Below are 54975 nucleotides of genomic sequence, written 5' to 3'. Positions count from 1 at the left end.
CGGCGTGAGAGCGCGCACGATGTCCTGTGCCACGCTGGGCTTCTCGGCGATGACCAGAGTCTTGGTGAAAGCGTCGCTTTTGCTCATGGGGAAATGATTCGATCAGAGAAATTTGGCGATGCCCGCGATGTCTTCGGCGAACAGCTCGCCCGAATCGGCCATCTTCACCCGACCGTCGCGGCCGATAACGATGGTGACCGGCAGACCCGCAGGCTTGGGCAACACCTTGGCCAGCGCGGGCGACAGCCACGCCACCGGAAAGGTGTAATTTTTCGACTTGAGAAACGGCGGGATGTCGGTTGGCTTCTTGTCAATGGACAGCGCCAGCACCTCCAGGCCGCGGTGATGCTCTTTCTTGTACAAGGCCTCGACATGCGGCATCTGCCGCGCGCAGAACGGGCACCAGGTGGCCCAGTACTCCAGCACGATCACCTTGCCTGCCCAGTCCTTGGTATGCAGCGTCTTGCCGTCGATCAGCTCCACCGTGGGCGGCAAGGGAAACAGGCTTCCCTCCTTGGGCAGCGGCACGGCCTTCTTGTCCTTTTTCTCCAGCGTGCTGGCCTGCTCGGCCACGGTTTGCGCCCAGGCTGGCGCCGCCACGGCTGTGATTGCAGCGGCCAGACCCATCAAATAACAACGACGATCCTGTTTCATGATGATGGCTCCCTAAAATGCCTTGAACGAGGAACGACACCGGGCAGCTTGTCTCCTCCGCCTCTTGCGTTCCTTTTTTTACTTTACCGAGTTTCGGCTTCACCGCCACCGTTCCCTCGATGCCCACACGCCGCTCAACCTCCGCCGCCGCGCCGACCGCCGGGCCGTTCACCCAGGTTCGCAACTCGCCCATCCACGGCCGCGGCGTGTTCGCCCGCCGCGCCATAGCCGCCGGGCAACGGCTGCTCGAATACCAGGGCGAACGCATCGACTGGCCCGAAGCGCTGCGCCGCCATCCCCGCGACCCGCAGCAGCCCAACCACACCTTCTACTTTTCTCTCGACGACGACACCGTCATCGACGGCGGTGTGCACGGCAACAGCGCACGCTGGATCAACCACTCGTGCACCCCCAACTGCGAGGCGCGGCAAGTAGGCAGCCGGGTGTTCATCCACGCCCTGCGCGACATCGACCCCGGCGAAGAACTGTTCTTCGACTACGCCCTCGAAATCGACGCCCGCCACACGGCCAAACTCAAGCGCGACTACGCCTGCCGCTGCGGCGCCCCCAACTGCCGCGGCACCCTGCTCGCCCCCAAGACCCGCAAGCGCGCGTGAGCGACGAGGCATGCCTTCTCCCGATCCCCTCGCCCCGCTTCGCGCCCAGCTCGCTGCCAGTCACCTCGCCTGCGAGGCGCGCTGGACGTCCGTCACCGGCTCGACCAATGCCGATCTGCTGGCCGACATTCGCGCCGGACGGCTCGATGGACCGACCCTTCTGGCCACGGCCGAACAGACCGCGGGTCGAGGGCGTCAGGGGCGCGTCTGGGCCGACGATGGGCAGAGCAGCGTGCTGTGCTCGCTGGCCTGGCCCGACGCGCGTCGACGCGACCCCGGCCCGCTGAGCCTGGCCGTGGGCGTGTGGCTGGCGCAGGCGCTGCACGGCCTCGGCGCCAGCCAGGTGCGGCTGAAGTGGCCCAACGATCTGCTGCTGCCCGCCGCCGACGGCACCCATGGATGGCGCAAGCTCGGCGGCATTCTGGTGGAACTGGCCGACATGCCGCACGCGCGCTGGGCCGTCATCGGCTTCGGCCTGAACCTGCGCGCTCCCACAGGCCAGCCCCAGGCGGCTGGGCTGGACAGCATCGGCCTGCACCTCGGGCGCGACGGGGTTCTCGCCGCCCTCGCCCCGGCGCTGCTCAAGGGCCTGGAAAGCACCGCGTGCAACGGCTCCGCCGCGCCCCTCGCCCACACGCTGGCCCAATGGGACGCGCTGCACGCCTGGGCCGGCGCCACGGTGATGGTGCAGGATCGCGGCCAGACCCTGTTCAGCGGCGTGGCCTTGGGGCTGGCCCCGGACGGCGCGTTGCGGGTGCGCACTCCTGAGGGCGAGCGCCGTGCATTGAGCGCCGATGTCTCGCTGCGACTGAGCCCGGAGCCCGTCGCAAAATAGCCACCAGCCCCGCCGCTCTCTCACGATCCAAAGCCCGTCATGCGCGCCCTGCTTCTCGTCCTGCTGCTGATCAATCTCGTGTTCTTCGCCTGGTCGCAAGGCTGGATGGCGGGCGCCGGGCTGGGGCCGGTGACCCAGCGCGAGCCGCAGCGCCTGGCCCTGCAGATTCACCCCGAACAGGTGCAGATCACGCCGCTGGCCAGCAGCTCGGTGATGCCTGCCAGCGCCCCGCAAACCGCGCCTTCGGCGCCCGCCGAGCCGCTGTCGCCCGCTTCGTCCGATTCGGCTCCCGCCCCCGCTCCTGTGTCCGCCCCACAAACCGCAGCGGCCGATACCGGCCCCACCGTCTGCCGCCAGATCGGACCGTTCGGCGCCATGGAGGCGTCGGCCCTGGCGCAGGCCCAGGCGGCACTGGCCAAGGCGGGGCTCGAAGCCGAGACGCGCAATACGCCCGTGCCCGAACAATGGATGGTGCTGCTCGGCCCCTTCCCCAGCCAGGAGGCCATGCGCACCGCGCTCGACCAGATCAGCCAGCAGGGCAAAGTCAAGGTGTTCGCACCCGTGACCGATCGTCCCCGCTATGAACCGGGCATTTCGCTCGGGGTTTTCAGCAACGAGGCCTCGGCGCAAGAGCAGTTGCAGATGGTGAAAAAACAGGGCGTGCAGGGCGCGCGGGTTGTGCAGCGCAACGCCGGGCTGAACCGCGTCACCCTGCGCCTACCCGCTCTCACCTCGCAGCAGGTCAAGGCGCTTAGCGGCGTGTCGGGCCAGCTCGGCGGGCAGATCGTCAAGACCTGTGCGACCGAGGCGGCGGCGCCGTAAATTTCAAACGCTCTCTGGAAAAACGCCATGTCCGCCGGCCTCTCCCAGCCCCGTTTCACCTACGCCGACTATCTCGCCTGGGAAGAAACCCAGACCGAGCGCCACGAATACATCGGCGGTGAGGTCTTCGCCATGGCCGGTGGCAGTACCGCGCACAACATCATCAGCCTGAACATCGCCATGGCCCTGCGCACCCAGACCCGCTGCACGCCCTGCCGGGTGTACATGGCCGACGTCAAGCTGTATGTGCAGGCCGCAGACGCCAGCTACTACCCCGATGTCTTCGTCACCTGCTCAACGGCAGACGCCGCTCGCACCCATGCGCAGGAGGACGCGCTGCTCATCGTCGAGGTGCTGTCGCCGTCGACCGAAGGCCACGACCGCGGCGACAAGTTCGCCGCCTACCGCCTGATCCCCGGCTTGCAGGCCGTCGTCTTCGTCGCGCAGGACAAGCCGCACATTGAGGCCTTCATCCGCAACGCAGAGGGCACCTGGACGCTGTACGAGGCCAGCGGCATCGATGCCACCCTTGCCTGCCCCACCACCGAGCGCGCGTTCAGCTTCGCGCTGGCCGAGGTCTATGCCGAGGTCGATTTCAGCGCGGCTCAGGCCGAGGCCGAGGCTGCCGCGGCCAGTTCAGGCACGTCGGCGTAAACCTCCGCTAACGCCAGATCGGCGCCCAGGCACTGCAGGCACAGGCTTCCTGCGGTGCAACGGGTGAGATTCCACTCCTCCCCCAGCCCCTCCCCAGCCCTCCCCACCACTGGCGAGGGAGCAGACCCTCCTCCCCCACTCTGTGGGGGAGGCTGGGAGGGGCGCGGGCTGTCCGATCATGCCGTCACCCTCGTCCCAACCACGCCTGCGCCAGCCGCACCCAGAAGCTGCCGCCCAGGGGAATCAGGTCGTCGTTGAAGTCGTAACTCGGGTTGTGCAGGGTGCAGGGGCCGAGGCCGTGACCGACTTCGCGGTGATCGCCGCCGCCGTTGCCGATGATGAGATAGGCGCCGGGCTTTTCCTGCAGCATGAAGGAAAAGTCTTCCGCCCCCATCGACGGCACGAACGCGTGCACCGCGTCCGCACCCACCATGTCCACCATCACCGCGCGGGCGAACTCGGCTTCGGCGGCGTGGTTGATCGTGGGCGGATAGTTGCGCTTGAACGCAAACTCGCAGCCCAGGCCGAAGGCCGCCGCAGTGTGGGTGGCAATGTCGCGCATGCGGGCCTCGATCAAGTCCAGCGTTTCGGTAGTGAAGGTGCGCGCCGTGCCCTGAATCTCGGCCACTTCGGGAATGACATTGGTCGCCTCGCCGGTGTGGATCATGGTCACCGAGATCACCGCCGGGTCTTGCGGGTCACGGTTGCGGGTGACGATGGTCTGAAACGCCTGCACCATCTGGCAGGCGGCGGGCACCGGGTCGAGCCCCAGGTTCGGCATGGCCGCATGCGCGCCCTTGCCGGTGAGCCTGATGTGAAACTCGTTGCTCGACGCCATCACCGGCCCGGCTTTCACCGCGAAATGCCCCGCAGGAATGCCCGGCCAGTTGTGCATGCCAAACACCGCCTGCACCGGAAAGCGCTCGAACAGCCCGTCCTTGATCATTTCGCGCGCGCCGCCGCCGCCCTCTTCGGCCGGCTGGAAGATGCACACCACCGTGCCGTCGAAGTCGCGTGTTTTCGCGAGAAACTGCGCCGCAGCCAGCAGCATGGTGGTGTGGCCGTCGTGGCCGCAGGCGTGCATCTTGCCGGGGTGTCGGCTGGCGTGGGCGAAGGTGTTGTGCTCGGTCACCGGCAGGGCGTCGAAGTCGGCGCGCAGGCCGATCATGCGTCCGCTCGCACCGCCGTCGCGCCCGTGGATCACCCCCACCACCCCGGTCTTGCCCAGGCCGCGGTGCACCTCCACGCCCCAGGCCGCCAACTGCGCCGCCACCACTTCCGAGGTGCGCAGTTCCTCGAAGCACAGCTCGGGATGTGCGTGCAGGTCGCGCCGCAAGGCGGTGAGCGCGGCGGCTTCGGTCACGATGGAGTCGATGAGGTGCATGGTGTTCTGTCTCCCGACAAGGCAAAGCAAAGTGCTAAGGCCCCAGGCTTTCCTTGGGTCTGGCGATGCGCCGACGTCGTCATGGCCGCGAGGCACCGCCAACCCGATTGTGCCCCAGTCGGCCCAAGCCTGTATCCCCTGCTGCAGACTGCGAAAAACCGTCACTCAAGCGCGCAGGGGTGACAAAAGACGCTTCCTGCAGCCACAAATCGTCGCACCGCAGCCACGCCGCCAGCGCCAGACCGTGAAGTAGTTCACACAAAGTCCGTCGCCTTATCGCCAACCCTGCTGGCCTGCGGTTTGCAAAGTCAGAATGACGATTGTTTACAAATCCAGGCAAACCTTTCCAGGCACGACCCGACCATGCTTCCCTCCATGCAACGCGGCTTCACGCTGATCGAGCTGATGATCGTGGTGGCCATCATCGGCATCTTGGCGGCCATCGCCATTCCGGCTTATCAAAACTACACCATGCGCGCGCAGGTGAGCGAGGGCATTGTTCTGGCGACCGGGCTCAAAACCGCCAACTGGGACTATTACGCGCAACATGGCGCCTTCGCCCCCAGCAATGCTTCGGCGGGGTTGGCGCAGCCCAATCAAATCAACGGCAACTATGTGCAAAGTGTCAGCACTGTGAACGGCCTGATCACCATCACTTACGGTAAAAACGCCAACAGGCAGTTGCAGAACAAGGTACTCTACCTCTCGGGGGCCGCGTCGGGCGGAGCGTTGCAATGGACTTGCACCACCGCCCCCGGCGGCGTGGCCGCGGCCAACGGCGTGCCCGCGGCGTATCTGCCAACCTCGTGCCGTTGACTGAGGCACACTCCTTACGTTTTCAAACAACGTAAGGCGGCTTGCATGTCTGAAGCCAATGACCAGCAAGGGTCAGGTCACCATTCCCGCTGACATTCGTCGCAGCCGGGGCTTGCATGCAGGCGTTCGCCTGAGCTTTACCCCCATGCCCGACGGCTCCATCCTGCTGCGCGCCAAAACCCGCTCTATTCTCGACTTGAATGGCATCCTCAAGCCTGCGCCCGGCGGCGTCGTCTCGATTGATGACATGAGCATGACGTACAGGCGCGCCGTCAAGCATGCCCGCGCTCGATACCCATGTGCTGGTGCGCTGGATCACCAACGACGATGCAGCCCAGTGCGCAGTGATTCAGCAGCTTCTGCACGCCACCGCCGCCGCAGAGCAGCGTCTGTCTGTCCCCGTCACCGTCTTGCTCGAAACCGAATGGGTGCTGCGCGCCCGATATGGGTTTGACCGCGCAGCACGCATCTTGGCGCTGGATGCCATGCTCAGCGTGCCCGAACTGGAACTCATGGACGAGATCGCGGTGGAACGTGCGCTTCACCTGTTCAGGCAAGACGGCGCGCCCGAGTTTGCCGACTGCCTCCACATCCGCCTGGCCAAGACATCGGGACAAGGCCCTTTGTTGACCATCGACACCCGTGCCGCAAACGTCGATGGTGCCCTGCTGTTGACCCAGGCCATCCTGGGCCGCTGAAAGCTGCCAATTTCCGGGGCTTGCTGACAAATATGGGCAGCGCTGGCAAGAATTGTCGGCTACTCGCGAGGCTGAGAGGCCGGATTTCGTGAAGCAGTTCACACAAATCGTGGCCCTACAAGCTGGCACGGCATGTGCTCTATGTTCCCTGCCCATCGGGGGGTGATGTCAGTCCACCGCAGCTCGGGGCAGCATCTCCAGGTTCACCTCCGCTCCGGGCTGCGGCGTTTTTTACCCAACCGTTCCTGGTTATTGATTTTCTTGTTTTCCACTCTCGGGAGTTTCAGATGAAAAAGCAACTGCAGCAAGGTTTCACCCTGATCGAATTGATGATCGTGGTGGCGATTATCGGTATTTTGGCGGCCATCGCGATTCCGGCGTATCAGGATTACACGATTCGGGCGCAGGTTTCGGAAGGTTTGTCGCTGGCGGATGGTGCAAAAACAGCCGTTGCGGAGTTTTATACAAACCGTGGTACATTCCCCACCACCAATGCATCCGCTGGATTGGCAGCAAAAGCCAACATTACTGGAAATTATGTTTCGAGCGTTGGCGTTGGATCAACCGACGGTAGTGGTAATGGCATTCTTGTCACCTTCAGCAGCACTTCGCCTCAGAAGGCCAATACCGCTATTGGAGGAAAGACTCTTGGCTTGATGCCGGTTACGGCCAATGGCTCCATTTCGTGGACTTGTGTTTCCAGCACAATCGCTCAGAAATACCTGCCATCGTCGTGTAAGGGAACCTAATCAGGAACTTTCTCGAAAAGCCCGCCGTAAGGCGGGTTTTTTATTCCAAAAATCACATACTCATGACGCAAGCGACATCCCCGAAGAACTGGCGTAACACGGTCGCGTTTTCCCTCGCGGTAAGCTTGCTCATGCTGGCTTGGGTGGGCGCCGCCACGTCGGCCCAGCACTACTTTCCGGTTTCGACCTTCTATCAAGAACTCGGGGTTGCCGCGGCCGTGCTCGTGGCCGCATCCCTTCAACTGCCTGCGCCCGCAAGGCCGACCGGCATCGCCTTGCCCTGGGCGGCCTTGCCGTTCATCGGGGTGGCGCTACTAGGTCTGCTGGATATGGCTCTTCACCGTGTGGCCTATGCCGACACGATGATCTGGCCTTTGGGCAGTCTGGCGGTGGCCATTATTGCCGCCGTGCTTGCCGCGCGGTGGGCTGCGCAGGGGTATAGCGAACGGCTGATGCGCGCTTGGGCTTGGGCCTTTGTGCTGGGGGCGATCGGTACGGCGCTGAGCATGTGGGCCCAGGTGTTCATGCCCGATACGGTGGCGCTCTGGCTTTTTCCCCGCAGTCCCTTGCAGGCGCCGCTGGGCAATATTGCCCAGCGCAATCAGGCCGCGCTGTTTTTAGGTTTTGGCCTGCTCGCCCTGGCTTATGGGCTGCGCGCTGAAAAGCGCCGTCGCAGCGCGATCATGGTCTCGATACCTCTTGCTGTGCTGCTAATCAGCGGCATCGTGTTATCGCAAAGCCGTATCGGCATGGCGTTTCTCGCCGTGGCCGGCCTATTGGGCGGCATGATGATCGGCATGCCGCACAAGCGGTTGTCATCGGCGCTAGTTGGCTTGATTGCCGCCGGTGCCCTTTATGGCGTGCTGCAGTGGGTGATCTACACTGGCTTCGGTTTGGGGCAGTTGTTCCCCCCTGGGCTGCAACGACTGGCAGACCGCGGACTGGGGCAGCGTTTGGGCTTGTGGCAGATCGCCTGGGAGGCTTTCAAGTCGCATCCCCTGCTTGGGGTTGGGCTCGGCAATTACGTGCAATGGGACTACCGCCTGGCTCTTTCCCAATCTCAGCCACTCTTCGCCAACAACGCCCACAATCTGTTCGCACAGTTGGCTGCTGAAACAGGTTTGGTTGGGTTGCTGGTGGTCGTTGTGCCGGCCGTCATGAGTGTGGTGCGTGCCTGGTCGGCTTGGGCAAATCGCGGATTGCACACCTGGGAAAGCTGGCGATTGCTGGCTTTGGGTGTGTGTCTTATGGTGCTCGGCTACAGCCTCACCGAATACCCACTTTGGTATGTGTTTTTCGCTGTGCCTTTTGCCATGTGCTGGGCGGTGCTCGACACTCCGGCACTCACGGTGCGCCCAAGCTCGCAGTGGCGCTGGCCATTGGGCGTGGTATTGCTTGCCGCACTGGGGTTTTGCGCATGGTCGGCGCAAGCCTACGCAAGCATCGCCAAGGCCAGCGCCGACATCTATCTATCCGATGCCGAAACTGCCCATTCCGCCGTCGTTCGGGACGGGGTGAACAAAACCCTCGGCTTACCAGGTTTTTCTCCCTATGCCGATGCGCTGGTTTTCGTGCAAATGAGCGCAGACCGTTTCATGCTGCCTGACAAGATCGCGCTCGGAGAGCGCGTCGTGACAACGTACTCAAGCCCCCAACTCATTGCCAAACTCGCCACCCTTTACGGACTGGCACATGATCAGACGAAAGCGGCGAACAGCTTTGCGCGGTTATGCGCCTACTTCCCGGATGACTGTGGCCATGCCCGGGAGAATGTGCGCGCCTTGCAAAAGCAGAATCCACAGGATTTCGATCCAGTTGCACGGTTGTTCTTTTCGTTGCCCCAATCGCGCATCGAACCGCAAGACGCAAATGTTCTTCGACCTTGGGATCATTCTGCCAAAGGCACAGTCGTGATGATCGATCCATCGAAAACCTGGTTCGGGTTCGATTTAGCCCTGTACGCATCTGGGCTGGCAAGTCAGGGGTTACAGGGAGGAACCTTTCTTGCGACACCAAAAAACAATGATTGATGCCAAAGCAACTTTCCAATGAGGGCTTGGTTCGGGCAAAAGACCAAGCGACCTCAACTCGAAATCTGTCCAAAGTCATGCGTGAGCATCGGTATCCTCGCCACCGATGAAACTATCCCGCAAACGCGCCCGCGCGCAGACGATCAAACTTCCCGCCTCCACGCCGCGCAATCCGCTGGTGGCGGTGGCGATCAAGCGCAAGGCGGGGGCGCATCGCAAGAGCAACAAGGCGCTGCGGCGCGCGGCGCGTTCGCGGCAGCGGCAGGAGTGAATCGGCAGGCGAAGGGTCGCCACGCCACCGAGCGGCACGCTGTCGAAGAATTCTTGCGCTGTCACCCCACGGAGTCCACGTCATGAGCGCACCGGAAAAACCGGTTTTTTCCGCCGACGACTTTCTCGCCTGGGAAATGCAGCAGGCGGACAAGCACGAGTACCTGGCGAGCGAGGTGTTCGCCATGGCCGGGGCGAGCGACGCGCATGTCACCATCAGCCTGAACCTGGTAGCCGCGCTGCATGCGCACCTGCGCGGCGGGCCGTGCCGGGCGTTCATCGCCGATATGAAGCTGCGCATCGAAGCGGCTCAGGCTTTTTTCTACCCCGATGTGTTCGTCACCTGCTCGTCGGCGGATGCGCAGTCGCCGCTGTTCAAGCGCGATGCGCTGCTGGTGGTGGAGGTGTTGTCGCCTTCTACGGCGGCCTACGATCTGGGCCAGAAATTTGCGCAATACCGGCAGTCGTCGACCTTGCAGGAGTATGTGCTGATCGACTCAGAGCGTGTCGCGGTGGACGTGTTTCGTCGCAATGCCGAGGGCCGCTGGGTGCTTTATCCCTACGCCGAGGGCGACACCGTGCAGTTCGCCAGCGTGGGGCTGTCGCTGCCGGTCACGGCGATTTACGAGGATGTGGCCTTCGGCGCAGAAGCTCAGGCAGCGCAAGCGGTGGCCGGTATGGGCTGAACGCCCCCCCGCGCGGCCGAGCGACGTCCATCAACCGTAAACTCCGCAACATCCCGTTTCAATCGGCCTGTACCATGATCGTCACTCTCGTTGTCGTCGCCCTGCTCGTCGCGCTGCTGCTGTATGGCGTGATGATTTACAACAATCTGGTGAACCTCAAGCATGCGATCACGCAGGCCTGGGCCAACATCGACGTGCTGCTCAAGCAGCGCCACGACGAGCTGCCCAAGCTGGTGGAGGTGTGCCGCCAGTCGATGCATTTCGAGCAGGAGACGCTGGAGCGGGTGGTGCGCGCGCGGTCGCAGGTGCAGCAGGCGCGCGAGGACGGAGACGTGCGCAGCCTGGGCCGCGCCGAGGGGGCGCTGCGCAGCGGGCTGGGCGCGCTGTTCGCGGTGGCCGAGGCCTACCCGGATCTCAAGACCAACGAAGCGTTTCAACACTTGCAAGCGCGCATCAGTGGGCTGGAAGAGAACATTGCCGACCGGCGCGAGTTCTACAACGCGGCGGTCAATGCCAACAATGTGCGCATCGAGCAGTTTCCCGATGTGATCGTGGCGCGGCTGCTCGCCTTTGGCCCGGCGGAGCTGTTCAAGGTGGCCTCTGCCGAGCGGGCCGATGTGGATTTGAAGGGCCTGTTCGCGGCGTCGTGATGCTCGGCGGTCTGTCGCCCGCCGCAGCGCCCGGGCAGATGCTGTTCATGGCGCTGGCTCTTGGGGGGGCTGGCCTGGTGCAGTTTTTCCGCCTGCAGCGCCGCCGCCGGGTGATGGAAGACATGCCCACGGCGCGCATCCGGTCGGCTTCGCAGGGCTATGTGGAATTGATCGGGCAGGCGCTCCCGCCCGATGCGCCGTTGTTCTCCCCCATCACCCGCACGCCCTGCTGCTGGTACCGCTTCAAGATCGAAAAGCGCGAAGGCGACGGCAACAACAACTGGAAGATCGAGGAGCAGGGCAAGAGCAACTCGCAATTCTGGCTGCAGGACGACACCGGCCGCTGCATCATCGACCCCGAGGGCGCCGAGGTGCGCGCCCTCACCCGGCACACCTGGACGGGTGCGACCGCGCAGCTCATTCCGGGCACCAGCGAGGCGATGATGATCGGCGACACCGACCATCGCTACACCGAGCATCTCATCCTGTCGGGGCAGACCCTGTACGCGCTGGGTTGGTTCACCAGCCTCTCGCCCTTGCAGACTTCGATGCACGCCGAGGTGCGCGAACGCATCGCCGCGTGGAAGGCCGACCCGCAACAGCGCCGCGCCTTCGACACCAACGGCGACGGCGAGCTCGACATGGCCGAGTTCGAGCAATTGCGCCAGCAGGCCGCTGCCGCCGTCGAGGCTGAGCGCCGCGAACGCGCCGCTCAGCCGCAGACCCATGTTCTGCGCAAGCCCGCGGACAAGCGCCTGTTCCTGCTCACCACCGAACCGCACGACAAACTGGCGCGCAATCTGCGCTGGCAGGCCTGGGCATGGCTGACCGCGGGAGTGCTGGCGCTGGCCTATGGTGGAGCGGGGCTGCTCATGCTGGGCTAAGGGGGCGGGAGGACGCGCGGCTTTGCCACAGGCCATACGATGTCGCCATGCAATCGCCCTACTCTTCCGTTTACAAAAGAAAAAAACCTGGGGTCAGGTCTAGCTCGGTAGCAAATGCTACGAAGCTAGACCTGACCCCAAACACCTTCGACTTCTTCCTGCCCTGTCCGCGCGGTTTGGAGGGAGCCTTGGCCGACGAGGTCAAGGCCCTGGCCGCGCACAGCCCCTCGCTCAAGGTCGGCACGCCCGCGCCCGGTGGCCTGCCGGTGCGGGGCACGCTCACAGACGCCATGCTTCTCAACCTGCATTGCCGTCTGCCCAGCCGTGTCTTGCTACTGGGCGGCCGTTGCAGCTATGCCGATGCCGAAGACATCTACCACCTGGCGCGCGATCTGGCCTGGGAAAAATGGTTCGACGTCACCCAGGCGCTGCGCGTGGACGTCACCGCCGAGCGCTCGCCGCTGGAGAGCATCAAGTTCGCCGCGCTGCGGGTGAAAGACGGCATCTGCGACCGCTTCCGCGCGCTGACGGGCGAGCGCCCGGACGTGGACACCGCCCACCCGGACGTGCGCATCCACCTGCACCTGCGCGAGCTTGACGCCCTGCTCTATCTGGACACCAGCGGCGAGCCGCTGTTCAAGCGCGGCTGGCGCAGCGAGCACGGCGCGGCGCCGCTGAAAGAGCATCTGGCCGCCGGGCTGCTGCGGCTTGCAGGCTGGACGCCGGGCGACGTGCTGTTCGACCCGCTGTGCGGCTCGGGCACGCTGGTCATCGAGGCGGCACAGATCGCGGCCAACCGCGCGCCGGGGCTGGATCGGACCTTCGGTTTCGAGGTGCTGCGAGGTTTCGATGCCAACGCCTGGAGCGCCCTGCGCGAGCAGGCGCGGCAGGCGGTGCGCCCCGTGGCGCCGGGTCAGTTCTTCGCTGCCGACATCGACCCGGCGAATGTGCGCATGACGCTGGACAATGCCCGCCGCGCCGGGGTGGAGGGTGCGATTGCCGCAGAGCCGGGCGACGTGGTCGCCGCCCTGCCACCGGTCGACGCCGTCGCCCTGCCAGCAGGCCGCGCCGCCTGGCTCATCAGCAACCCGCCTTACGACGAACGCATCGCGCCCGAAGGCGAGGCCGCAGACGACTTCGCCCCGCAACTCGCGCGCGCTCTGAAGCAGCGCTTCGCCGGATGGCATGTGGCGCTGCTCGCCGCCGACCTGCACTGGGACCGCGCCCTGCGCCTCAAACCGCGCCGCCGCATCGTCGTGTTCAACGGCCCCATCGAATGCCGGCTGATGCTGTTCGACATGGTGGCGGGCAGCGCGCGGGGGCAGTGACCCCAAACCCCGCTACTTCGCCTTGAACGCGATGTCTTCCGCCTGTTCCGCGCGTGTACCCAGTGGCGACTTGGCCGAGGCGGTCACTTGCGGTGGCGCGGCGGCGGGCGCGGCCGCATTCGGCTCGGCGGTGTTTTCGGCTGGCGTATCCGCGTCTTTCATGCCTTCCTTGAAGCCGCGCACGGCTTGCCCGAGGTCGCTGCCCATGTTTTTAAGCTTCTTGGTGCCGAAGATCATGATCACGATCAGCAGCACGATGAGCCAATGCCAGATACTGAATTCACCCATGGTGGTTCTCCTGCACGCCCGCCGCGCGACGGGCGCTCATAGCTTTAGGTCGAGATTGTCCACCCGGGTTCACCGGTTCAGGTGAAAGCAAAAGCAACATCTGCGCCACGCCGCAGGGTCGGCAGGGCTGCCTGTCAGGCGTCGTTGACCTGATCGTCGGCCCAGTCGCGCGCACGTTCCACGGCGCGGTGCCAGCGGGCCATGCGCGCGCCGCGCTCGTCGGCGCTCATGGTGGGCTCGAAGCGGCGTTCGGGCGCCCACAAGGCCGACAGGGTCTGCGCATCCGGCCACAGCCCCGCCCCCAGCCCGGCCAGGTAGGCCGCGCCCATCGCGGTGCTCTGCAACTGCGCCGAGCGCACCACCGGCACGCCCAGCAGATCGGCCTGAAACTGCATCAGACGGTCGTTGACGGCGGCCCCGCCATCCACCCGCAATTCGCACAGCGGCGGCCCGCCCTGCGCTGCGACATCGGCCTGCATGGCGGCAAACAATTCGGCGCTCTGGTAGGCCATGCTGTCGATGGTGGCGCGGGCCACATGCGCCGCCGTGGTGCCGCGGGTGATGCCAATGAGCAGGCCGCGCGCCTGGGCGTCCCAATGCGGCGCGCCCAGCCCGGTGAAAGCGGGCACCAGCAGCACGCCGCCGCTGCCCTGCACGCTGTCAGCGAGTTCCTGGGCCTCTTGCGCGCTGCGCACCAGACCAAGGCCGTCGCGCAGCCATTGCACCGCCGCCCCGGCGATGAACACGCTGCCCTCCAGGGCGTAGTGCAACGGCTGGTCGGCCCCGAGCTTCCAGGCCACGGTGGTGAGCAGCCGCTGTTGCGAGCGCACCGGCTGGGTTGCCGTGTGCTGCAGCGCGAAGCAGCCGGTACCGTAGGTGTTCTTCGCCATGCCAGGCTGCAGGCAGGCCTGGCCGAACAGCGCGGCCTGCTGGTCGCCGGCCATGCCGGTGATGGGAATGCTCAGGCCGCCGAGATGCGCGGTGGCGATGGCGCCGCAATTGGGCACGATGGTGGGCAACACCGCGCGAGGCACGCGCAGCAGCGCCAGCAGATCGTCGTCCCATTCGCCGGTGTGGATGTTGCACAGCAGGGTGCGGCTAGCGTTGCTGACGTCGGTGACGTGCGACTGGCCACCGCTGAGCTTCCACACCAGCCAACTGTCGATGGTGCCAGCGGCCAGTTCGCCGCGCTCGGCGCGAGCGCGGGCGCCGGGAACGTGGTCGAGCAGCCAGGCCAGCTTGGTGGCGGAAAAGTAGGCGTCGGGCAACAGGCCGGTGCGCCGCTGCAATTCGGGCGCATGACCTTTAACCTCGAGTTCGGCGCAGATGGGCGCCGTTCGGCGATCTTGCCAGACGATGGCATTCGCCAAAGGGGCGCCGCTGGCGCGCTCCCAGAGCGCCACGGTTTCGCGCTGATTGGTGATGCCGATGCCCGCAAGGTCGCTCAAACCCGCACCGGCACGGGCCAGAGCCTCGCTGAGTGTGGCGCTCTGCGTGGCCCAGATGTCCAGCGGGTCGTGCTCCACCCAGCCGGGTTGCGGGTAGTGCTGAGCAAACTCGCGCTGCGCGCTGGCGAGCACACGGCCCTGTTCGTCGAGGATCAGGGTGCGCGAGCTGGAGGTGCCTTGATCGAGGGCGGCGATCAGTGCCACGGCGCAATCCTCAAGGATCGATCACATTGGCGCACACATCGGTAGGCGCCGCGGCGACATGGCCGACCACGGGCACCATCTTCAGTCCGGCCGAGGCCACGCGGCACGGCGCGGCCACGACCCCGCAGCCCGAAAGGGCCGAACAGGCCAGCCATAAGGCGATCCATCGTCGTGTCATGGTGGTTCTCTCAAAATGGGGAAAGCCCATTATGCGGGGAACTGAAACCAGGCTGAAGAAACCCGCCCGCCGGTGAACCGATCTCCATACCGCGGCACAGACTGAGTATTGCCATTTGGAAAACAGAAAGGAAAGGACACCCCATGAAAGCCGCCGACGTCGCCAAAACCGCCTTTTCCATGCCCCTGAGCAGCCCCGCCTACCCGCCCGGCCCTTACCGCTTCATCGACCGCGAGTTTTTCGTCGTGACTTACCGCACCGACCCCAAGGCATTGCGCGAGATGATTCCCGAGCCGCTGGAGCCCGCAGGCGACCTGGTGAAGTTCGAGTTCATCCGCATGCCCGATTCCACCGGCTTCGGCGCCTATACCGAATCGGGCCAGGTGGTGCCCGTGCTCTACAAGGGCAAGCCCGCCACCTTCCAGATTGCGATGTACCTCGACGACGAGGCGCCCATCGCCGGCGGGCGGGAGATCTGGGGCTTTCCCAAAAAACTCGCCAAGCCGCGCCTGAGCGTGGCCGCCGACACCCTGTTGGGCACGCTGGACTATGGCCCGGTACGCATCGCCACCGGCACCATGGGCTACAAGCACCGCACGCTCGATACGGCCAAGGTGCTGGCTTCGCTGCAGCAGCCCAACTTTCTGCTCAAGATCATCCCCCATGTGGACTGCACGCCGCGCATCTGCGAACTGGTGCAGTACGACCTCGAAGACCTCGTGGTGAAAGGCGCCTGGGAAGGCCCCGCCGCGCTGGAGCTGCATGCCCATGCGCTGGCCCCGGTATCGGCGCTGCCGGTGCTGGAGGTGGTGTCGGGCGCGCACATCCTCACCGACCTCACCCTCGGGCTGGGGCGAGTGGCGCACGACTATCTCGCCAAGCGTTGAACCCAGATTGTTCATTAGGGCACGGGATGATGGCGAGGCGGGTTGGGGATGGATTTGACTCCGGGCGACAAGCCCATAGCCCAAGCTATGGGCGCGAAGCACGGGGGCAAAGACGCCCCAAACCGACCGCCAGCGTCCGAGCAGGCGCAAAGCGCCGCCTAATGAACAATCTGGGTTGAAGGTGTCATAGGAGTCGGCGGGGTTTGCGCCGCTCCTTGGAGTTGAAGCGTCCATCCTGTGCTCACTCGGGCGCAGGATGGACGCTGGCTTTCATCCATGCCCGAATGAATCGATGTACCCATTCGAATCAACGACAATAATGCGCGCTTTGCGCGATGAATCCCCCTGGACTCGGGTGTTTGTTAGGGAATTGTCACTAGACTTCGCCTTGCATGACACTGATGCACTAAATTTACCAATTCAACTACCGTTCACGACAAGCCCATGAAGAACCCTCTGCTGTTCCGGGTGCCGTCTCCCGCCTTCATTCAGGAGACCCCCCATGAGTGAAAAAATCGGCGGCATCGACCGCATCGACCGTCGTCTGCTCACGCTGTTGCAGGAAGACGGTCGCATCGCCAATCTCCGCCTGGCCCAGTTGGTCAATCTCTCGCCCACGGCCGTGCTCGAGCGCGTCAAACGCCTCACGCGCGACGGTTTCATCCTCGGCTACGAAGGACGGCTCAATCCCGATCTGCTCGGTGCAGGGCTGATGGTGTTCGTCGAGGTGCAACTCGACCGCACGGTGCCCGACACCTTCGAGAAGTTTCAGTCGGCCATCAAGGTGCGGCCCGAGATTCTCGAATGCCACATGGTGGCGGGCAATTTCGACTATCTGCTGAAGGTGCGGGTGGCCGACATGGCCGCCTATCGCACCTTCGTGGCCAATGTCATCGCCACGCTGCCCGGCGTGCGCGAAACCCGATCGTTCGCCGTCATCGACGAAGTGAAGAACACCACCCGCCTGCAAGTCGAGCTCTGATCGGCCTGCAGCCGCCCAAGGCGCGAGCGAATCCGAGCGATTCGCGCGCGCCTTTTTTTTACTTGTGGTGCTTCGGTGTCAGCAGCACCAGCACGGCACACAGCACCATGAAGCCGGCCAGCACCAGAATGCCGCCGTTAGTGCTCTGCGTCGTCTGCTTCACCCAACCGATGATGGACGGGCCGAAGAACCCGGCCAGATTGCCCAGGGCATTGATCAAGGCAATGCCGGCCGCGGCCGCGGTGCCCGCCAGAAACGCGTTGGGCAGCGCCCAGAACAGCGGCAGCACCACCATGATGCCTACAGTAGCCAGCGTCAAGGCCACCATCGCCAGGGTCGTGTCGGCGCTCCAGAGCGTGGAAAGCACCAAGCCTGCGGCACCGATGAGCGCGGGAATGGCCACGTGCCAGCGGCGTTCGTGGCGCTTGTCCGAACTGCGTCCTACCAGAATCATCGCCACCACCGACACCCCGTAAGGCAGCGCCACCAGCCAGCCTATGGTCAGCGGATCGGTCACGCCGGTCGATTTGATCAGCAGCGGCAGCCAGAAACTCAGGCCATACAGACCGATGACCACCGAGAAATAGATTAGCGCCATCAGCCACACCCGCGGCTGCGCCAGACCTTCCAGCGCTGAATGCGCGGGCTTGGTCTGCGCCTCCTGGTCGAGCGCGTGTTGCAGCGCGGCTTTTTCGTCGGCGCTCAGCCACTTGGCGTGCTGAATGCCATTGTCGAGGTAGAACAGGGTGACGATGCCCAGCAGCACCGCGGGCAGACCTTCGAGGACGAACAGCCACTGCCACCCTGCCCAGCCGTGGTGGCCGTGGAAATGGTGCAGGATCCAGCCCGACACCGGCCCGCCGATCAAGCCCGAGAGCGGCACCGCGCTCATGAACCAGGCGGTCATCTGGCTGCGCCGCGCCGCCGGGTACCAATAGGTGAGATAGAGGATGATGCCCGGGAAGAACCCGGCCTCGGCCACGCCGAGCAGAAAGCGCATCACGTAGAACTGCGTCGGCGTGGTGACGAACAGCGTCAGCGCCGAAATCAGTCCCCAGGTGATCATGATGCGGGCGATCCACACCCGCGCGCCGACGCGGTGAAGAATGAGGTTGCTGGGCACCTCGAACACGAAATAGCCGAGGAAAAAAATGCCCGCGCCCAGCCCGTACACCGCATCGGAAAAGCCCAGATCGCCCTTCATCTGCAACTGGGCGAAACCGATGTTCACCCGGTCGAGATAGGCGACGAAGTAGCAAAGGATGAGAAACGGAATGATGCGCCAGCCGATGCGGCGATAGACCTGCTCCGAAGGCGGCGGCGCGGTTTGCCCCGACGTGAGTGTTGCCATGTTGCGTCTCCTTCTCGTTGTCAAAGCGGGGGTCATCTCGCCCCTTTACTGCCAGCCGGACCGCTACCCGAGTTGGGGCCGCAACCGGATTTCAGCGACCGGCTTCGCCCACACCGGTGGCGGGTTCCGCGGGCCGGGCAAAGTACTTCTGCTCCGCCAGCGCCTCGTAAAGCGGGGGTGTGAAGACGTTCGCCACCCGGCTGCTGATCAGCGCGGTGGCCATGAGGGGAATGACCAGGCCGCCGCCGTTGATCATTTCCATGACGATGACGAACGAAGTCAGCGGCGACTGCGTGACCGCGGCCAGATAACCCACCATGCAGATGGCCACCAGCGCCGACTGCGGATACTGCCCGAACCACTGGCTGACCCACTGGCCGAAGCCCGCGCCGATCGACAGCGAGGGCGAGAACAGGCCGCCAGGCAATCCGGTGATGTAGGACAGAACCATGGAGAGCCACTTCACCAGCGGGTAATACCAGCTCACCTGTTCGCCGTGATTCATCAGCAGGTGCCGCGCCTGGTCGTAACCGCTGCCCCAGGTCTGCCCACCCGTGGCAATGCCGATGATGGCGACAAGCAGGCCCAGCGCCGCGCCCCAGAGCAGCGGAGAGCGGTCGCGCCATACGAACAGCTTGGCCGGAATCCAGCGAACCTGCCGCAGCAGCGCCAGATTGAACGCCGCCCCCGCCAGCCCGCACAGCACGGCGGCCACCACCACCGGCACGACGAAGGCGATGGGGAAGATGTCGGGCGCGGTGATCTGGCCGAAATACAGATAGTTGCCTGCCAGGGCCAGCGAGACCAGACCGGAAAACACGATGCTGGTGATGAGCACACCGTTGGTACGCACCTCGAAGCTGCGTGTGAGCTCCTCGATGGCGAACAGAATGCCGGCCAGCGGCGTATTGAACGCCCCGGACAGACCCGCCGCCGACCCCGCCAGCAGCAGCACTCGCTCCATGCGCAGCGTCACACGCGGGTAGAAACGCCGCATCTCGTACATGATCGAGGCGCCCACATGCACCGTCGGCCCCTCGCGCCCGAGCGTCAGCCCGCCGAGCATGCCCATGAGGCCCAGGCCGAGCTTGCCGATGAGGATGCGCAGTCCGAACAGGCGGCGAATCCGGGTTTCATCCCGCTCGCCGTGCAGGGCAGCGATCACCTGCGGAATGCCGCTGCCTTCGCTGCCGTTGAACCACCTTCGAGTCATCCACACCGCACCGGCGGTGAGGGCCGGGGTGATGATCAGGGCCAGCCACGGCCGCCCGTCGATCCAGCCCAGAAAGATGGCCAGCACATCGTTGGCCCAGTTGGCGAAGAACACCGCCGCGAGACCCACCAGCACCGCACCGAGCCACAGCACGCCATAGTTCAACCAGGATTTGCGGACGTTTTTTCGGGTCAGACGCCAGAGTGCGGCGGGGCGGTAGCGGGAATGCATGGAGTTGAAGGATAACGGGCGTCCACGGCCGTCGTGGAAGGCCGAACATCAGCAAAACAGAGGGGAAGGTCACAGCGTAACGGCGCTGGCACCTTCACCATACTGCACGGAGTAAATCTCAATAGAAACAAAACGTTGCCCGTGTCCACGCTTGCAACCCGGGCATTGCACTTAAGGGTTTTTACGCACTAGGATAACCCGGCATTTTTGACAAAAGTTAAAACACAGGCGCGTTCACAACCGCTGACATCTTGCGAGAAAGCCTAAACCACCATGCGTTCCCTTCATCTGCTCACCGTGCCGGAGAAACTGCTGCATACCGGCTTCATCTTCCTGGTCTGCATCGGTCTGCTCTGCGCCGAAGCCTATCTCTACGTCACCCACGCAGGGCTCGACGGCAAGACCGGCGTGACCCTCAAAGACATCCAGATTTCCTACTACGGCAACCGCGACAGCAGCAAGCTGCAGACGGTGCTGCCCACCATGTTCACCAATGCGGGCATTCCCAAGGAGCAATGGCCGCAACTGCAGCAAACCATCGACCATTGGGTGGTCGGTGGCCAGACCAAGGCCGAATACGAAAGCCAGATCAAGCCCATCATCGACCAGCACTGCATGATGTGCCACAGCGTGGCCATGAGCAAACAGCTGCACAACCCGCCGCTGGCAAGCTATGAGGACGTGAAGGCCGTCGCCAAGGTCGACACCGGCATGTCGTACAACGCGATGCTGATGACCGGCATGGTGCACCTGACCATGCTCGGGCTGATCTTCTGGGTTGCCGGCTGGCTGTTCCTGCAAACGCGGGTGCACAGCCAGATCAAGGCCATCTCGGTCATCACACCTTTCATCGCCATGCTGCTCGACTTCTCCGGCTGGTTCCTCACCAAGCAAAACCCCGACTTCGCCTGGTTCGTGCTCATCGGCGGCGCGCTCTCCTGCCCGATCGCCATGCTGGAGATGGGCGTGGCCCTGCTCGACATGTGGATCGGTCTGCCCAAGTTCCTGATGCAGCGCATCGTCACCGAATTGCCCAAGACGAGCGTGCGTACCGCAACCGCCTGATCGACGCCCGTCGTCCGCTACCAAACCCCGCCGATGCGGGGTTTTTTGCGGCCGAATCGCGGGATGGGGCGTCATGGTCACTCCTTAGAATGCCCCGCATGACGACCGCCCCAACCTCATCCTCCGCTCTTCATGTCGTGGTGCTTGCCGCCGGCAAGGGCACGCGCATGCGATCCGATCTGCCCAAGGTCTTGCAGCCGCTGGCCGGCAAGCCGCTGCTGGGCCATGTGCTCGATACCGTGCACCAGCTCGCCGCCGAGCGCGCGGTGGTGGTGACCGGCTTCGGCGCGCAGCGGGTGCAGGATGCGTTTGCGGATCAGCCTCAGCTGCGTTTCGCGCTGCAGGAGCCGCAGCTCGGCACCGGCCACGCCGTGCAGCAGGCGCTGCCGCAGTTGCCGGATGAAGGCGTCTGCCTGGTGCTCTATGGCGACGTGCCGCTGGCCCCGGCCGCGAGCCTGCTGCCGCTGGTGGCGCAGGCGCAAGGCGGGGCACTCGCGCTGCTCACGGTGGAGCTGGAAGATCCGACCGGCTACGGCCGCATTCTGCGCGACACCGACGGCGCGGTGCTGGGCATCGTCGAGCACAAGGACGCGACGCCCGAGCAACGCGCGGTGCGCGAATGCAACACCGGCATTCTGTGCGCCCCGATCGCGCATCTGCGCCGCTGGCTGGGCGAGTTGCGCAACGACAACGCGCAAGGCGAGTATTACCTCACCGACATCGTCGCCCTGGCCGTGGCCGACGGCGTGCCGGTTCGCGCCGCCACCGTGGCCGACGCCGACGACGTGCTCGGCGTGAACGACCGCAGCCAGCTCGCCCATCTGGAGCGCGTGGTGCAGGGCCGCGCGGCACGCCGCCTGCTCGATGCCGGGGTCACCCTGGCCGACCCGGCGCGGCTGGACGTGCGCGGCGCCCTGCACTGCGGCCGCGACGTGTTCATCGACGTGGGCTGCGTGTTCGAGGGCGAGGTGCATCTGGCCGACGGCGCCCGCGTCGGCCCCTACGCCGTGCTGCGCAATGTGCGCGTGGGCGCGGGTACGGTGATCCATCCCTTCTGCCATCTCGACGGCGCCAGCATCGGCGCCGGTGCCCTGATCGGGCCGTTCGCGCGGCTACGCCCCACCACCGCGCTGGCCGACGGCGTGCACATCGGCAACTTCGTCGAAGTGAAGAACGGCACGATGGGCAACGATTCCAAGGCCAATCACCTCAGTTACGTGGGCGACGCCAGCGTGGGCGCGCGGGTCAACATCGGCGCGGGCACCATCGTGGCCAATTACGACGGCGCCAACAAGCACCGCACCGTCATCGAAGACGACGCGCACACCGGCTCCAACTCGGTGCTGGTCGCGCCCATCACCGTGGGCGCGGGTGCCACCGTGGGGGCGGGCTCCACCGTCACCAAGGCCGTACCGGCCGGTGCGCTCACCGTGGCGCGCGCCCGCGCCGTCACCCTCGAGGGCTGGACGCGGCCGGTGAAGAAAAAATAAGGCCGCAGCTTCGCGGCAGGTTCACCCCGCCAGCGGCACCCGCGGCGCGAACTTGCTGCGGTACACCGAAAAAAAAGCCCGTACATTGCGCACCTGGTTGGCCGCGGTGAACAGGCGGTGTACGAGGGCATGGTAGGCGGGCATGTCGGCCACCAACAGCACCAGCACGAAATCCGGCCCGGGCGACACGCGCCAGCACTGTTGCACCTCGGGTACGTCAGCCACCAGCGCCTCGAAAGCCGACAGCCGCTCCGCCGCCTGCTCCGACAGGGTGATTTCGACGATGGCCGTCAGACCGGCGCCGATGCGGTCGGCGTTGAGCACCGCGATGCGCCGCTCGATCACCCCTGCCTCCACAAGCCGCCGCACCCGCCGCAGGCAGGTGGGCGGGGTCAGATGCGTGCGCTGCGCGAGTTCCTGATTGCTCAGCGAACAGTCTTGCTGCAGCAGATCGAGCAGACGGCGGTCGGCGTCGTCAAGGACGATGTTGTCCATAAATATTTCATTCATTGATTGAAAATGCAATTTTATTGCATGACGACCGATCGATGGAATTTTTGGTCAAACAGTGTGACTTTTTGCCGCCTCATTTCATGCCCCCTTCCTTATGATCGCGGCACTTTCAACCCGTGGAGTGCAGCACATGTGTGGAATCGTCGGCGCCGTGGCGCAACGCAACATCGTTCCCGTTCTCATCGAAGGCCTGCGCAGGCTCGAGTACCGCGGCTATGATTCCTGCGGCGTGGCCGTCTATGCCAACGGTGGCCTGGAGCGTGCCCGCAGCGTGGCCCGCGTGGCTGAACTCGACATGCAGACGCGCGACCTGCAGGCCTTCACCGGCATCGCCCACACCCGCTGGGCCACGCACGGCGCGCCCACCACCAGCAACGCGCACCCGCATTTCTCGGCCGGGCCGAGCAAGACCACCGAGTCGGCGCACATCGCCGTGGTGCACAACGGCATCATCGAAAACTACGAGGCACTGCGCGCCATGCTGCAGTCAGACGGCTATCAGTTCGAGAGCCAGACCGACACCGAAGTCATCGCCCACTTGATCGACCACCTCTATTGCGGCGACCTGTTCGAGGCCGTGCAGGCCGCCACCCGGCAGCTGCACGGCGCCTACGCCATCGCCGTGTTCAGCCGCGAGGAGCCGCACCGCATCGTCGGCGCCCGCGACGGCTCGCCGCTGGTGGTAGGCCTGGGCCAGGGCGAGAACTTCCTCGCCTCCGACGCCCTGGCGCTGGCCGGCACCACCGACCAGTTCATCTACCTCGAAGATGGCGACGTGGCCGATCTGCAGCTCGGCAAGGTCTGGATCGTCAATCGCGACCATAAGCCGGTCGAGCGTGAGGTGCGCACCATCACCGCCTTTACTGCCGCCGTGGAGCTCGGCCCCTACCGCCACTTCATGCAGAAGGAAATCTTCGAGCAGCCACGCGCCATTGCCGACACGCTCGACGGCATCCAGTCCATCACCCCCGCGCTGTTCGGCGCCCAGGCCGCGCAAGTGTTTCCCGCCATCAGCGGCGTGCGCATCCTGGCCTGCGGCACCAGCTTCTACGCCGGTCTCACCGCCAAGTACTGGATCGAATCCATCGCCCGCGTGCCCGTCGAGGTGGAGGTCGCCAGCGAATACCGCTACCGCGACTCGGTGCCCGACCCGAGCGCGCTGGTCGTGGTCATCTCGCAGTCGGGCGAAACCGCCGACACCCTGGCCGCGCTCAAACACGCCAAACAGCTTGGCCACACCCACACCCTGGCCGTGGTGAATGTCGCCACCAGCGCCATGGTGCGCGAAACCGCGATGCAGTTCTTCACCCGCGCCGGGGCCGAGATCGGCGTGGCCTCGACCAAAGCCTTCACCACCCAGCTCGTCGCGCTCTACCTGCTGGCTGGCGCCCTGGCCCGCGCCAAGGGTCGCTTGAGCGAGGCGCAGGAGGCCAGCATGCTGGCCGACCTGCGCCACCTGCCCGCTGCGGTGCAGAGCGTGCTGGCGCTTGAGCCGCAGATCATCGCCTGGGCCGAACAGTTCGCGCGCCGCGAAAACGCCCTGTTCCTCGGCCGCGGCATGCACTACCCCATCGCCCTGGAAGGCGCGCTCAAGCTCAAGGAAATCACCTACATCCACGCCGAAGCCTACCCCGCAGGCGAACTCAAGCACGGCCCGCTCGCTCTCGTCACCGAAGCCATGCCGGTGGTCGCCGTGGCCCCGCGCGACGCCCTGCTCGACAAGCTCAAGAGCAATCTGCAGGAAGTGCGTGCCCGCGGCGGCGAACTCTATGTGTTCGCCGACGCCGACGGCCAGATCGAAGCCAGCGACGGCGTGCACCTCATCCGCCTGCCCGAGCACTACGGCGACCTCTCGCCCATTCTGCACGTCGTGCCGCTGCAACTTCTCGCCTACCACACCGCCACCGCCCGCGGCACCGACGTCGACAAGCCGCGAAACCTGGCCAAGAGCGTGACGGTGGAGTGAGGAGCTGTGAACAAAGCCGGTACGCCCATGCAGGGCGCGCCGGATTCATTCACAACCTCCGAGGCGGTCGCTGGCGGGGCGGGATGGTTCGTTACGTACACTAACTAACCAACATCGGCTTGCATGGTCGGTCAATGTATTCACCGAACACCATCATTCAAACTATGATGAAATGACTTTCTAGCCGTTCGCACACCTTGGACTGAATCTTGATGGGAGTCGCATGCCCCTCAGCCCCCTCTCCACCGACGACCTGGTACTGAGCGCCTTGCATTCCATGCGCACGCTCGTGGGCATGGAGGTCGCATTCGTCTCACAGTTCAAGAAGGGTCGGCGCATCTTCCGCTATGTCGAGCCGCTGGACAATCCGGTTGCCTTGCACGTCGGCGACTCCGATCCGCTCGAAGAGTCTTACTGCCACCGCATCGCCACCGGCCAGCTCCCGGAGCTGATGCACGATGCGAGACTGCTCGATGCCACGCAAGACATCGCTGCCACGCTGGCCCTGCCCGTGGGGGCACATCTCAGTGTGCCGATCCGCCTCAGTGATGGCGATGTGTACGGCGAGTTCTGCTGCTTCAGCCGTACGGCCGATCCCACGCTCGATGCGCGCGACGTCGAAACAATGCGTTGTTTTGCCGACATCACTGCCAAGTTCATCGATCAGCAGGCGCGCGAGGAACAACGCCGCGACGAACTGCTTTCGCGACACACGGCGGTGCTGCAGGCGCAGCGCTTTTCGATCGTTTACCAGCCCATTGTCCACCTCGACTCCGGACGCATCGTCGGGTACGAGGCCTTGACGCGATTTCTCGACGAGCCGGTCCGCACGCCCGACGTCTGGTTCGCCGAAGCGGCCGAGGTCGGCCTGCAGCAAGCCCTCGAACGGGCCGTGCTGACCAAGGCGCTCAGCCAACTGGAGCGGCTGCCCGCGCCAAGCTACCTGTCCATCAACGCATCGCCCGAAACCGTCCTGGCGGGCGCACTGCAGCAGGCGCTTGGGGACTATCCCCTGGAACGCATCGTCCTCGAACTCACCGAGCATACGCTCGTGCACGACTACCCAGGCATCGTGGAGGTGCTCTCGCCGCTGAGGAAACGTGGTTTGCGCCTGGCCGTCGACGATGCCGGCGCCGGATTTGCGAGCTTTCGACACATCGTCGAATTGCATCCCGACATCATCAAGCTGGACAACAGCCTGATCCGCCAGATCGATACACATCAGGGCTATCGCGCCCTTGCCGACGCCCTCATTCGATTCGCCCACCAGACCGGCAGCGTGGTCATCGCCGAAGGCGTGGAAACGCAAGCGCAACGGACGATCCTCAAGTCACTGCAGGCCGACGAAGCCCAGGGCTATCTTCTAGGCCGCCCCGCGCCGATCGACACGCTCGTGTGAATCTGCCCGTTCCGAAGCTCAAGTCCCGCAAGCCCAGCGACCTCACGCGGTCTGCACCACCCGCACCGCGCTGAACAGCGCGCCCAGGGTGGCCATGGCGGTGGCGACTACCAAGCCGACTTGCGGTGCGTGGGCGGCAGTGACCAGGTGGAACACCAGCGAACTGGCCACGGCGCCCGCCGTCTGGCCGGAAAGCCGAGCGGTGGCCTGCATGCCGCCAGCCGCTGCGCTGCGTGCCTTGGGCGCGGAGAGCAACATGTTGCGGTTGTTCGGCACCTGAAAGAAACCGAAGCCCAGGCCGCACAACACCGTGCTGGCGACCAGCGGCAACAGGCGATGCTCCTGCGTCATCCAGGCCGCCAGCAGCAGACCCGCAGCGAGACAGACGGCGCCGAAGGTACACAGCGCCGCGGTGGACAAGCGGTCGGCAAGCCGACCGGCCAGCGGCGCGGCCACGGCAACTGTCAAGGGCCACGGCGTCAGCGCCAGACCCGTGACCAGGGCGCTTTCCCCGAGGCGGTTCTGGAAGTCGAAGACGAGAGCGACGATGCCCGCGATCTGCGCGCCGAAGCAACTGATCGAGGCGAGCACCGACAGACGGAAAGACGGAAGACGCAGAAGATCGAGGGGGATGAGCGGCGCCTCGACGCGCCACTCGCGCATCACCAGCGCGACAAACGCCGCGGCAGCGCCTGCCATCAGCACGGCGCCCTGCGCGGGCGAGGCCGCGAGCCGATCAACACCGAGCACGAGCAGGGCGAAGCCCAGCGCGTTCAGGGCCATGCTGGGCAGATCGAGAGGACGCTGCGTCGGCGTGCCGTGGGGCAGGCGCCTCAGCGCCAGCAGGGTGACCAGGCCGACGGGGAGGTTCACCGCAAACAGCCAGCGCCAGTCGGCCAGCGACAGAATCACCGCGCCGAGGGTGGGCCCGGCTGCCGACGACAGGGCCACGGTCAGAGCCGTCCAGCCGATGGCCCGGCCCAGCATGCGTTGAGGCACGATGGCCCGCAGCAAGGCCGCATTGAGCGCCATGATGCAGGCGCCACCCAGTCCCTGGATGAAGCGCGCACCCACCAGCCAGCCGAAGCTCGGCGCCACGACGCACAGCGCCGAGGCCAGGGTGAACAGCGCTACGCCGCCCGTGTAAAGCATGCGGTGCCCAACCTTGTCGCCGATGGCCGCGCAGGGGAACAGCGCCATGACCAGCGCCATCTGATAGGCCGTGACCACCCAGATCGCCTGCGAGGCGCTGACCCGCAACTCGCTGGAAATGGTGGGCAGGGCGACGTTGACAATGGTGCCATCGAGCACGACCAGCACCGTCGCGAGCAGCACGCCAACCAGGGCCCAGAGCTGGCCCGGTTCGAGCGAATCGCTGCGAGGTAATGGCATAAAGTCAGAATCCGTAGGCCGCAGACTCTATCAGCCGGGGACAAGTCGCGCAGGAGGTCATCCTCCCAAGGAGCGGATCGGCGCTGTCTCGACCCTCACCGCAGCGGCTCAACCGATCCGTGGCGGTTCCTGCATCAGCGCGACCTGCTCGCGCAGTTCGAGGATGCGGTCCTGCCAGTAGCGCACGCTGCCGAACCAGGGAAAGGCTGCGGGGAACGCGGGGTCGCTCCAGCGGCTGGCGATCCAGGCGCTGTGATGCAGCAGGCGCAGGGTGCGCAGGGGCTCGATCAGGTGGGTCTCCCGATCATCGAACTCACGGAACATCTCGTAGCCGCGCAGCAGCGCCGCGAACTGGCGCCGCATGTCGGCCTCGTCGCCGGAGAGCAGCATCCATAAATCCTGAATCGCGGGTCCGGTGCGGCTGTCGTCGAAGTCGACGAAATGCGGGCCGTCGTCGGTCCAGAGCAGATTGCCCGGATGGCAATCGCCATGCAACCGGATCAGCGACACGTCCCCTGCCCGCGCATAGGACTGGCGCACGGCGTCGAGCGCCTGATCGGCGATGGCGAGCCAGGCATCTCGCAGCTCCACAGGCAGCCAGTCGCCGTCGCGCAGCAGGTCGCGCGAGGCCACGCCAAAGGTCTGCACGTCCAGCGTGGGACGGACCTGGTAGGCCGTGCCTGCACCTACCGCATGAATGCGCCCGAGAAACCGGCCCAGCCATTCCAGCGTTTCCTCCTGCTCGATCTCGGGCGTGCGCCCGCCCTGACGCGCAAACAACGCAAAGCGGTGACCGCCCGCATGGTGCAGGCTGCGCTCACCGAGGACGATGGGGGGCACGACGGGAATCTCGCGCTCGGCCAGTTCCAGGGTGAAGGCGTGCTCTTCCAGAATGGCCGCGTCGCTCCAGCGGCCCGGGCGATAGAACTTGGCGATGCGCTGGCTGCCGTCTTCCAGACCGACCTGAAAGACCCGGTTCTCATAACTGTTGAGTTGCAGCAACGTGCCGTCGCAGCGCAGGCCCAGGCTGTCGATGGCGTCGAGCACGGCATCGGGGCTGAGTTCGGCGTAGGTGGGTGGGGTTGGGGCGTTCACGCGGGCTGCCTCGTTCACGCGGCGGTCTGCAGCGGTTCGAGATCGACCGCCACGCTGGCCGCAGCGCTGCTGAATGTGACCGCGCCATCCTGCACCAGACATTGCAGTTGCATGGTGCGCGCGGCCAAGCCGGCGAGCGCCTGGATGGTCTCGGGCGGCAGCCGCAGCACGGTCAGGTTCTTCAGACGGGCGAGCTTGCCCGCGTTCTGCTTCCACCACACCGGGCAACTGCCGGCATGGCAGACCACGACGACCTGCTCCGCACGCCCGCAGGCCTTGCGTACGCGGCTCTCGTCGGGCTGGCCGATGTCGATCCACAGCTTGATCGCGCCGGTGAGATCCTTCACCCAGATGTCGGGCTCGTCCACGTCGAAGAGGCCCTTGGTCAGGGCGATGCCCTCCTGCGCGTACAGGGCGTAGAGCAGCACCCGCACCATCATGCGCTCCTCGGTCTCGGAGGGGTGACAGGCCAGGGTCAGGGCATGGTCGGCGTAGTAATGCCGGTCCATGTCGGCCACTTGCAGGTCGGCTTTGTAGATCGTCGCTTTCAGCGCCATGAGGGGTTCGCTCGCGGTCAAAGGGGTGGATTGTGCAGGCAGTTCAGAGACGACTTGCAGCGGTGTAGGAACCACTCTCAATCCGCCCGGCCCTCCACCACATGCCCGCTGACCACCGCCCCGTCCTGCGGCTTCAGACGGATGAAAGCCGGCAGCGCGAGCATGGGCAGCACGGCGAGCAGCAGGAAGGTGTCGTGAAAGGTCTGCAGTGCGGGGACGGCATGGGCTGGCGTGAGCAGGCCCAGCCACGCGGCCCCCAGCGAGACTCCGAAGCTCACGGTGAGTTGTTGCAGCAGACCACCCAGGCTGGTGGCGCTGCTCAGGCGTGATGCTTCGATGTCGGCATAGGCCAGGGTGTTAGAAATCATGAACTGGGTGGATCGCACCAGGCCGTACAGCACGATGGCGGTAGCGATCCACAGCGTGGAGGTGTGCGGGCCGATCAGGGCGAAGCCCGCCAGCGACGCGGTGCAGGCCGTCGCGCTGGCCAGCAGCAGACGGCGAAAGCCCAGCAGCCGAAGGCCGCGGCCCACGAACAGTCGCACCACGGGCGACGCCACGGCCGACAGAAAGGTCAGCGCGCCCGACTGCACCGGGCTCATGCCCAGGCCGACCTGCAGCATGAGGGGCAGGAGATAGACCGGCGCGTTCATCGCCATGCGGCACAACCCGCCGGCCAGGGTGGCGATGCCAAAGGCACGCTCGCGCAGCAGGGTCAGATCGACGGCCGGATGCGTGAGGCGGCGACCATGGCGAAGGAAAGCCAGCAACAGCAAGGCGGCGACCAGCGTCATGGCGGCCAGCGTGACTACCGGCAGATGCGCGGCCCCCTCCATGGCGAACTGCAGCAGGCCCACCGCCACGCCGAACAGCACGAAGCCCGCAAGGTCGAAGGCGGCAGGAGCGGGGCCATCCTCGTCGTCGAGCACGCGCGCAGCCAGCAGCATGCCCAGCAGGCCGAACGGCAGGTTGACGAAAAAGATCCAGCGCCACGACAGCGTCGTGGTCAGCCACCCGCCTAGCAGCGGGCCGATGACCGGGCCGATGATGGCGGGCAAGGTGGCGTAGGTCATGGCGCGCACCAGATCGGCGCGGGGAAAGCTGCGCAGCAGGATGAGACGGCCCACCGGCGTCATCATCGCCCCGCCGAGACCCTGCAGCATGCGCATGGCCACCAGCATCGGAAAACTGTCGGCCACGCCGCACAGCACCGAGCCCAGGGTGAACACTCCGAGCGCGGCAATGAACACGCGCCGCGCGCCGAAACGGTCGGCCAGCCATCCGCTCAGCGGAATGAACACCGCCAGGGTCAACACATAGGCACTGACCGCAAGGCTCATCTGCACCACGCTGGCCTGCAGGGTGCGCGCCATGTCGGGAATGGCGGTGGTGACGATGGTGGCGTCGAGCTGCTCCATCAGGAAGGCGATGGCCACGACCATCGCCACCCATGGGCGCGGCAACCGTTCGCCGGGTGGAGCGGCAGCGGCGAGCGTCACGGGCCGACCTGCCTACGGCGGGGTGCGCGACAGGCCGACTTAAACGAATGCGAGGGCAGCATCATCCGAGCAATGTAAGCCCGAATGCAAAAACCTGCTGCCTGCAAAAACGCGCCTGCACCCGGTAGACGCAGGCGGCGCCGACACGATTACTGGCGCTTGAACAGCGCGACCAGATCGTCGCGCAGCGGTGCGGTGGCGGCCACCTGGAGTTTGTAGTCCTTGCCGTCGAAGCTCACCTTGTTGATCATGGCCTCTTTCTTGTTCAGATCGAGCGCGACGGCGCGCAGGTTGGCCGTCTCGAAATACTTGGCCACGCGGGCATTGCGCGCGGCGATCTCCTGCGGCTGCTTCTGCGCCCAGGTGGTGACGTGGAAAATCACGCTGCCCTTGTAGTTGTGCTCGGCGAGCTGCTCCAGCGCGGCTTCGAGCAGGGCCATGTTTTCTTCCTTCTTCCACTCGCCGCCAAAAGCGAAATAGATGCCGTCAGCGGGCAGCAGACGGGCCACGGCGGGGGCGATCTCGGGCTTGTCCTTGACCGACTCGAAGGTCAGCACCGAGTCGGCCTTGTTGACGGTGAGCGTGCCACCGATGCCGCCTGCCAGATCGTTGCAGATCAGCGAGCGGTTGGCCAGCAGGCCCAGATGCGGACGCTCCATGGTCTTGGCCAGCGCATTGCCCACCACGCCTCCGGCCATGATGCGAATGGTCTGGATTTCACTGAAGCTCAGCGGCTTCTTGGCCTCATCGGCAAACGCGGTGGACGAAAACGCCAGAGCGCTGAGAGCGATGGTCAGAAGGGTTTTTTTCATACGGGGGCCTTTCATCAGGTTGGAAAAGCCGCAGTATCAATTAGTTACAAGTCGCTTGATGCATTCGCCTGTTTTTCGCTTTGATACAGGTCAAACCTTTGTCTCGTGATGCTCGATTGCGCCCGAAAAGGGCCGAGCAATGGCCTGCGGCTTGTGTGAAAAATGCACGGATTCGGCCGAGCATCCGATGAAATTTATAGTGGATCGATGCCCCTTTGCCTACACTCGCTGCCGATAGGAAGAACCGCTTTGCAAGCCGTCGCACCCACAGCGAACCGGCCATGCAGACCTCATTTTTCAACGCAAGGATGGACCGACTTCACCCCTCCAATCAGGCCCGTCGCCCGCAGAAGGCTGTGCTGGCGCTGAACCTTGTCGGCTACGCCATCGGCGCACTCACCCTGCTGGGCTATGGCTTGCTGGGGCTGATCCCGTTGGTGGTTTCTGCGGCGTACCTGGTCGCCGGGGCGCTGCTCAATATCGCGCTGTACGCCTGGATCGTGCGTCTTCCCGATACCGAGGTGCGCGAGAAGGCCTATCCCACCTTCGTCTTTCTGCTGTCCAACGTCGCGCTGCAGCTCGGGTTTGCCGTCTGGCAGCCTCGGATCGCCTTCATCGCCATGCTGATTCTGATCGGCATCGTGCCGCTCGAAGTGCTGCGCATGCGCCGCAGGCAGATCGTGGGGCTGTATGCCCTCATCGCGGTGATGACCCTCGTCGCCCTGCTGCTCAGCCCGGATGGCTGGAACGTCCCCGCTCAGGGCTGGATGCAGGAGGTGTTGCTGTGGGTGGCGTTTGCCGAGGCCCTGGGTTTCGCCACCGCCGCGCAACTGTTCAAGCAGCGTTTCAGCCGCAGTCTGGTGCAGCATCACCAGCAGATTCAGAACGACTACAAGACCTTCCGCACCATCGCCTACCGAGACGACCTCACCGGCCTGCCCAACCGTCGTGCCTTCATGCAACAGCTTGCCGAGGAACTGCGCAAGCACCCGGAGCGGGCGCTGGCCGTGGGCATGATCGACCTGGACCGCTTCAAGATCGTCAACGACCGGCTGGGCCACGCCATCGGCGACCAGCTTCTGGTTGCCGTCGGCCAGCGTCTGCGTGGCGTGCTGCGGCAGGGCGATGTGCTGGCACGGCTGGGTGGCGACGAGTTCGTGGTGATGCTGTCTCAGTACGCCTCGCTCGACCACCTGCGCACCGTGGCCGATCGGCTGATCAAGTGCATGGAGCAGGAGTTCGTGGTGCAGAGCCACGCGCTGCAGATCGGGCTGTCGCTGGGCATCGTCATCCAGCAACAGCAGCAGCCGGCCGATGCCCCCACGCTGATGCGCCGTGCCGATCTGGCCATGTACGCCGCCAAGGAACACGGTCGTCAGCAGTACCGCATCTTCGATCAGCACATGGAAGATGCCCTGCAGAGACGCACCCACACCCTGCAATGGGTGCTCGAGGCGCTGCGCGAAGACCGTCTCGAACTGCACTATCAACCCATTCTGTCGTTCGACCGCACCGCCAAGACCCATGGCGTGACCGTCAGCGGCGCCGAGGCTCTGCTGCGCCTGCGCGACGCCAACGGCATTCATGCCGCCGGCGCGTTCGAGTCGGTGCTCGACGACGAGCAGATCGGCGTGCCGGTGGGACGGATGGTGCTGGCCAAGGCCCTCGAACAGGCGCAGCGCTGGCATCTGGAGGGACGCGACATCCAGATCAGCATCAACGTCAGCCCGCGGCACTTTCTCGATCCGCAGTTCCTCTCCGATCTGCGCGTCGCCCTGGAGCGCCACCCGGCCTGCCCGCCAGACCGTCTCATCCTCGAAGTCACCGAACACGGCTCCGAACTCGACAGCCGCATGGCCAGCTTCGTCGTCAACCGCTGCCGCAGCCTGGGCGTGCGCGTAGCGCTCGATGATTTCGGCACCGGCAGCGCCAGTCTCATCCATCTCCAGCAACTCGAGGTGTCTTCGGTCAAGATCGACCGCAGCTTCACCCGCGACCTGTTCACCAGCGGCGCGGGTCTGAGCATCACCTATGGCCTGCTGCGCACCGCCTCGCTCATGGGCCTGAAGGTCGTGGCCGAGGGCGTGAGCTCGCCCCAGCACGCGCTGGCGCTGGCGGCGATGTCCTGCACCCGCTTTCAGGGTTACGCCATCGCCAAGCCGATGAGCGACGTCGAGATGGAACACTGGCTGGACCACTGGCAAGACCTCCTGCCCTGGGCCGCCCTGCTGCCGCGACAAGCCGAGATTTCGCCCGATGCCATCCATGCCCTGGTGCAGCACAACAACACCTTGCTGCACGCCGAGCGTGGCACCATCAGCGTTGAGGAGCGCGCCCTGCTCCTGCAACCCGATGGGCATGAGCATTGTGCGCTGGGTGCCTGGTGTCACGCCAACTCGTCGCTTTACAGCAAGCGGCCTGGATTCCTTCGGCTCATGCGCGAACATCACCAGATTCACAGCCGTCTGCGCGAGTATCTGACAGAGAACCACACGGACGACGAGAAGGTGGACAAACACGTCTTGGCCGAGCAGAGCCGCGCGATACGGCACCAGTTCTGGAATCTGATCCTGCTCGGCGTGGGTCAAGGAACAGAACAGAGTCCCTTCGATGCCCCGGTGCCCGATCGCAAAGCCGACAGGCAACCCCTGAACCTGGTGAGTTGAGGCGACGCTGAAGTTCCCGTGATGGCGCGCGCCAGCGGCGCAGCAGGCCGTAATATTGCCGTCACAATGACGCTCGTCACCACCGTATCGGCGTCTGCGCGTCTCTGCACACCTCGGCCAGGCACCCGGCGCAGCCCGTTTCCCACATGACGCAGCCCGCTCCTGCGCGGCTTCATGCCGCGCCCTCGCATGAGGCCTTGCTCACGCTCACTCTCGCGGGCTATGGCCTGTATGGCGCGCTGTTGCTGGCTTATGCCGCCCTGGGGCATCTGCCGTGGGCGGTCGCGTCGGCCTACGTCATGCTGGGTGCCGCCATCAACCTGGGTCTGCTCAACTGGATGCTTTACGCCCCTGCCGCGTCAGGGCGCAGCCGCTTCCCAGCCCTGGCCTACCTCGCCCTCAATGCGGCGTTGCAGCTGGCTTTCTTTGCCCTGCTGCCACGCATGGGCGTGCTGTTCATCCTCCCCCTGCTCGCCTTGACCCCGGTGGCCGCGCTGCACGGCAGCCGTCTGCAACTCGTGCTGCGCGTGCTGATGCTGACCCTGCTGAGCGGAGCGGCCATGCTGCTGAGCCCCGGTCTGCTGCAGGTGCCGATGCAAGACGGCCAGACACGCGCGCTGGCGTGGACGGCGCTGGTGCTGGTGCTGGCTTTCAGCACCGCGCTGATCGTCGAAATCGAGGGTTTCAGCCGCGGCCTCCTTCAGGATAACCTGCGGCTGGACAAGGCTTACCGAGCGCTGCGGCGCTACGCCCTGCGCGACGACCTCACCGGTCTGGCCAATCGCCGCATCTTTCTCGAATATCTCAACGGCCAGATGAGCCGTCACCCGCAGCAGCCGCTGACCATTGGCCTGATGGACCTCGACCGCTTCAAGGCCGTGAACGACCGCCTTGGGCATGTCGTCGGCGATCAACTGCTGATCGCCGTGGGCCAGCGCCTGCGCTCGGTGCTGCGAGAGGGCGACCTGCTGGCGCGATTCGGCGGCGACGAATTCGTGGTGCTGCTGCCGGGCTACAGCACCGAGCAGCAGTTGAGCTTCATCGCCCGGCGTCTGGTGGGCTGCATCGAAGACCCCTTCCTGATCCACGGCCACAGCCTGCAGATCGGCCTGTCGCTCGGGCTGGTGGTGCATCAACCCGACGCCCCGGTCGACGCCGACACCCTGGTGCGCCGTGCCGACATGGCAATGTACTCGGCCAAGAAGAACGGTCACCAGCAATACCGCATCTTCGACCAACAGATGGAAGACGCGATGCAGGAGCGGCACCGCAAATTGCAATGGGTGCAAACCGCGCTGCGCGACAACAGGCTGGAGCTGCAGTACCAGCCGATTCTCTCTCTGCAGGCTGCCGCGCCAGGTGAAGTGGCGCAGTTGCAGATCCACGAAGTCGAGGCCCTGCTGCGGCTGCGCGACGCCGCGGGCCTGCACCGAGCAGCCACCTTCGAGGCCGTGCTCGACGACGAGTCGCTGAGCGTCGCGGTGGGTCGCTTCGTCCTCGCGACGGCCATGCGCCAGGCCGATGCCTGGTTCGGCGCGGGGCGGCCGCTGCAGGTGAGCGTGAACATCAGTCCGCGCCACTTCCTCGACCCGCAGTTCCTTTCCGACCTGCGCAGCGTGCTGGCGCAGCATCCGCAGTGCCCGCCGGGGCTGCTCGCCCTCGAACTAACCGAACACGGCTCGGAACTCGACGGCGCGATGGCGCGTTTCATGGTGGCGCAGTGCCGCCAGCTCGGCGTGCAGGTCATCCTCGACGACTTCGGCACCGGCAGCGCCAGCCTGATCCACCTGCAGCAGCTCGAAATCAACTCGGTGAAAATCGACCGCAGCTTCACCCACGATCTGTTCAGCAGCGGCGCGGGCTTGAGCATTTCCTACGGTCTGCTGCGCATTGCCGAGCTGATGGGGCTGAACGTCGTGGGCGAAGGCGTCAGTTCGGCGCAGCATGCTCTGGCACTGGTGTCGATGGGCTGCAGCCGGTTTCAGGGCTATGCCATTTCGCCACCGCTGTCCGCCGCCGACTTCGAGACCTGGCTGGCGCAATGGCCGCAGCAGATTCCCTGGACGGCCTCACTGGCCAGACAGTCGGCCATCTCGGCCGAGGCCATACAGGCGCTGGTCTGGCACAACGCGGTGGCAATGCGCGCGCAGCAAGACACCCTCAGCGACGCCGAGCGCCAGCAGTTCCTCAAGCCCAGCGCCGCGCTGTACACCGAGCTTGGGCGGTGGTGCCAGGCGCACCAGGCCGAATATGGAGACCGCCCCAGCTTCCTGCGCCTGATCCGCGAGCTGCATGTGTTTCACACCCGGCTCCGCGAGCACCTGGCCACCCGGGAACCCATCGGGCCGGTGCAGGCCGCGCAACTGAAGAACCACAGCCGCGTCGTGCGGCATCAGTTCTGGAATCTGGTGCTCGTCAGCGTACCCACTGCGGCGGCGGCAGCCCCGGAGCGCAACGCGGGTGAAGATTCGCGTTCGGCTGACTTCGTCACCTCGCAGCAGGACACGCTGCCGAGCTGACCGTAGCGACCGTCACGCAGCCACCACCCGCACCTTTTTCGCCGCCAGCTTGACGTTCGCTCTGGCGATGTCGGTGGACTCCGCGCGCGCCAGCGCCACGCCCATGCGCCGCTTCACAAAACTCTCGGGCTTGCCGAACAGCCGCAGATCGGTGCCTGCAATGGCCAGCGCCTGCTCCACGCCCTCGAAGCGCACACCCTTGGCATCGACGCCGCCATAGATGACCGCACTGGCGCCCGCCGTCCTGAGCGAGGTATCCACCGGCAGACCGAGGATGGCCCTGGCGTGCAGCTCGAATTCGCTTTGCCACTGCGTGATGAGGGTGACCAGCCCGGTGTCATGCGGGCGCGGGCTGACCTCGCTGAACCAGACCTGCTCGCCCTTGACGAAAAGCTCCACGCCGAAAATGCCGTGGCCGCCCAGCGCTTCGGTGATGCGCCGGGCGATATCGCGGCTGCGCTGCAGCGCCACCGGGTGCATGGGATGCGGCTGCCAGCTCTCCACATAGTCGCCGGCCACCTGCACATGGCCGATGGGTTCGCAGAAGTCGGTGCGTGCGGCGCCGTCGGCACCGTTGCTGCGCACGGTGAGCTGGGTGATTTCATAGTCGAAATCGATGAAGCCCTCGACGATCACGCGGCTCTGCGCCACCCGCCCGCCCGACATCGCCGCCTCCCAGGCCGGGCGCACATCGGCCGGGCCGTCGAGTTTGCTCTGGCCCTTGCCCGAGGAACTCATCACCGGCTTGACCACGCAGGGATAGCCGATGCCACCGTCGATCGCGGCCTGCAGTTCCTCCAGCGAATCGGCGAAGGCATACGGCGAAGTGGCCAGACCCAGTTCTTCGGCGGCCAGGCGGCGGATGCCTTCGCGGTTCATGGTTAGCCGTGCCGCGCGTGCCGTGGGAATGACCGTGACCACGCCTGCGGCTTCCAGCTCTTCGAGCACCGGCGTGGCGATGGCCTCGATTTCGGGCACGACCAGATCAGGCTTCTCCTTCAGAATGAGCGCGCGCAGGGTGTCTGCGTCGGTCATGCTGATGGTGCGCGCATGATGCGCCACCTGCTGCCCCGGTGCGTGCTCGTAGCGATCCACGGCGATGGTTTCCACGCCCAGGCGCTGCAGGGCGATGAGCACTTCCTTGCCCAGTTCGCCCGCACCGAGCAGCATCACACGGGTGGCCGCCGGGGAAAGCGGGGTGCCAATAGTCGTCATCTCAGATACTCCTCATTCAGAAGGCGCCGGCTAGGGCGTTGACCGTCAGCGCCAGGATCACCACATTGAAAAAGAACGCCGCCACACTGTGCAGCAGAACCAGACGGCGCACATGCCGCCCGGCGATGTTCACGTCCGAGGTCTGAAAGGTCATGCTCAGCACCACGGAGAAATACAAATAGTCCCAATAGTCGGGCACCTGATTGTCGGGGAACAACAGCGCCGGGCGGCCCGCGCGGCGCGCGGCGTAGTCGCTGTGGGCATACTGCAGCGCGAAGATCACCGAGAAAAACAGCCACGACAGCACGATGCTGCTTCCCGCCAGCGCCAGCACCTCGGGGTGGCCGCGCACCGCATGCAGTTCGACCGACAAGGCCGAGAACACTGTACCCGTGAGCACCAGGCTGAACAGCAACACCGTCCAGCGGCCCTCGGTCTCGAGTTCGGTTCGTCGTCTGAGCGTTTCATTGGTGGCGTGCGCCATCATCCACGCCGTCGTCGCCAGAAACAGCAGGGCGCCGGCATCGAAGGCCCACAACAGCGCCTGCACCTGCGGCATCCGGGCACTGAGCGTCCACCACAGCATCAGGCCCAGCACCAGCGAAGCGCTCAAGCGTGGACGATGACGCAGGGTGCGATAGAGACTGACGATGGGATTGACCATAAGCCTTGAAGTGTAGGAGTCTGTCGGACTTGAGGATCGCGGGCTGCAAATTGGGCGTGCGGCACCCCAAGCCCGACAGACTCCGGGGGCGACCTCATTGAACTCTAAAATGCCGCGGCGCAGCAGCACCTCCTTTTCCCTGCCCCTTGACCACCGAAAACCATGAGCGCCGACACTCCTCTCGCCCCTCCCGACCTGTCGCACATCGCCCCCCGTGAGCAGGCCGAAATCCTCTCGCAGGCGCTGCCCTATATCCGCAAGTTCCACGGCAAGACCCTGGTCATCAAATACGGCGGCAATGCCATGACCGACCCGGCCCTGCAGCAAGACTTCGCCGAAGACGTGGTGCTGCTCAAACTCGTGGGCATGAACCCGGTCGTGGTGCATGGCGGCGGCCCGCAGATCGACGAGGCGCTCAACCGCGTGGGCAAGAAAGGCACCTTTGTGCAGGGCATGCGGGTGACCGACGACGAAACCATGGAAGTGGTGGAATGGGTGCTGGCCGGGCAGGTGCAGCAAGACATCGTCGGCCTGATCAACCACGCCGGTGGCAAGGCCGTGGGCCTGACCGGGCGCGACGGCGGCCTCATCCGCGCGCGCAAGCTGCGCATGCGCGACCGGGAGAATCCCGAAGCCGAGATCGACGTCGGCCAGGTGGGTGAAGTGGCATCGATCGACCCTTCCGTGGTCAAGGCACTGCAGGACGATCAGTTCATCCCGGTGATTTCGCCTATCGGTTTCGGCGAGGACAACGCCTCGTTCAACATCAACGCCGATGTGGTGGCCGGCAAACTGGCCGAGGTGCTGCGCGCCGAAAAGCTGCTGCTGCTGACCAATATCCCCGGCGTGATGAACAAGAAGGGCGAACTGCTCACCGATCTCACCGCGCATGAGATCGACGAAATGTTCGCCGACGGCACCATCTCCGGCGGCATGCTGCCCAAGATCTCCTCGGCGCTCGACGCCGCCAAGTCCGGCGTCAATTCCGTGCACATCGTCGATGGGCGCATCCCCCACGCCATCCTGCTCGAAGTGCTCACCGAGCAGGCCTTCGGCACCATGATCCGGTCGCATTGATCGCCCAGGAGTCTGTCGGGCTTGGGTCGCGGAAAGCGAAAAATGGGAATGCGGATGCCATGCGGCGGCGGGTTTGCCGCCCCATAATCCGAGCTATGGGGCAAAAAACCGCTGCCGCAGGGCGCCGCAGGCCCGTTTTGCAGCCCGCGATTCCCAAGCTCGACCGACTCCTTGCCTCGTTCAGCGGCGGCAAGGACTCGATGCTCGCCGTGCAGCGCGCCCGCGAAGCTGGACTGGAGGTACGTTGGCTGCTGGCCATGCTGGAAGAGACCGGCCAGCGCCTGCGCAGCCACGGCGTGCCTCTGGCCCTGATGCAGGCGCAGGCCGATGCGCTGGGGCTGGAGCTGGTGACGGCAGCGGCGAGCTGGGACGACTATCAGGCCACCTTCGTCGCGCAGTTGCAGGCTCTGGCCGCGCGTGGCGCGCAGGCTGCTGTGTTCGGCGACATTGACCTGCAGGCCCACCGCGACTGGGAAGAGAAAGTCTGCGCCCAGGCCGGTCTGCAGGCGCATCTGCCGCTGTGGGGACAGCCGCGACGAGCGCTGGTCGATGCCTTCCTCGCGCAAGGCTGGCGCGCCCGTGTGGTCTGCGTGGACAGCCGCTTTCTCCATGACGGCTTTGCTGGCCGGGAGTTCGACGCCGACTTCGTCGCCAGCTTGCCTGCCGGGGTCGATGCCTGCGGCGAGAACGGCGAATTCCACACTTTCGTCTTCGACGGCCCGGCGTTTGCCCACCCCGTGGCGCACCGCGTCACCGGAGTACGGGCCTGGACTTCGCCAGCGCGCTTCGGCGCCGTGCGCTACTGCTTTGCCGATCTGGAACTGGCCCATGCCGCGTGAGTCGCCGCTGCAGACCGTCTGGCTGCTCGACCTCGACAACACCCTGCACGACGCTTCCTGGCGGGTGTTTCCGCTGATGAATGCCGAAATGACGGCGTTCATCGAGCGGCATCTGGGTGTGGAGCGCGACGAGGCCAATCGCATCCGCGCCCACTTCTGGGTGCGCTACGGCGCCACCTTGCTGGGCCTGATGCACGAGCATGGCATCGACGCCGCGCAGTTTCTGCGCGAGACGCACGACTTTCCGCATCTGCCGCGCATGTTGCGTTGCGACGGCAGCGAGCGCGCGGCGCTGGCCCGTCTGCCGGGCCGCAAGATCGTGCTGACCAACGCACCGCGCGATTACGCCCGGCGTGTGCTCAAACACCTCAAGCTCTGGCCGCTGGTCGATGACCTGCTCGCGGTCGAAGACATGTGGATGTTCCGCAAGCTGCGCCCCAAGCCGGACGCGCGCATGCTGCGCCATGTGCTGGCGGTGCAACGGCTGCGCCCTGCCCGCTGCGTGTTCGTCGAAGACACGCCCGGGCATCTGCAGGCCGCCCGCCGCATCGGCCTGCGCGGCGCCTGGATGGTGCGCTACGCCCGGCGCGCGGTGCGCAAACGGCGCGATCTGCCCATGGAGCGCACCGGCCTGCACGGCAGGCCCGATTTCGTCGCCGCTCGCATCCGCAGCCTGCACGAGCTACGTCGGCTGGCCTGAGTTCTCAAGAAAACGCAGGGCTGCCCCAAGTTTTTTTGACCCTCACGGAGGGGCGGGTCGGCTAGCCGACCCTGGGTGCGCTCTCACCCAGCATCGAGCGCGTCGCCCAGTTCCTTGGCGCGCTGGTCGGCCGCGTGCAGGGCGCGCACGATCGTGGCCTGCATGTCGGCCGCGTCGAACACCGCCAGCGCCGCAGCCGTTGTGCCGCCCTTGCTGGTCACGTTGGCCCGCAACGTCGCCAAGGGCTCGCTGCTGCCCTGCGCCAGCGCCGCAGAACCCGCCAGGGTGGCCAGGGCCAGTTCGCGCGCCTGGGCCTCGCTCAGGCCGAGCTCGGACCCGGCGCGGGTCATGGCTTCGGCCAGGTAGAACGCATACGCCGGGCCGGAGCCGGATACCGCCGTGACGGCATCGAGCAAGTCTTCGCGCTCCACCCAAACCCGCCGACCTGCGGGAGCCAGCAAGGCATCGGCCAGTTGACGATCCGCCGAGGTGGCCTCGACGCTGGCAAACAGGCCGGTGATGCCCTGGCCGATCAGCGCCGGTGTGTTGGGCATGGTGCGCACCAGTCGCTGCGCGCCGGTCTGACGCGTCAACGCGCTGCAACGTACCCCGGCCATGATGCTCACGTGCAGCGCGTCGGCGAGATGGGGGCGGCATTCGCTTGCAGCCTGCGCGAACTGCTGCGGCTTCACGGCCCAGACCACCGCCCGCGCCTCGAGCAGTTCGGCAGAGGGTGCGTCTAGCAGGCGAACGCCGGGGAAGCGATGCTGCAGGCGCGCGCGCTGCTCGGCGAAGGGCTCGACCACCTGCAGCCGAGCAGGTACTGCGCCCGAAGCCAGCAGCCCGCCGATGAGGGCGCTGCTCATATTGCCCCCGCCGATGAAGGCGACGACAGGAAGGGAAACGGAGGGTTCTTTCTGGAGGCTCGATGGGGTGTTCATGCAGCTATTGTCCCAGCTTGCCATGCGGGGAGGGCAAGACCCGCAATTCACCGATAATTCGGGCTCCATGCGCGTCCTTGCCCTCGACACCAGCACCGAAGCCCTGAGCGTCGCGCTCAGCGTGGACGGCCATTGCCGCACCGTCGATGAAGTCGGCGGCTCGCGCGCCTCGCAGCGCCTGCTGCCTGCTTGCGCCGAACTGCTGCAGGCAGCGGGGCTCGAGTTCGCCGATCTCGACCTGATCGGCATGGGCGCGGGCCCGGGCGCCTTCACCGGGCTGCGCACCGCCGCCTCGGCCGCGCAAGGCCTGGCCTACGCCCTAGACATTCCGGTGGCCCGCGTCGATACGCTTTTGGCCCAGGCGGAAACCGCCTTTGCCCTGCACGACGGCCTCGGCGCGGTCTTGCCAGACCCGGTGGAAGCCGAGCCCGGCACCGTGGTGCTGGTGGCCAACGATGCCCGCATGGGTGAGATGTACTGGGAGCTGTTTCGCGCGCAGGCCTCGGGGTGGCACAGTCTGCACCCGCCCACGGTGCAGAAGCCCGAACACGCGGTTCTGGCCTGGGCCGAAGTCCTCGCCGACCTGCCCGAACACCTGGATTCAGGCGAACTCCCCAGGCTGCTGGCCTGTGGCAATGCCTGGGCCGAGCACGACGACGCCCTGTCCGCCACCTTCTCCAGCCTGTCCGCCGTCAACCCGCGCCTGGCCGCCCTGCGCCGGGCGGTGCTGCGCGCCGTGGCCTGCACCCCGTCAGCCGCGGCGGTGGCGCGGCTGGCCTTGAGCCAACATGCCGCGGGTCTCTGCGTGCCTGCCGCGCAGGCCCAACCCATTTATGTGCGGGACAAGGTTGCCCTGACCACGGCGGAGCGGGAACTGGCCCGCGCGGCCCCATGAACGCCCGCCTGCGCCCCGAAGGCTCGACGGCCCCGGTCGATCAGCTGGCCTATGCCCTGAGACCGATGACCCCCGCCGATCTCGACGCCGTCGAGCGCATCGAGCAAACGGTGTACGACTTTCCCTGGAGCCGGGGCAATTTCGCCGACTCCTTGACCGCGCAATATCACGCCCAAGTCCTCACCGATGCCACCGATACGGTCTGCGGCTATTTCGTCGCCATGCCCGGCGTGGAGGAGATGCACCTGCTCAACATCGCGGTGGCCAAGACAGCGCAGGGCCAAGGCCTGAGCCTGCTGATGCTCGATGCCGTGGCCCTGCTCAGCCGCGCCGATGGCGCCCTGCTGCTGTGGCTGGAGGTGCGTCCGAGCAACGTCCATGCGGTACGCATCTACGAGCGCTATGGCTTCTATCCCATCGCACGTCGGCGCGACTACTACCCCTCGCTGGACACACAGGGCCGCGCCTGCCGCGAAGACGCGCTGGTGATGTCGGCGCAGGTTGTCGAACTGCTGCAGCGCCGCGGTCTTCGCCCGGACTGACTCACGCCCATGACAGACCGGCAAGACAACGCACCTCTCACGCCGCAAACCCTGCGCTGGATGCAGGCGCTCGGCCTGGGGCCGCTGTATGTGCGTCGGAATCTGTTGAAAGCGCCCGTGTCCGAGCGCTCCGACTCGCCTCCCGTGAAGGCGGTCGAGACGACGCGGCCCGAAGTTCGACCGACCGACCGATCCACCGCACGCCCGCCATCCCCCTCGTCGGCTGGCGCGGCTGTCAGCGCGCCGGGCACCGCCCGCGAGCAGGCCATCGCCCGCATGAACTGGGAAGAACTGCAAGCCAGTGTGCAGGACTGCCGGGCCTGCAAACTCGGCAGCAGCCGGCATCAGGCTGTGTTCGGCAGCGGCGCCACGCACGCCCGCTGGATGATCGTGGGCGAAGCGCCGGGGGCGGAGGAAGACCGGCAGGGCCAGCCCTTCGTCGGCGCCGCAGGGCAATTGCTCGACGCCATGCTGCAGTCCATCGGCCTCGACCGCCAGGCCGACGATCCGCAGCGTGCGGTATACGTTGCCAACGTGCTCAAGTGCCGCCCACCCGGCAACCGCAACCCGCAGCCGGAAGAAGTGGCGCAGTGCGTGCCGTGGCTGCAGCGCCAGGTCGCCCTGCTGCGACCCACGCTCATTCTGGCTCTCGGCCGCTTCGCCGCCCACAGCCTGCTCGGCAGCCAGGCGCCGATCAACCATCTACGTGGCCAGGTTCATGCCTTTGCTGGCATTGCGGTCATCGTGAGCTATCACCCGGCCTATCTGCTGCGCAACCCGGCCGACAAGGCGCGTGTGTGGCGCGATCTGTGTTTCGCGCGCGATACCTTCGCCGAAAAGACCGCCGCCACTGCGCATCCAAACTGAGACTTTTTTCACGAAAGAGTCGACGGCGTGACGCGGCATGGGGGTTGACCCTGAGCACCGAACGCACCACCGTTTTGAACAATGTAAAGCATGTCAAAAAGGGCGGAGAGCGGCGTTTTGCACCGCACGGCCATACAGGGGGTATGGCCCGCCTCGCCCGCACACCAGGAGACAGACATGCAGATCGACACCGCTTTTTTCATCAATGCCGTGGGCATCGCCATCATGATCTACGGGCTGATCGATATCCTTCTTCTTCGAAGCAAAATTCCGGGCGGACAGGTTGGCAAGGCCTGGAAGGCGCTGACCATCCTGATCGCCATGTTCACCGTGGGCTACCTCGTCTCACCCTTTTTCAGCAGCCTGCCGGCGGACTCCATCCGCATGATCGTGTCGCTAATCTTCCTGTTCGGCGCGGTGTATGTCATTCTGACCGTGCGCCTGCTGTATCGCATCATCGCCGAGCTTACGGCCTGATCTACAACGCGCCCACAAAAAAGCCCGGTCGTCGCACCGGGCTTTTTGTTGCCTGTGGACACAGGCGAAGCCAGCCATCAATGCATTTCGTCGCGGATGTACAGATCGCCCTTGAGGCTGGCGATGTAGGCGGCGATGTCCTCCAGATCCTGCTTGTTGTATTGCGCCACCATGCCACTCATGATGGCATTGTTGCGGCCGTAGAGCGGAGTCTGGTGTTTGGTCTGATATTGCTGCAGGGCGTGAAAGAGATAGCTCTGGTATTGCCCGGCCAGCTTGGGATAGTTGGGGGCGATGGGCTTGTCCAGACCGGCGCCGTGGCAGGCGATGCAGCCGCCCTTGTTGACCAGTTCCTCACCCTTCTTGATATCGGCCGCGTGGGCAAACTGGGCCAAGGTCAGGCTGGCCACCGCCAGCAGAATGCTTTTTTTCATCGAGGATCTCCGCGCTTGTTATTTGATTGGCTGGCCTTTGGGCGTAGCGTAGTAGGCCGCAATATCCGCCATCTGCTGGTCGGTCAGCGACGCGGCAACGGCGCGCATGGTGGGGAAGCGACGGTTGCCGTTCTTGTATTCCTTCAGCGCGTCGACGATGTATTGCGCGCTCTGGCCGTTGATCATGGGCACGGCAAACATTTCCGGGAAGGAGGAGCGGTAACCGCCACCCATGTTGTGGCACCCTTGGCAGGTGGCCACCAGCTTGGCGCCTTCGGCGGCATTGCCAACCACGTCCTGCGCGTGGGCGGAGGCCGCAAGCATCAGGGAAGCGAGAAAGAGGACTTTTTTCATTGCGGACGCGAATGTGTTGAGAGCCATCAAACAAGCGCCCCATTATAGGGAGGCACTCCGCCGCATCGCGTCATTTTGTCGCAGTCAAGACTTAACGCGTTCCTGAATTGACAAAACGCAGACTCCATGCATTTGAGTCAATTTGTAACCAGCAACTCAGACACTTCACGCTCGAAGTCACGCACCCATTCCTCGGGCAGCATGGTGCAGAGTTGCCGCCTGACCTTGTCGGCCTGTGCCTGCCCGGCCAGCTCGGCGATGAGCCCCAGACAATCCAGAAGTGCGGGCAGCAGGGATTCGGGCTGATCGGCGCCGCGCAGTCGCGCCCGAGCCGGGCCGCTCTGCGCGCCAAGAATGCGCTCGACCATGTCGAACATATACATGCGCGACAGGGCGATGGAGCGTCGCGGCGGTGGCGCCACGGCCTGCGCCAGTTCCGCCGCTGAAACCGCCGAGGGCGCCTGCGCCTGGTCGCCGTCCGCTGCTGCGCCGTGTCTGACCCTTTCGACCAGGCCAGCGGCCAACAGTGGCTGCGCGAGTTGCAGCGCCTCGTCGCCCATCAGCGCGCAAAGCTCGCTCAGTTCGCGGCGGCCGTCGCAAAGGATCAGGATGTGACGTTGGCGCCCGCCCATGGTCTGGCTGCGCTGCTGCAGTTCGTTGCGCCCGGCAACCGTTTTGCGCAACACATCCGTCTTGGTCAATTCCCGCATACACCCCCCCCCCCAAAGAGGGGGAAAATGTAAATTCGGCGCGTGACTGTCTTATGACAGGCGGGTGGTAAAAGAATGCAACGGCGCCCCGCTCTCAGTCGAATCTAAGCCTTGCTCTGTCAAAATCCTCGCCACAATTCCAACCATCTCTGGCGCCTCTATGCACCTCTATCTCCTGGCCATCGCCGCCCTTCAAGGCGTGACCGAGCTGTTTCCCATCTCCAGCCTGGGGCACAGCATCCTCATCCCAGCCTTGTTTCACTGGCCGATCGACCGCACGGCGGAGTGGTTTCTGCCCTTCATCGTGGTGCTTCATCTGGGCACGGCCAGCGCGCTGCTGATCTATTTCTGGCGCGACTGGGCCCGTCTGATCGGCGGCTGGCTTCGCGCCGGGGGCAAGGCCAGCAACCCCGACGCCCGCCTCATGTGGCTGCTCATTGCGGGCACCATCCCGGCAGGGCTGCTCGGGCTGCTGCTGTCGCACAAGATCAAGGCGCTGTTCGGCGGTTTCACCTTTGCCGCGGTGGCGCTCATGCTCAACGGCCTGTTGCTGCTCGGAGGCGATTTCCTCAAGCATCGCAAGGGCCTGATCGCGCTGCCCGAACTGGGGTGGCGCCGCGCCGTGCTGGTGGGCCTGGCGCAGGCGCTGGCGCTGATTCCGGGCTTCTCGCGCTCGGGTGCCACGCTGGTGGCGGGGCTGGGTCTGGGGCTGAACTATGGCGACGCGGCAAAGTTCTCGTTTCTGCTGGCCACGCCCATCATCGCCGCGGCTGGCGTGCTGGAGGTGCCCAAGCTGCTCCACGCCGGCGTGCCGCACGAACTGCTGGGCATCATCGGCCTTGCCGGGGTGCTCTCGGGCGTGTTCGCCTGGTTGTCGACCTGGTTCCTGATGCGCTGGTTCTCCGACCACGAGATGAAGGCGCTGCGGCCTTTCGGCATCTACTGCCTCGTGCTGGGCGCCGTCGCTCTGCTTCTAGGTTGAGGGGGCGGCGCGCAACAGCGCCTGCACGGCGGCCACGCGCCGACGACTGACGGGCAGGGTATCGGGCACGCCGTGCAGATGCAGCGTCCAGGCGCCGCTTTCGGCATCGGCGCCCGCGGCCTCCTGTTCCTGCACAAACCCGTCCACCCCCGATGTCGGCCGTTCCAGACTGCGGATGGCCCGGGCTGCGACCAGAGCGCTGCGGTGGATGCGAACGAAGTGCTCGGCGTAGCGCTGCTCCAGATCGACCAGAGCGGTGTCGATGAGGTAGTGCTGCTGCAGTGTGCGCAGGGTGGTGTACTTGGCGTCGGCGCGGCAATAGAGGATGTCGGCCAGAGGCACGCGCTTGAGGGCGCCGCGATCCTGCACCGTGAGATAGACGGTCTCCACCCCGCTCGGCGTCGACGCCACGGCGCCCTGAGCGCGCAGCCACAGCGCGGCCTTGCCCATGGCCACCGCCAGACGATCGCGGCGAACCGGCTTGGTGAGATAGTCCACCGCGGAAACGTCGAAGGCATCGAGGGCATGCTGTTCATGCGCCGTGACGAAGACGATGGCCGGATGGTGAACCCCGGGGTCGCCCGCCAGTCGCCGGGCCAGGTCCATGCCCGTCTGGCCGGGCATCTGGATGTCGAGCAGCAGCACGTCGACGCGCTGCCTGCGCAGCAGCGTCCACGCCTCGGCGGCGTCGGCCGCTTCGTCCACCGAGGCTTGCGTGGTCTCTGGCAGTTCGGCGAGCAGGCGGCGCAGGCGGCTGCGGGCCAGCGGTTCGTCGTCGACGATGAGCACGTTCATAACGGCAAGCGTAACCGCGCCCGCCAGCGGGCCAGCCCGTCTTCGACGACTTCGCCCTGATCCACCTCGGCGGCAATGTCGTAGAGCAGATGCAGACGCTGGCGGATGTTGCGCAGCGCCGTGCCCGTGCCGTGCCGACGTGGGGGTGGGGCATCGCTCATGGCGGGCAGATCATTGCGCACGCTCACTTCGATCTGGCCCAGCCTGCGCGCCACGTCAATATCGATCTGCACGGTGCGACTGCTGCGCTCCACCCCATGCCGCACGGCGTTCTCCACCAGCGGCTGCAGAGTCAACGTCGGGATGCGGATCTGCAGCAGGGTTTCGTCCACATGCCATTGCACCCGCATGCGCTCGCCGAATCGCACCGATTCGATGTCGAGATAGCGCCGCGCCAGATCCATCTCCTGCTCCAGCGTGACCAGCGTGCCCGGCTTGCCCACACTGGCGCGAAACAGTTCGGCCAGATCGTCGAGCACCGCCTCGGCGCGCTCGGGCTGCTCGCGCACCAGGGCGCTGGCGGCGTTGAGGGTGTTGAACAGGAAGTGCGGCCGGATGCGAGATTGCAGCTCGTTGAGCCGCGCCTGCATGTCGATCGGCGTGAAAGCGCGGGCACGGAGCTGCAGATAGTGGACGAAGACCAGTGCCAGCGCCGCACCCGCGAGCATGGCCTGCAGCGGCCGCAGCGCGCTGTTCGGGGCGAGGGCGTCGAACAACGGTTGCACCAGCAGATTCAAGCCCAGAGCCGAGAGACCGCCCAGGATCATCGCCACCGTGAGCACAGCGGCCGCGGCGCGCAGCCGCCATAGCCGCTGCGTCACGCACATCAACGCAAGCCAGAGCAGCGCCGCCGGCTCAACCCAGGAAAGCAGCAACAAGGTGCCGATGCGCCCCTCGCCTTCGGGCCAGTGCATCAGCACGATCATGGCCAGCAGCAGGTTGAGCGCAACCAGCGCGCGCACCAGACTGCCCGCGCCGCAAATATCGAGGCGCACGGCGGCTTCGTTGGCAGTGACCTGCTCTCCCGACTGGGGTTTCTGGGTCATTTGTCCTTCTAGAATTATCGGTTTGCGCTTTGACGCTCTACGCTCTACTTCCGCGAGACCCTCTCATGCACGATCAATTCGAACACAAGCAGCAAGCCTGGTCCGCGCGTTTTTCCGAGCCCGTCAGTGCGCTGGTGCAACGCTATACCGCCTCGGTGGATTTCGACAAGCGACTGGCGCTGTTCGACATCGCCGGTTCGATTGCGCATGCCACCATGCTGACCGAACAGGGCATCCTCAGCGCGGACGATCTCGCGTCCATAGAGCGCGGCATGGCGCAGATCCGCGACGAGATCGCCTCCGGCACGTTCGAATGGAAGCTCGAACTCGAAGACGTGCACCTGAACATCGAAGCGCGGCTGGTGCAGCTCGTCGGTGACGCAGGTAAGCGTCTGCATACCGGCCGCAGCCGCAACGATCAGGTCGCCACCGACATTCGCCTGTGGCTGCGCGACAGCATCGACCAGACCGTCGCCCAGATTCGCGCCCTGCAGCGCGCCCTGGTGCAACTGGCTGCTGCGCATGCCGACACCATCATGCCCGGCTTCACCCATCTGCAGGTGGCCCAGCCGGTCAGCTTCAGCCATCATCTGCTGGCCTATGTGGAAATGTTCGGCCGCGACGCCGAGCGTCTGCGCGACTGTCGCGCCCGCGTCAATCGCCTGCCCCTGGGCGCCGCCGCGCTGGCCGGCACCACCTTCCCGATCAACCGCCCGCGCGTGGCCGAACTGTTGGGTTTCGACGGTGTTTGCCAGAACTCGCTCGACGCCGTGAGCGACCGTGACTTCGCCATCGAATACAACGCCGCCGCGGCGCTCATCATGGTGCACATCAGCCGCTTCAGCGAAGAACTGGTGCTATGGATGAGCCCGGCCTTCGGCTTCATCGACCTGGCCGACCGCTTCTGCACCGGCTCAAGCATCATGCCGCAGAAGAAAAACCCCGATGTACCGGAACTCGCGCGCGGCAAGACCGGCCGGGTCACCGGCCATCTGATGAGCCTGCTGATGTTGATGAAGGGGCAGCCCCTGGCCTACAACAAGGACAACCAGGAGGACAAGGAGCCGCTGTTCGACACCGCCGACACGGTGATCGACACTCTGCGCATCTTCACCGACATGGTGGGCGGCATCCGCGTCAAGGCCGAGTCGATGGAGCGCACCGCGCTCCAAGGCTACTCCACCGCGACCGACCTTGCCGATTATCTGGTGAAAAAAGGCCTGCCCTTCCGCGACGCGCACGAGGCGGTCGCCCAGGCGGTGCGATTCGCGGTAGAGCGCGGCATCGGCCTGGAAGACATCGGCCTGGAGGATCTGCGCCGGTTCTCACGGCTCATTGGCGAGGACGCGCCCGAGGCGCTCAAGCTCCAGGGCTCATTGGCCGCGCGCGATCACCTCGGCGGCACCGCGCCGAATCAGGTCCGCGCGCAGGTGGCGCGATGGCAGGCTGAACTCAACCAGGCCTGATGTAACGAGGCGGACGGCGCGGCCTTGCCGACCGCCACGCTCAGGCGCGCGGCAGTGTCACACCGTGCTGGCCCTGATACTTGCCACCACGATCCTTGTAGCTGACTTCGCAGACATCGTCGCTCTCGAAGAACAACACCTGCGCGCAGCCCTCGCCAGCATAAATCTTGGCCGGCAGCGGCGTGGTGTTGGAGAACTCCAGGGTCACATAGCCCTCCCACTCGGGCTCGAACGGGGTGACATTCACGATGATGCCGCAGCGCGCATAAGTGCTCTTGCCCAGGCAGATGGTGAGCACGTTGCGCGGGATGCGGAAGTATTCCATCGTGCGCGCCAGCGCAAAGCTGTTGGGCGGAATGATGCAGACGTCGCCGCGAAAATCGACGAAGGATTTTTCATCGAAGTTTTTCGGATCGACGATGGTGCTGTTGATGTTGGTGAAAATCTTGAATTCGTTGGCGCAACGGATGTCGTAACCGTAGCTCGACGTGCCGTAACTGATGATGCGGTGCCCGTCGGCCTCGCGCACCTGCGCAGGCTCGAAAGGTTCGATCATCGCCGTGTTCTGCGCCATGCGGCGAATCCACTGATCGGATTTGATGGTCATGATGAAGGGCAGTGCGGGACAGCCGACTGCTGCAATAAGGCCGATAGGCGCAACCATACCGCATCGCTGGGCGCGTCGATCCGCACACGCTTGCGCCTCGAAGTCTGGCCACCGACCAGATCGACGGCACGGCGCGGCAACTCGCAGCACTCGGCCAGATAAGCCATCAACGCGGCGTTGGCCTTGCCATCGACGGCAGGCGCGCCCAATCGCACACGCAAGGCGGCACCATGCTCGCCATCGAGCTGCGTGCGTCGCGCATTGGGCACCACATGGACATCGAGCACACAGGCCGAGCCATCAGGGTGAAGCCAGGCTGGAAGCGGGTTTGAAATCGACATGGAACATGCGTTGATTCGCACAAGCGCCGTCACGCAAGGCGTCGTTGCCACCATGAAAAAACCCAGGCGATGATCTGCCTGGGTTCTATCGCCTGAAATCGCGCAGCGCGAACCCCCGCGAATCATCGTGAGGGTTCGCTCGATCGCGCCTCAGGGCTTGCTGGTCGGGAACGGCCAGGCGGCTTGCGGGTTCAGCTTGGTTTGCGCAGGCGCGGCCTTCTTGGCCGGTGCAGCCTTCTTGGCCGGTGCAGCCTTCTTCGCAGGCGCAGCCTTCTTGGCCGGAGCTGCCTTCTTGGCCGGAGCTGCCTTCTTCGCAGGCGCAGCCTTCTTCGCGGGCGCGGCCTTCTTGGCCGGAGCCGCCTTCTTCGCAGGCGCAGCCTTCTTCGCCGGAGCTGCCTTCTTGGCGGGCACAGCCTTCTTCGCCGGAGCTGCCTTCTTGGCGGGCGCAGCCTTCTTCGCCGGAACCGCTTTCTTCGCAGGCGCAGCCTTCTTCGCCGGAGCCGCCTTCTTCGCGGGCACAGCCTTCTTAGCGGGGGCAGCCTTCTTGGCCGGTGCTACTTTCTTCGCTGGTGTTGCGGCCTTCTTCGCCGGTGCAGCTTTTTTTGCAGTTGCCATGGTGATTCTCCTTGATCAAGTCTTATGAAGTTGAGCCGGTCGCCAAATCGCGTCCGAGCGCCTCACGGCCCCGCCTCCCGGCGGTCTCCAGTACGGGACATCGGCACGGCGTTCAGCCGGCACCACCTGCGATCGGCTCAGCGCTGATCCGTGCAGGGGATTCACTTCCCTCGGCATCAGGGCCATTGCGGGAAGGAATGAGGAGCGGCGCGCACGGCCCGCATCTCTGGACACCCAGAGCGCGAGGCGCCAGTCGGCGCGCCGAAAACGATTGATCGGGAATTCGGGCATCACCACCGATGCCCCGCGCTGCGCATCGCCGAAAAACAGAGGGGGAGGTTCCACCCTCCGGCGCTGCAGTGCCGGATGTCTTTGGGTGGAATGGACTCGGTCAACAATCACTCTGTTGTGCGTGCTCGCAAGTTATTCAGGCGTCATTCCCAGGAGAGCGCGCCACCCGACTGATACTCGATCACGCGGGTCTCGAAGAAGTTGCGCTCCTTCTTCAGGTCGATCATTTCGCTCATCCAGGGGAAGGGATTTTCTTCATTGGGGAAGATGGCATCGAGACCGATCTGCACCGCACGGCGGTTGGCAATGAAGCGCAGGTAGCCCTTGAACATCGAGGCGTTCAGCCCAAGCACGCCGCGCGGCATGGTGTCTTCGGCGTAGCGGTACTCGAGCTCGACCGCCTGGTGGAACAGGCCGGTGATCTCGCGCTTGAACTCAGGTGTCCACAGGTGCGGATTCTCCAGCTTGATCTGGTTGACCAGATCGATGCCGAAGTTGGTGTGCATGGACTCGTCGCGCAGGATGTACTGATACTGCTCTGCAGCGCCGGTCATCTTGTTTTGCCGGCCCATCGACAGGATCTGGGTAAAACCGACATAGAAGAACAGGCCCTCCATCAGGCACGCGAACACGATGATGGAGCGCAGCAACTCCTGATCGTTGCGCTCGCTGCCGCCGAACGCCGACGTGCGGAAGTTCGGGTTGGTCAGGGTGTCGATGAAGGGAATGAGGAACTCATCCTTGTCGCGGATGGAGGCGATCTCGTGATAGGAGTTGAAGATCTCGCTCTCGTCGAGGCCGATGCTCTCGACGATGTACTGGTAGGCGTGGGTATGAATGGCCTCTTCGAAAGCCTGGCGCAGCAGGTACTGGCGGCACTCGGGGTTGGTGATGTGGCGATAGGTGCCCAGCACGATGTTGTTGGCCGCAAGCGAATCGGCCGTGGTGAAGAAGCCGAGGTTGCGCTTGATGATGAGGCGCTCGTCATCGGTCAGGCCATTGGGGTCTTTCCACATGGCGATGTCGCGCGACATGTTGATTTCCTGCGGCATCCAGTGATTGGCGCAGGAGGCGAGGTATTTGTCCCAGGCCCACTTGTACTTGAAGGGCACGAGCTGGTTGACGTCGGCACGGCAGTTGATGATGCGCTTGTCTTCGGCACGCACGCGAGCATCGGATGCGGCACGCTGGCTGTAGACATCGGCAGCCAGTGACAGCGCGGAAGCCGGTGCGGGGTTGCTGGTCTTGGCTTGCGCAGTGGCCAGCAGGTTGTGGAGTGAACGCTCCGCCAGCGCGCCTTGCGCGGGGGTTGCTGCGTTCGGTTGAGGATCGTCCCAAGTAAGCATGTTGATGACCTTCCGAGAATTATCAAGTGTTCAGCGCAAAGGCTCAACACAGTTGAAGCGGGGATGCATGGTTTGCAGGGCGTGTGTTGTGCAGGCGCATCGCAGTTCGTGCCGCATGATGTCTTGATCGTGGGTTGAAGGGTGCGATGCGCTGATCTGCTGCTGGGCTTGCAGTGGCTGCTGTGCGCGGCTTGGCTTGTTGCTTATTGGCAGGCCTCACACTCAGGGTTGTCGATGCCGCAGAAGCGGATGTCGCCCGACTGCACCACGGCCTGGGCCGAGGCCTGCGTGACTTCGCTGGGCGCCTGCGGCACGGCGTTGAGCTGACCGGCCTTGACGGTGGACTTCTCGGCATGCGTGGCACCAATCGTGCGCAGGTAGTAGGTGGTCTTGAGGCCACGCAGCCACGCGAGCTTGTAGGTTTCGTCCAGCAGTTTGCCCGAGGCGTTGGCCATGTAGATGTTGAGCGACTGCGCCTGATCGATCCACTTCTGGCGACGGGCGGCGGCTTCGATGATCCACTTGGTATCGGTCTCGAAGGCGGTGGCGTACAGCGCCTTGAGGTCGGCCGGAATGCGGTCGATGCGCTGGGTGCTGCCATCGAAGTATTTGAGGTCGGCCACCATCACCGCATCCCACAAGCCGCGCGCCTTCAGGTCGCGCACCAGATACTGGTTGATGACGGTGAACTCGCCCGACAGATTCGACTTGACGTACAGGTTCTGGAAGGTCGGCTCGATGCAGGCGTCCACGCCGACGATGTTGGAAATGGTGGCTGTGGGCGCGATGGCCACGCAGTTGGAATTGCGCATGCCATGCTGCGCGATCTGGGCGCGCAGGGCGTTCCAGTCGAGGGTGCTGGAGGTGTCGGCCTCGACGTAGCCGCCACGCTGCTCGGCCAGCAGCTTCAGGCTGTCCATGGGCAGGATGCCCTGATCC

Annotated in this window: 57 protein-coding genes and 1 pseudogene (2 of these 58 only partly in view); 31 read left to right on the top strand and 27 right to left on the bottom strand. The window is 65.1% G+C overall.

The annotated features are described in order from the left end of the window. Window positions 1-87: the start of a DNA topoisomerase III gene (locus ASC45_RS06020; RefSeq protein ID WP_055450111.1), read on the bottom strand. It extends 2460 nt beyond the left edge of the window; 87 of the gene's 2547 nt are visible here — the first part of the coding sequence; it begins with the start codon at window positions 85-87; its stop codon lies beyond the left edge, outside the window. A gap of 15 nt (window positions 88-102) precedes the next feature. Beyond that, entirely contained in the window at window positions 103-654 is a 552-nt protein-coding gene (locus ASC45_RS06015; RefSeq protein ID WP_055450110.1) for a TlpA family protein disulfide reductase, read from the bottom strand. A 119-nt stretch (window positions 655-773) separates the two neighbouring features. On the opposite strand from ASC45_RS06015, the gene ASC45_RS06010 reads away from it, so the two are divergent. Genes ASC45_RS06010 through ASC45_RS05995 form a run of 4 tightly spaced genes read left to right on the top strand, consistent with a single transcriptional unit; the run spans window position 774 to window position 3582 of the window. Further along, entirely contained in the window at window positions 774-1271 is a 498-nt protein-coding gene (locus ASC45_RS06010; protein WP_055450109.1) for an SET domain-containing protein, read from the top strand. A gap of 10 nt (window positions 1272-1281) precedes the next feature. Next, entirely contained in the window at window positions 1282-2106 is an 825-nt protein-coding gene (locus tag ASC45_RS06005; RefSeq protein ID WP_072242987.1) for a biotin--[acetyl-CoA-carboxylase] ligase, read from the top strand. 39 nt (window positions 2107-2145) lie between these two features. Then, on the top strand, window positions 2146-2928 hold the full coding sequence (locus ASC45_RS06000) for an SPOR domain-containing protein (protein WP_055450108.1): 783 nt from the start codon (window positions 2146-2148) through the stop codon (window positions 2926-2928). A gap of 27 nt (window positions 2929-2955) precedes the next feature. Beyond that, window positions 2956-3582, top strand: coding sequence for a Uma2 family endonuclease (locus ASC45_RS05995; RefSeq protein ID WP_055450107.1), 627 nt, complete (start codon window positions 2956-2958; stop codon window positions 3580-3582). Window positions 3583-3766: 184 nt separating this feature from the next. Here the strand turns inward: ASC45_RS05995 and ASC45_RS05990 are convergent, their stop codons facing one another. Next, the gene (locus ASC45_RS05990; protein ID WP_055450106.1) at window positions 3767-4966 is read right to left on the bottom strand and encodes a M20 aminoacylase family protein; all 1200 of its coding nucleotides are present in this window, start codon (window positions 4964-4966) and stop codon (window positions 3767-3769) included. A 363-nt stretch (window positions 4967-5329) separates the two neighbouring features. On the opposite strand from ASC45_RS05990, the gene ASC45_RS05985 reads away from it, so the two are divergent. The 10 genes and pseudogenes from ASC45_RS05985 to ASC45_RS05955 all read left to right on the top strand — a co-directional run bounded on the left by ASC45_RS05985 (window position 5330) and on the right by ASC45_RS05955 (window position 13077). Next, window positions 5330-5782: a pilin gene (locus ASC45_RS05985; RefSeq protein WP_055450105.1), complete on the top strand. Its 453-nt coding sequence runs from the start codon at window positions 5330-5332 to the stop codon at window positions 5780-5782. 58 nt (window positions 5783-5840) lie between these two features. Continuing rightward, a pseudogene (locus tag ASC45_RS16150) lies at window positions 5841-5957 on the top strand (AbrB/MazE/SpoVT family DNA-binding domain-containing protein); the annotation flags it as partial. A 103-nt stretch (window positions 5958-6060) separates the two neighbouring features. Beyond that, entirely contained in the window at window positions 6061-6480 is a 420-nt protein-coding gene (locus ASC45_RS05980) for a type II toxin-antitoxin system VapC family toxin (protein WP_055450104.1), read from the top strand. A 287-nt stretch (window positions 6481-6767) separates the two neighbouring features. After that, window positions 6768-7229 (top strand): pilin, encoded by a 462-nt coding sequence (locus tag ASC45_RS15460; protein WP_072242985.1) that lies wholly within the window; start codon window positions 6768-6770, stop codon window positions 7227-7229. A gap of 62 nt (window positions 7230-7291) precedes the next feature. Beyond that, window positions 7292-9259, top strand: coding sequence for a PglL family O-oligosaccharyltransferase (locus tag ASC45_RS05975; RefSeq protein WP_072242984.1), 1968 nt, complete (start codon window positions 7292-7294; stop codon window positions 9257-9259). Between the two features lie 106 nt (window positions 9260-9365). Continuing rightward, on the top strand, window positions 9366-9530 hold the full coding sequence (locus ASC45_RS15850) for a hypothetical protein (protein ID WP_167344840.1): 165 nt from the start codon (window positions 9366-9368) through the stop codon (window positions 9528-9530). 82 nt (window positions 9531-9612) lie between these two features. Continuing rightward, window positions 9613-10215, top strand: coding sequence for a Uma2 family endonuclease (locus ASC45_RS05970; protein WP_055450102.1), 603 nt, complete (start codon window positions 9613-9615; stop codon window positions 10213-10215). Window positions 10216-10289: 74 nt separating this feature from the next. Continuing rightward, complete coding sequence (locus tag ASC45_RS05965) at window positions 10290-10865, top strand: LemA family protein (RefSeq protein WP_055450101.1); 576 nt, start codon at window positions 10290-10292, stop codon at window positions 10863-10865. Continuing rightward, complete coding sequence (locus tag ASC45_RS05960; RefSeq protein ID WP_055450100.1) at window positions 10865-11749, top strand: GIDE domain-containing protein; 885 nt, start codon at window positions 10865-10867, stop codon at window positions 11747-11749. The genes ASC45_RS05965 and ASC45_RS05960 overlap by 1 nt, the downstream gene beginning before the upstream one ends. Before the next feature lie 47 nt (window positions 11750-11796). Beyond that, the gene (locus ASC45_RS05955; RefSeq protein WP_055450099.1) at window positions 11797-13077 is read left to right on the top strand and encodes a THUMP domain-containing class I SAM-dependent RNA methyltransferase; all 1281 of its coding nucleotides are present in this window, start codon (window positions 11797-11799) and stop codon (window positions 13075-13077) included. 12 nt (window positions 13078-13089) lie between these two features. Here ASC45_RS05955 and tatA read toward each other — a convergent pair whose 3' ends face one another. From tatA to ASC45_RS15845, 3 genes are all read right to left on the bottom strand, one after another. Then, window positions 13090-13365 (bottom strand): Sec-independent protein translocase subunit TatA, encoded by a 276-nt coding sequence (tatA, locus tag ASC45_RS05950; protein WP_055450098.1) that lies wholly within the window; start codon window positions 13363-13365, stop codon window positions 13090-13092. Window positions 13366-13499: 134 nt separating this feature from the next. Further along, window positions 13500-15017 (bottom strand): glycerol kinase GlpK, encoded by a 1518-nt coding sequence (gene glpK / locus ASC45_RS05945; protein WP_055450097.1) that lies wholly within the window; start codon window positions 15015-15017, stop codon window positions 13500-13502. A gap of 10 nt (window positions 15018-15027) precedes the next feature. Continuing rightward, window positions 15028-15195 carry a DUF6726 family protein gene (locus ASC45_RS15845; RefSeq protein ID WP_167344839.1) on the bottom strand — a complete coding sequence of 56 codons (168 nt, stop codon included), beginning with the start codon at window positions 15193-15195 and terminating at the stop codon, window positions 15028-15030. Window positions 15196-15338: 143 nt separating this feature from the next. Here ASC45_RS15845 and ASC45_RS05940 point away from each other — a divergent pair, with 143 nt between their 5' ends. Together ASC45_RS05940 and ASC45_RS05935 are read left to right on the top strand one after the other, a co-directional pair. Beyond that, window positions 15339-16082, top strand: coding sequence for an acetoacetate decarboxylase (locus ASC45_RS05940; protein WP_055450096.1), 744 nt, complete (start codon window positions 15339-15341; stop codon window positions 16080-16082). A 502-nt stretch (window positions 16083-16584) separates the two neighbouring features. Then, window positions 16585-17064 (top strand): Lrp/AsnC ligand binding domain-containing protein, encoded by a 480-nt coding sequence (locus ASC45_RS05935; RefSeq protein WP_055450095.1) that lies wholly within the window; start codon window positions 16585-16587, stop codon window positions 17062-17064. Between the two features lie 58 nt (window positions 17065-17122). Here the strand turns inward: ASC45_RS05935 and ASC45_RS05930 are convergent, their stop codons facing one another. Beyond that, on the bottom strand, window positions 17123-18415 hold the full coding sequence (locus ASC45_RS05930) for an MFS transporter (RefSeq protein WP_055450094.1): 1293 nt from the start codon (window positions 18413-18415) through the stop codon (window positions 17123-17125). A 91-nt stretch (window positions 18416-18506) separates the two neighbouring features. Beyond that, window positions 18507-19859 carry a chloride channel protein gene (locus tag ASC45_RS05925; RefSeq protein WP_055450093.1) on the bottom strand — a complete coding sequence of 451 codons (1353 nt, stop codon included), beginning with the start codon at window positions 19857-19859 and terminating at the stop codon, window positions 18507-18509. Window positions 19860-20132: 273 nt separating this feature from the next. Between ASC45_RS05925 and ASC45_RS05920 the strand changes: the two genes are divergently transcribed. Then, on the top strand, window positions 20133-20924 hold the full coding sequence (locus tag ASC45_RS05920; RefSeq protein WP_055450092.1) for a hypothetical protein: 792 nt from the start codon (window positions 20133-20135) through the stop codon (window positions 20922-20924). Window positions 20925-21022: 98 nt separating this feature from the next. Continuing rightward, window positions 21023-22414, top strand: a complete 1392-nt coding sequence (gene glmU, locus ASC45_RS05915) for a bifunctional UDP-N-acetylglucosamine diphosphorylase/glucosamine-1-phosphate N-acetyltransferase GlmU (RefSeq protein WP_055450091.1) — start codon at window positions 21023-21025, stop codon at window positions 22412-22414. A 21-nt stretch (window positions 22415-22435) separates the two neighbouring features. Here the strand turns inward: glmU and ASC45_RS05910 are convergent, their stop codons facing one another. After that, window positions 22436-22909 (bottom strand): Lrp/AsnC family transcriptional regulator, encoded by a 474-nt coding sequence (locus tag ASC45_RS05910; RefSeq protein WP_082454275.1) that lies wholly within the window; start codon window positions 22907-22909, stop codon window positions 22436-22438. Between the two features lie 148 nt (window positions 22910-23057). On the opposite strand from ASC45_RS05910, the gene glmS reads away from it, so the two are divergent. After that, a complete protein-coding gene (gene glmS, locus ASC45_RS05905) occupies window positions 23058-24893 on the top strand; it encodes a glutamine--fructose-6-phosphate transaminase (isomerizing) (protein WP_055450089.1) in 1836 nt (611 codons plus the stop codon). A 223-nt stretch (window positions 24894-25116) separates the two neighbouring features. Continuing rightward, window positions 25117-26292 carry an EAL domain-containing protein gene (locus tag ASC45_RS05900; RefSeq protein ID WP_055450088.1) on the top strand — a complete coding sequence of 392 codons (1176 nt, stop codon included), beginning with the start codon at window positions 25117-25119 and terminating at the stop codon, window positions 26290-26292. 42 nt (window positions 26293-26334) lie between these two features. Here ASC45_RS05900 and ASC45_RS05895 read toward each other — a convergent pair whose 3' ends face one another. The 5 genes from ASC45_RS05895 to ASC45_RS05875 all read right to left on the bottom strand — a co-directional run bounded on the left by ASC45_RS05895 (window position 26335) and on the right by ASC45_RS05875 (window position 31647). Continuing rightward, entirely contained in the window at window positions 26335-27684 is a 1350-nt protein-coding gene (locus ASC45_RS05895) for an MFS transporter (protein WP_055450087.1), read from the bottom strand. Between the two features lie 108 nt (window positions 27685-27792). Beyond that, the gene (locus ASC45_RS05890; protein ID WP_055450164.1) at window positions 27793-28779 is read right to left on the bottom strand and encodes a serine/threonine protein kinase; all 987 of its coding nucleotides are present in this window, start codon (window positions 28777-28779) and stop codon (window positions 27793-27795) included. A 14-nt stretch (window positions 28780-28793) separates the two neighbouring features. Then, the gene (locus tag ASC45_RS05885; RefSeq protein WP_055450086.1) at window positions 28794-29336 is read right to left on the bottom strand and encodes a YaeQ family protein; all 543 of its coding nucleotides are present in this window, start codon (window positions 29334-29336) and stop codon (window positions 28794-28796) included. A 77-nt stretch (window positions 29337-29413) separates the two neighbouring features. Further along, window positions 29414-30835 (bottom strand): MDR family MFS transporter, encoded by a 1422-nt coding sequence (locus ASC45_RS05880; RefSeq protein ID WP_055450085.1) that lies wholly within the window; start codon window positions 30833-30835, stop codon window positions 29414-29416. A 149-nt stretch (window positions 30836-30984) separates the two neighbouring features. Then, window positions 30985-31647 carry a hypothetical protein gene (locus tag ASC45_RS05875; protein WP_055450084.1) on the bottom strand — a complete coding sequence of 221 codons (663 nt, stop codon included), beginning with the start codon at window positions 31645-31647 and terminating at the stop codon, window positions 30985-30987. 281 nt (window positions 31648-31928) lie between these two features. Here ASC45_RS05875 and ASC45_RS05870 point away from each other — a divergent pair, with 281 nt between their 5' ends. Then, entirely contained in the window at window positions 31929-34313 is a 2385-nt protein-coding gene (locus tag ASC45_RS05870; protein WP_245609966.1) for an EAL domain-containing protein, read from the top strand. Window positions 34314-34459: 146 nt separating this feature from the next. After that, window positions 34460-36832 (top strand): putative bifunctional diguanylate cyclase/phosphodiesterase, encoded by a 2373-nt coding sequence (locus tag ASC45_RS05865; protein WP_055450083.1) that lies wholly within the window; start codon window positions 34460-34462, stop codon window positions 36830-36832. Between the two features lie 12 nt (window positions 36833-36844). On the opposite strand, the gene purT is transcribed toward ASC45_RS05865, so the two are convergent. Together purT and ASC45_RS05855 are read right to left on the bottom strand one after the other, a co-directional pair. Continuing rightward, window positions 36845-38047, bottom strand: coding sequence for a formate-dependent phosphoribosylglycinamide formyltransferase (purT, locus tag ASC45_RS05860; protein WP_055450082.1), 1203 nt, complete (start codon window positions 38045-38047; stop codon window positions 36845-36847). 16 nt (window positions 38048-38063) lie between these two features. Then, window positions 38064-38711, bottom strand: a complete 648-nt coding sequence (locus ASC45_RS05855; protein ID WP_055450081.1) for a DUF1345 domain-containing protein — start codon at window positions 38709-38711, stop codon at window positions 38064-38066. 162 nt (window positions 38712-38873) lie between these two features. On the opposite strand from ASC45_RS05855, the gene argB reads away from it, so the two are divergent. From argB to ASC45_RS05840, 3 genes are all read left to right on the top strand, one after another. Continuing rightward, a complete protein-coding gene (gene argB, locus ASC45_RS05850; RefSeq protein WP_055450080.1) occupies window positions 38874-39788 on the top strand; it encodes an acetylglutamate kinase in 915 nt (304 codons plus the stop codon). 95 nt (window positions 39789-39883) lie between these two features. Then, window positions 39884-40627: a Dph6-related ATP pyrophosphatase gene (locus ASC45_RS05845; RefSeq protein ID WP_072242982.1), complete on the top strand. Its 744-nt coding sequence runs from the start codon at window positions 39884-39886 to the stop codon at window positions 40625-40627. Continuing rightward, complete coding sequence (locus ASC45_RS05840; protein WP_055450079.1) at window positions 40617-41327, top strand: pyrimidine 5'-nucleotidase; 711 nt, start codon at window positions 40617-40619, stop codon at window positions 41325-41327. Before ASC45_RS05845 ends, ASC45_RS05840 begins: the two co-directional genes overlap by 11 nt. A gap of 83 nt (window positions 41328-41410) precedes the next feature. Here ASC45_RS05840 and proC read toward each other — a convergent pair whose 3' ends face one another. Continuing rightward, window positions 41411-42268, bottom strand: coding sequence for a pyrroline-5-carboxylate reductase (proC, locus tag ASC45_RS05835; RefSeq protein WP_055450078.1), 858 nt, complete (start codon window positions 42266-42268; stop codon window positions 41411-41413). A gap of 67 nt (window positions 42269-42335) precedes the next feature. Between proC and tsaB the strand changes: the two genes are divergently transcribed. From tsaB to ASC45_RS05815, 4 genes are all read left to right on the top strand, one after another. Beyond that, complete coding sequence (gene tsaB / locus ASC45_RS05830; protein ID WP_055450162.1) at window positions 42336-43163, top strand: tRNA (adenosine(37)-N6)-threonylcarbamoyltransferase complex dimerization subunit type 1 TsaB; 828 nt, start codon at window positions 42336-42338, stop codon at window positions 43161-43163. Continuing rightward, the gene (rimI, locus tag ASC45_RS05825; protein ID WP_055450077.1) at window positions 43160-43705 is read left to right on the top strand and encodes a ribosomal protein S18-alanine N-acetyltransferase; all 546 of its coding nucleotides are present in this window, start codon (window positions 43160-43162) and stop codon (window positions 43703-43705) included. The genes tsaB and rimI overlap by 4 nt, the downstream gene beginning before the upstream one ends. A 9-nt stretch (window positions 43706-43714) precedes the next feature. After that, entirely contained in the window at window positions 43715-44572 is an 858-nt protein-coding gene (locus ASC45_RS05820; protein ID WP_055450076.1) for a uracil-DNA glycosylase, read from the top strand. A 177-nt stretch (window positions 44573-44749) separates the two neighbouring features. Further along, complete coding sequence (locus ASC45_RS05815; RefSeq protein ID WP_055450075.1) at window positions 44750-45049, top strand: hypothetical protein; 300 nt, start codon at window positions 44750-44752, stop codon at window positions 45047-45049. A gap of 77 nt (window positions 45050-45126) precedes the next feature. Here the strand turns inward: ASC45_RS05815 and ASC45_RS05810 are convergent, their stop codons facing one another. The 3 genes from ASC45_RS05810 to ASC45_RS05800 all read right to left on the bottom strand — a co-directional run bounded on the left by ASC45_RS05810 (window position 45127) and on the right by ASC45_RS05800 (window position 46547). After that, window positions 45127-45483, bottom strand: a complete 357-nt coding sequence (locus ASC45_RS05810) for a c-type cytochrome (protein WP_055450074.1) — start codon at window positions 45481-45483, stop codon at window positions 45127-45129. Window positions 45484-45501: 18 nt separating this feature from the next. After that, a complete protein-coding gene (locus ASC45_RS05805) occupies window positions 45502-45864 on the bottom strand; it encodes a c-type cytochrome (protein WP_055450073.1) in 363 nt (120 codons plus the stop codon). A gap of 110 nt (window positions 45865-45974) precedes the next feature. Beyond that, a complete protein-coding gene (locus tag ASC45_RS05800) occupies window positions 45975-46547 on the bottom strand; it encodes a hypothetical protein (protein WP_055450072.1) in 573 nt (190 codons plus the stop codon). A 160-nt stretch (window positions 46548-46707) separates the two neighbouring features. Between ASC45_RS05800 and ASC45_RS05795 the strand changes: the two genes are divergently transcribed. After that, window positions 46708-47529, top strand: coding sequence for an undecaprenyl-diphosphate phosphatase (locus tag ASC45_RS05795; RefSeq protein ID WP_055450071.1), 822 nt, complete (start codon window positions 46708-46710; stop codon window positions 47527-47529). On the opposite strand, the gene ASC45_RS05790 is transcribed toward ASC45_RS05795, so the two are convergent. Continuing rightward, window positions 47521-48324, bottom strand: a complete 804-nt coding sequence (locus tag ASC45_RS05790; RefSeq protein ID WP_055450070.1) for a LytR/AlgR family response regulator transcription factor — start codon at window positions 48322-48324, stop codon at window positions 47521-47523. The genes ASC45_RS05795 and ASC45_RS05790 overlap by 9 nt on opposite strands. Further along, on the bottom strand, window positions 48321-49370 hold the full coding sequence (locus ASC45_RS05785; protein ID WP_055450069.1) for a sensor histidine kinase: 1050 nt from the start codon (window positions 49368-49370) through the stop codon (window positions 48321-48323). The genes ASC45_RS05790 and ASC45_RS05785 overlap by 4 nt, the downstream gene beginning before the upstream one ends. A gap of 65 nt (window positions 49371-49435) precedes the next feature. On the opposite strand from ASC45_RS05785, the gene argH reads away from it, so the two are divergent. After that, a complete protein-coding gene (gene argH, locus ASC45_RS05780; protein ID WP_055450068.1) occupies window positions 49436-50836 on the top strand; it encodes an argininosuccinate lyase in 1401 nt (466 codons plus the stop codon). A gap of 40 nt (window positions 50837-50876) precedes the next feature. Here the strand turns inward: argH and dcd are convergent, their stop codons facing one another. The 5 genes from dcd to ASC45_RS05755 form a co-directional block, all read right to left on the bottom strand. Then, on the bottom strand, window positions 50877-51443 hold the full coding sequence (gene dcd / locus ASC45_RS05775) for a dCTP deaminase (RefSeq protein WP_055450067.1): 567 nt from the start codon (window positions 51441-51443) through the stop codon (window positions 50877-50879). Beyond that, window positions 51440-51784 (bottom strand): DUF167 domain-containing protein, encoded by a 345-nt coding sequence (locus ASC45_RS05770; protein WP_055450066.1) that lies wholly within the window; start codon window positions 51782-51784, stop codon window positions 51440-51442. The genes dcd and ASC45_RS05770 overlap by 4 nt, the downstream gene beginning before the upstream one ends. 150 nt (window positions 51785-51934) lie before the next feature. After that, a complete protein-coding gene (locus ASC45_RS15450) occupies window positions 51935-52399 on the bottom strand; it encodes a histone (RefSeq protein WP_072242981.1) in 465 nt (154 codons plus the stop codon). A gap of 434 nt (window positions 52400-52833) precedes the next feature. Further along, the gene (locus ASC45_RS05760) at window positions 52834-54036 is read right to left on the bottom strand and encodes a ribonucleotide-diphosphate reductase subunit beta (RefSeq protein WP_055450065.1); all 1203 of its coding nucleotides are present in this window, start codon (window positions 54034-54036) and stop codon (window positions 52834-52836) included. A gap of 203 nt (window positions 54037-54239) precedes the next feature. Continuing rightward, a protein-coding gene (locus ASC45_RS05755; protein ID WP_055450064.1) for a ribonucleoside-diphosphate reductase subunit alpha crosses the window boundary here: on the bottom strand, window positions 54240-54975 show its 3' end. The gene runs 2189 nt beyond the window's last position; the window shows 736 of its 2925 coding nt (coding positions 2190-2925); its start codon lies off the right edge, out of view — the gene reads right to left on this strand; its stop codon occupies window positions 54240-54242.

The organism is Thiomonas bhubaneswarensis (genome assembly GCF_001418255.1).
GTDB lineage: Bacteria > Pseudomonadota > Gammaproteobacteria > Burkholderiales > Burkholderiaceae_C > Thiomonas > Thiomonas bhubaneswarensis.
Note: the sequence above shows the minus strand (reverse complement) of the source record. Positions and strands in the feature narration are given on the sequence as shown.

What these genes read in the sequence shown, in the direction of transcription:
- ASC45_RS05965 (WP_055450101.1), top strand. Translation starts at nt 10,290, where the DNA reads ATGATCGTCACTCTCGTTGTCGTCGCCCTGCTCGTCGCGCTGCTGCTG.
- ASC45_RS05975 (WP_072242984.1), top strand. Translation starts at nt 7,292, where the DNA reads ATGACGCAAGCGACATCCCCGAAGAACTGGCGTAACACGGTCGCGTTT.
- ASC45_RS05900 (WP_055450088.1), top strand. Translation starts at nt 25,117, where the DNA reads ATGCCCCTCAGCCCCCTCTCCACCGACGACCTGGTACTGAGCGCCTTG.
- ASC45_RS05985 (WP_055450105.1), top strand. Translation starts at nt 5,330, where the DNA reads ATGCTTCCCTCCATGCAACGCGGCTTCACGCTGATCGAGCTGATGATC.
- tsaB (WP_055450162.1), top strand. Translation starts at nt 42,336, where the DNA reads ATGCGCGTCCTTGCCCTCGACACCAGCACCGAAGCCCTGAGCGTCGCG.
- ASC45_RS05785 (WP_055450069.1), bottom strand. Translation starts at nt 49,370, where the DNA reads ATGACCCAGAAACCCCAGTCGGGAGAGCAGGTCACTGCCAACGAAGCC.
- ASC45_RS15850 (WP_167344840.1), top strand. Translation starts at nt 9,366, where the DNA reads ATGAAACTATCCCGCAAACGCGCCCGCGCGCAGACGATCAAACTTCCC.
- ASC45_RS06015 (WP_055450110.1), bottom strand. Translation starts at nt 654, where the DNA reads ATGAAACAGGATCGTCGTTGTTATTTGATGGGTCTGGCCGCTGCAATC.
- glmU (WP_055450091.1), top strand. Translation starts at nt 21,023, where the DNA reads ATGACGACCGCCCCAACCTCATCCTCCGCTCTTCATGTCGTGGTGCTT.
- argB (WP_055450080.1), top strand. Translation starts at nt 38,874, where the DNA reads ATGAGCGCCGACACTCCTCTCGCCCCTCCCGACCTGTCGCACATCGCC.
- ASC45_RS15460 (WP_072242985.1), top strand. Translation starts at nt 6,768, where the DNA reads ATGAAAAAGCAACTGCAGCAAGGTTTCACCCTGATCGAATTGATGATC.
- dcd (WP_055450067.1), bottom strand. Translation starts at nt 51,443, where the DNA reads ATGACCATCAAATCCGATCAGTGGATTCGCCGCATGGCGCAGAACACG.
- ASC45_RS05800 (WP_055450072.1), bottom strand. Translation starts at nt 46,547, where the DNA reads ATGCGGGAATTGACCAAGACGGATGTGTTGCGCAAAACGGTTGCCGGG.
- ASC45_RS05865 (WP_055450083.1), top strand. Translation starts at nt 34,460, where the DNA reads ATGACGCAGCCCGCTCCTGCGCGGCTTCATGCCGCGCCCTCGCATGAG.
- ASC45_RS05960 (WP_055450100.1), top strand. Translation starts at nt 10,865, where the DNA reads ATGCTCGGCGGTCTGTCGCCCGCCGCAGCGCCCGGGCAGATGCTGTTC.
- ASC45_RS06005 (WP_072242987.1), top strand. Translation starts at nt 1,282, where the DNA reads ATGCCTTCTCCCGATCCCCTCGCCCCGCTTCGCGCCCAGCTCGCTGCC.
- ASC45_RS15845 (WP_167344839.1), bottom strand. Translation starts at nt 15,195, where the DNA reads ATGACACGACGATGGATCGCCTTATGGCTGGCCTGTTCGGCCCTTTCG.
- ASC45_RS05875 (WP_055450084.1), bottom strand. Translation starts at nt 31,647, where the DNA reads ATGAAAAAAACCCTTCTGACCATCGCTCTCAGCGCTCTGGCGTTTTCG.
- ASC45_RS05820 (WP_055450076.1), top strand. Translation starts at nt 43,715, where the DNA reads ATGACAGACCGGCAAGACAACGCACCTCTCACGCCGCAAACCCTGCGC.
- ASC45_RS05935 (WP_055450095.1), top strand. Translation starts at nt 16,585, where the DNA reads ATGAGTGAAAAAATCGGCGGCATCGACCGCATCGACCGTCGTCTGCTC.
- argH (WP_055450068.1), top strand. Translation starts at nt 49,436, where the DNA reads ATGCACGATCAATTCGAACACAAGCAGCAAGCCTGGTCCGCGCGTTTT.
- ASC45_RS05885 (WP_055450086.1), bottom strand. Translation starts at nt 29,336, where the DNA reads ATGGCGCTGAAAGCGACGATCTACAAAGCCGACCTGCAAGTGGCCGAC.
- ASC45_RS05895 (WP_055450087.1), bottom strand. Translation starts at nt 27,684, where the DNA reads ATGCCATTACCTCGCAGCGATTCGCTCGAACCGGGCCAGCTCTGGGCC.
- ASC45_RS05855 (WP_055450081.1), bottom strand. Translation starts at nt 38,711, where the DNA reads ATGGTCAATCCCATCGTCAGTCTCTATCGCACCCTGCGTCATCGTCCA.
- ASC45_RS05930 (WP_055450094.1), bottom strand. Translation starts at nt 18,415, where the DNA reads ATGGCAACACTCACGTCGGGGCAAACCGCGCCGCCGCCTTCGGAGCAG.
- ASC45_RS06000 (WP_055450108.1), top strand. Translation starts at nt 2,146, where the DNA reads ATGCGCGCCCTGCTTCTCGTCCTGCTGCTGATCAATCTCGTGTTCTTC.
- ASC45_RS15450 (WP_072242981.1), bottom strand. Translation starts at nt 52,399, where the DNA reads ATGGCAACTGCAAAAAAAGCTGCACCGGCGAAGAAGGCCGCAACACCA.
- ASC45_RS05955 (WP_055450099.1), top strand. Translation starts at nt 11,797, where the DNA reads ATGCAATCGCCCTACTCTTCCGTTTACAAAAGAAAAAAACCTGGGGTC.
- ASC45_RS05870 (WP_245609966.1), top strand. Translation starts at nt 31,929, where the DNA reads ATGCAGACCTCATTTTTCAACGCAAGGATGGACCGACTTCACCCCTCC.
- ASC45_RS05920 (WP_055450092.1), top strand. Translation starts at nt 20,133, where the DNA reads ATGCGTTCCCTTCATCTGCTCACCGTGCCGGAGAAACTGCTGCATACC.
- rimI (WP_055450077.1), top strand. Translation starts at nt 43,160, where the DNA reads ATGAACGCCCGCCTGCGCCCCGAAGGCTCGACGGCCCCGGTCGATCAG.
- ASC45_RS05995 (WP_055450107.1), top strand. Translation starts at nt 2,956, where the DNA reads ATGTCCGCCGGCCTCTCCCAGCCCCGTTTCACCTACGCCGACTATCTC.
- ASC45_RS05770 (WP_055450066.1), bottom strand. Translation starts at nt 51,784, where the DNA reads ATGTCGATTTCAAACCCGCTTCCAGCCTGGCTTCACCCTGATGGCTCG.
- ASC45_RS05810 (WP_055450074.1), bottom strand. Translation starts at nt 45,483, where the DNA reads ATGAAAAAAAGCATTCTGCTGGCGGTGGCCAGCCTGACCTTGGCCCAG.
- ASC45_RS05970 (WP_055450102.1), top strand. Translation starts at nt 9,613, where the DNA reads ATGAGCGCACCGGAAAAACCGGTTTTTTCCGCCGACGACTTTCTCGCC.
- ASC45_RS05840 (WP_055450079.1), top strand. Translation starts at nt 40,617, where the DNA reads ATGCCGCGTGAGTCGCCGCTGCAGACCGTCTGGCTGCTCGACCTCGAC.
- ASC45_RS05990 (WP_055450106.1), bottom strand. Translation starts at nt 4,966, where the DNA reads ATGCACCTCATCGACTCCATCGTGACCGAAGCCGCCGCGCTCACCGCC.
- ASC45_RS05805 (WP_055450073.1), bottom strand. Translation starts at nt 45,864, where the DNA reads ATGGCTCTCAACACATTCGCGTCCGCAATGAAAAAAGTCCTCTTTCTC.
- ASC45_RS05845 (WP_072242982.1), top strand. Translation starts at nt 39,884, where the DNA reads ATGGGGCAAAAAACCGCTGCCGCAGGGCGCCGCAGGCCCGTTTTGCAG.
- ASC45_RS06010 (WP_055450109.1), top strand. Translation starts at nt 774, where the DNA reads ATGCCCACACGCCGCTCAACCTCCGCCGCCGCGCCGACCGCCGGGCCG.
- ASC45_RS05760 (WP_055450065.1), bottom strand. Translation starts at nt 54,036, where the DNA reads ATGCTTACTTGGGACGATCCTCAACCGAACGCAGCAACCCCCGCGCAA.
- tatA (WP_055450098.1), bottom strand. Translation starts at nt 13,365, where the DNA reads ATGGGTGAATTCAGTATCTGGCATTGGCTCATCGTGCTGCTGATCGTG.
- ASC45_RS05815 (WP_055450075.1), top strand. Translation starts at nt 44,750, where the DNA reads ATGCAGATCGACACCGCTTTTTTCATCAATGCCGTGGGCATCGCCATC.
- ASC45_RS05910 (WP_082454275.1), bottom strand. Translation starts at nt 22,909, where the DNA reads ATGGACAACATCGTCCTTGACGACGCCGACCGCCGTCTGCTCGATCTG.
- ASC45_RS05790 (WP_055450070.1), bottom strand. Translation starts at nt 48,324, where the DNA reads ATGAACGTGCTCATCGTCGACGACGAACCGCTGGCCCGCAGCCGCCTG.
- glmS (WP_055450089.1), top strand. Translation starts at nt 23,058, where the DNA reads ATGTGTGGAATCGTCGGCGCCGTGGCGCAACGCAACATCGTTCCCGTT.
- purT (WP_055450082.1), bottom strand. Translation starts at nt 38,047, where the DNA reads ATGACGACTATTGGCACCCCGCTTTCCCCGGCGGCCACCCGTGTGATG.
- ASC45_RS05980 (WP_055450104.1), top strand. Translation starts at nt 6,061, where the DNA reads ATGCCCGCGCTCGATACCCATGTGCTGGTGCGCTGGATCACCAACGAC.
- ASC45_RS05795 (WP_055450071.1), top strand. Translation starts at nt 46,708, where the DNA reads ATGCACCTCTATCTCCTGGCCATCGCCGCCCTTCAAGGCGTGACCGAG.
- ASC45_RS05940 (WP_055450096.1), top strand. Translation starts at nt 15,339, where the DNA reads ATGAAAGCCGCCGACGTCGCCAAAACCGCCTTTTCCATGCCCCTGAGC.
- ASC45_RS05925 (WP_055450093.1), bottom strand. Translation starts at nt 19,859, where the DNA reads ATGCATTCCCGCTACCGCCCCGCCGCACTCTGGCGTCTGACCCGAAAA.
- proC (WP_055450078.1), bottom strand. Translation starts at nt 42,268, where the DNA reads ATGAACACCCCATCGAGCCTCCAGAAAGAACCCTCCGTTTCCCTTCCT.